Here is a 57,220-nt window from a genome sequence, read left to right as displayed (position 1 = left end):
TGCGCGCAGCGCGGCGATCACCCCGGTCAACAGATCGCCCATGCCGCCGACCGCCATGCCGGGATTGCCGGCGGCGATCACCCGCGGCGTTTGCCCAGGCGCGGCGACCAGGCTGCCGGCCCCCTTCAGCACCACCGCGGCCTGGTAGCGCTCGGCCAATGCCGCGGCGGCCGCAAAGCGATCGCGCTGCACCTCGGCGGTCGCGAGGCCGAGCAGGCGCCCGGCCTCGCCCGGATGTGGGGTCAGCACCGCCTGCGGGACGGGGCGCGGCGCCTGCGCGAGCAGGTTCAATGCATCGGCGTCCAGCACCAGCGCACGGGCTTCGTCGGCCAGCACCGCTTGCCATAGCGCCTGTGCCCAGGCGTCCTGGCCGAGCCCGGGACCGAGCGCGACGACGCTGGCCTTGCGCAGCAACGGCGCCAAGGCCTTCGCATCGTCGACCGCATGCGCCATCGCCTCCGGACAGCGCGCCAGCAGCGGCGCCACGTGCGGGCTGCGGGTCGCCACGCTGACCAGGCCGGCGCCGCTGCGTAGGGCCGACTCGGCGCTGAGCATCACCGCACCACCGCTGCCGAGATTGCCGCCGACGCACAGCACATGGCCGGAATCGCCCTTGTGGCTGTCCTGCCGACGCGGCGCCAGACGGCTGCGCAGGGCGCCGACGGTCCAGGCCTGCGCACGCGGCGCGCAATCGGCGAACGCGGCGGCAGGCACCTCCAGCGTCGCCAGCGCGCGCTCGCCGACATGGTTCAGGGCCGGACCGGTATGCAAGCCGGCGTGGGCGACGATGAACTGCAACGTCAGCGTCGCCGACAACACCGCGCCGGGCACGCTGCCGGTCTCGGCATCCACGCCGCTGGGCACATCCAGCGCCAGCACCGGCGCGCCGAGTCCGCCGAGCGCACCGAGCAACGCCGACAATTCAGCATCGGGGGCGCGATTGAGTCCGATACCGAGCAGCGCATCCACCACCACGTCGGCCGGCGCCAATGCCGCGTCGAACTCCTCGATACGCCCGCCGACACCGATGTAGTCGGTGCAGGCGCGCTGCGCCAGCGGCGATTGCGGCCCGCGCCCCGGCAACTGCAGCACCCGCACCTGGCGCCCGGCGCGATGCGCCAGCCGCGCCAGCACGTAGCCATCGCCACCGTTGTTGCCGCTGCCGCAGGCCACCAGGATGCGCTGCGCCTGCGGCCAGCGCTGCAACAGCGTCTGCCACGCGGCCTGGCCGGCGCGCTGCATCAGCGTGTAGCCGTCGCCGCCGAGCAGCGCAGTGGCCTGCGCATCGATGCGGCGCGCGGCCGCGGTGGCGTAGAGATCGAAGCAGTCGTACATGCACGGGATTCTATACTTGCGCGATGTCCGCCCGTCTCGACATCGCCGATCCCCACGCCGCCGCCGCGCGCATCCGCGCGCTGGCGCGGACGTTCGGCTTCCAGCGCTGCGGCATCGCCGGGATCGAGCTGCAGCAGGACGAGGCGCATCTGCGCGACTGGCTGCAACAGGGCCTGTACGGCACGATGCACTGGATGGCCCAGCACGGCGATAAGCGTTCGCGCCCGGCGGAGCTGATTCCGGGCACGCTGCGGGTGATCTCGGTGGGCCTGGACTATGGCCGCAACGACGACGACGCGGCCTGGGACACGCTGCGCGACGGCGAGCGCGCCTACGTCGCGCGCTATGCGCTGGGCCGCGACTACCACAAGCTGATGCGCAACCGCCTGCAGAAGCTGGCCGAGCGCATCCAGGACGAGATCGGCCCGTTCGGCCACCGCGTGTTCGTCGATTCGGCGCCGGTGCTCGAACGCGCCCTGGCGCGCGACGCCGGCCTGGGCTGGATCGGCAAGCACACCTGCCTGATCGACCGCAACGGCGGCTCGTGGTTCTTCCTCGGCGAGATCTACGTCGATCTGCCGCTGCCGATCGACCCGCCGGCCAGCGCGCACTGCGGCACCTGCACGCGCTGCATCGACGTCTGCCCGACCCAGGCGATTGTCGCGCCGTACCGGCTGGATGCGCGCCGCTGCATCGCCTACCTGACCATCGAGCACGACGGCGCGATTCCGGAAGACCTGCGCCCGGCGATCGGCAACCGCATCTTCGGCTGCGACGATTGCCAGTTGATCTGCCCCTGGAACAAGTTCGCCAAGCGCAGCGACGAGCCCGACTTCCGCGCGCGCAACGAGCTGGACAAGGCCACGCTGGCGCAGCTGTTCGCCTGGGAGGAAGACGAGTTCCTGCGCCGTACCGAAGGCAGCGCGATCCGCCGCAGCGGCCATGAGCGCTGGCTGCGCAATCTGGCGGTGGCGCTGGGCAATGCGCCGACCACCCCGCAGGTGCTGGCCGCGCTCGGTGCGCGCGCGCAGCATCCCTCGCCGCTGGTGCGCGAGCACGTGCAATGGGCACTGGCGCAACATGCGCAGGCGCCGACCCGTGGGGCGCCAGCGCCGGCATCACCGGCGCCGAAAGCGGACGTGCGAGGATAGGCGCCCGTACGCCCTGCACTGCCCGCATGCCCGACCGCGCCGACCAGATCCTCAGCCCCAGCCAGCTCAACACGCTGGCCCGCGACCTGCTGGAGAGCACGTTCCCGCTGGCCTGGGTGGAGGGCGAACTGGGCAACGTCACCCGGCCCTCGTCCGGCCATCTGTACTTCACCTTGAAGGACGCGCGCGCGCAGGTGCGCTGCGCGATGTTCAAGCCCAAGAGCCAGTGGCTGCGGTTCGTGCCGCGCGAAGGCCTGCGCGTGCTGGCGCGCGGGCGCCTGACCTTGTACGAAGCGCGTGGCGACTACCAGCTGGTGCTGGACCATCTGGAGGAAGCCGGCGAAGGCGCGCTGCGCCGCGCGTTCGAGGAACTCAAGGCGCGGCTCGCCGCCGAAGGCCTGTTCGCCAGCGAACGCAAGCGCGCCCTGCCCGGCTTCGTGCGCCGCCTGGCGGTCATCACCTCGCCCAGCGGCGCCGCCGTGCGCGACGTGCTGAGCGTGCTGGGCCGGCGCATGCCGCTGCTGCAGGTGGACGTCCTGCCGAGCCTGGTCCAGGGCGACAGCGCCGCGGCGCAGATCGCCGCCCTGCTGCGTCAGGCCGATGCCAGCGGCCGCTACGACGCGATCCTGCTGACCCGCGGCGGCGGCTCGCTGGAGGATCTGTGGGCGTTCAACGACGAACATCTGGCACGCACCATCGCCGCGGCGATCACCCCGGTGGTGTCGGCGGTCGGCCACGAAACCGACGTGACCCTGGCGGATTTCGCCGCCGACCTGCGTGCGCCGACGCCATCGGTGGCCGCCGAATTGCTGGTGCCCGACCAGCGCGATCTCGGCGCGCGCCTGCGTGCCCAGCACGCCGCGCTGCTGCGCTGGCAGCAGCACCGGCTGCGACAAGCGCAGCAACGCGCCGACCGCGCCCTGCTGCGCCTGCAGGCGCAGAGTCCGCAAGCGCGCCTGCACCTGCTGCAACGCCGCCAGCACGACATCGGACGCCGGCTGGCGACGGTGTGGCGGCAGCAGCAGGAACGCCGCCACGCCCAGTTGCGCCATGCCGCCGCAGTGCTGCGCGCCTCGCAGCCGCAGCGTCGGCTGGCGATGCTGCGTGTGCGCCTGCTGGCGCTGGGCCGGCGCCCGCAAGCGGCGATGGCGCGGCAGCTGCAGGCCGATGCGCAGCGCCTGCGCGCATTGGCGCGCGCCCTGGAGACGGTCAGCCCGTTGGCCACCGTGGCGCGCGGCTACAGCATCCTGACCCGCGCCGACGACGGCAGCGTGGTGCGCTCGGCGGCCCAGGTCGCGCCCGGCGATCGCCTGCGCGCACGCCTGGCCGACGGCGAACTGCAACTGCGTGCCGAGCGCGCAGAGTGATCCCTCCACGTCCACCGTCCTCGCCCCCATGACCGACAGCCTCCACGAAGACAGGATCAAGGCGATCCTGCAGGGCATGCGCCGCGCCGAACGGCGCCGGGCCGAGCGCCGCGCCGACAGCAGCGATCTGCTGTCGCTGATCGACGGCGCCGCCTACGGCGCCCCGGAGGACGCACAGCGCGCGCTCGCCTGGCTGGCGCACGACGGCACCCTGGCGTACTTGAGCAATACCGACCTGCACAATGTCGGCGAAACCATCTGCGTGGCCTGGAACGGCTGCGGCAGCGACCTGGCGACGCTGTCGCAGTGGCTGCGGGAGGTGCGCCTCGCCGATGGTCGCAGCGCGCTGCAGACCCTGCGCGACGGCGACAGCGCCGAACTGCTGGCCGCGGCACTGGCGGCGTTTCCCGGCTGACAACCGGTGGCCGCACCGCGCGGCGCAGGCGATGCCGCGTAGGCGCTGCGTTGGCATGCGCAATGCGCTACCAGATAGCCGCCAACGCGCGTCGCTCCAGCCCCCGGCGATCGCCGGCGGAAGCGACCGATCGTCAATCTCTCGCCCGAACTGCCAGGCCCTGCGGGATCGCCCAGCGACCATGTGCTCGTCAGCACCTGCGGCCCATGCGGTACCGGGCGCACGCCAGGCACCACGCGGCGGCGCTGCACTCAATCCAGCGGCGCGACCACCAGCAGCGGGCCGAGGTCGTAGCCCATCGCCACCGCCTTGGCCTTGATCGCCTCGAACACGCTGCGCTGCATGCGCGGCGAGCGCGAGAGCACCCACAGGTATTTGCGTCCCGGTTCGCCGATCAGCGCCCATTGGTAGTCCGGATCCAGCGCGATCACCCAGTAATCGGCCCATACCAACGGCACCCAGCCCAGCCAGTCCGGCGCGAAGCGCACCTGCAGCCGCCCGGGATGGCCCTCCACCCGCCGCGCCACGCCCTCGGCCGCCAGCAGGTCGCCGCTGGCAGTGCGGCAGGCGTTGCGCACGCCGATCTGGCCGTCGTCGCGCAGCACATAGGCCGCGGTGACGTCGCCGACGCATTTCTTCTGGAAGGAGACCGGCAGGTGCGCGATCTCATGCCACTGCCCGGCATAGCGGCCCAGATCGAACTCGGCGACCGAGGTCACCGGCTGCGCGGCGCGCAGCGGCGATGCGAGACACAGCAGGCACGCCAGCAACAGTGGCGCGATCGGCGAAAGACGCATGCGCAGGTTCCGATGGACGGGAAGCAGCAGCTTATGCAGGAGCTGCGCAGCGATGTAAAGCGCGGCGCCGAACGCCGGCGGCGATGGCGTGGCCGGTCAGTTGCGCAGGTCGGCCATGGAGCGCTGGTCTGGCTGGCCGGCGCATTGCACCGGCTCGCGCAGCACGACGCGCTCGACCACGCCGTCGCGTCGCTGCAGGTAGGTGTTGACCATCACGCACTCGGAGCCGACGTGTTCAATGTAAGGCGCCTCGGCGCCGGAACCGCCTTGTTCGCCCGCATGCTCTCCCTGGTCGGGGGCCGCCATCGCGGCGCCAGCCATGGCCCACAGCAGCGCCATGCCGCCGCATTTCCGTCCGAATCCGCTGGTCATTGGCCGGTGCCCCCGATTGCCCATGCCTATGATTACGACAGGCAACGCCTTCGATTGAGCGGAATATCTCGAAAAACCGTGACACGGACGCATTTGTCTACAATCTTGGACACACGTTCTTCACGCGCAACCGGTCGGGGCGGCCGTCAAACCCTGGGCACGCATGCGGAAGTCTGCATAGCGCGAGAGGTCGGCACGACCCAGGGCACATGCGTGCGAACCCGACACGCCGAGCCGCCACGCGCGTGGTTCAAAAACTGGTGCAAGTCGGAAAAAAGAAAGGCCCTACCTCGCTGTAGAGCCTTGATGAAGATGGTGGCCGAGGACGGAATCGAACCGCCGACACGGGGATTTTCAATCCCCTGCTCTACCAACTGAGCTACTCGGCCACTGCGCAACGCGGCAGGACCGGTGCGAGGACGCGCATCATAGCGAGGCGATCGGGATTGGGCAAGCGCAATGTTGCAGAATTTTCCTACCGACCGCCGCGGCCTGCACCGACGGCGCCCGACCCGCTGCAACGCAATGCTGGATGCGTCCGCGGCATCCGGCCGGCGTACGGCAGGGACGCCTCGATGATGGCCGCCGGCCGGATCGCCGTGGACACCGCCCGGGCACCGACCTGTCACGTCGAAAGATGGACCGCGCAAGCATCAGGGTGCGAACGAACCGGCGCGCTCGCAGGCTGCTGGGAATCGGACGATCGGCAGACGGCACCGCCACTGCGGCGAACGTCACGCCGGTGGCGGGCGCGCGGCATGACCCGAAGCATGGACAGCGGCTTCCCCCATTGCGCCACGACGCCGCCACCCGCCGGGATCGCTGGCCAGCGCGCCGCCTGCGGCTATTGCGTGCGGCAAACGCCTGCCCAACAGCCCCATCAGCCCCGGCGCGGCAGCCGCCCGTGCGAATGCCATGTCCTCGGCCTGCCACGGCGGACAAGGGGGTGGTGTAGTCTTCGCCGGTCTTCCTTCCTTGGATTCCGCTCATGCGTCACCCGCTCCGCCTCGGCTTGCTCGTGTTGTGCACTGCGCTGCTCGCCGCCTGCGGCGACGGGATGGTGCGGCGCGTGTCCGACCCGGCCGCCAGCGTGCAACAGCTGACGGTCAACATGGACGGCAGCTGGAAGGTGGAACTGCGCCTGCAGAACTACAGCAGCATCCCGATGCGCTACGACACCCTGCGCCTGGATCTGGGCGTCGGCGGCGAAGCCGCCGGCAGCCTGCAGGCCGCTCCCGCGATCTCGATCGGGCCGGAGACGGCGGATGTGGTGAGCGTCGCGCTGCGGCCCAGCTCGAGCGCGCGCATGGCCGTGGCCGACGCGCTGGCCGGCCGCCGCAGCCTGGAGTACACCCTCAAGGGCAGCATCGCCGCGACGCCGGAAGACAAGAAGCAGCGCAGCTTCGACATCGACACCCGCAACATGCTCTCGCCCGCGCCGGGCCTGGACGGCGTGCTGCGCTGACGCTGCGGTGGCGCTGAGGCGCCACCTCACTCCGGACGTCTTGAGCGCGCCGCCCCGGCGTCCGAGCGCAGGCCACGCCTGCGCGTCGACCTGTGCTTCACCGGACACAGGCACCTCCTCGACCTGCGCCTCGGCACGCTAGGCACACCCTCGCGCCGCACGCCCGTGCGCGTTTTCCTATCTGACCTACCCAAGCCACGTTCAGCCGGCATTACCGCAAAATTAGTACATAAATGTATTATCTACATATGTACAAGAACCTGAGTCGGTCATGAGCCGTTTCGCCTCTACCGAGCAGCGCCTGGACGTAACCGCGCGCAAGCATCCGCCTTTTCCGCGCGAAGCGGCGCTGCTGCTGCGGCTGATCAAGTTGCTGCACAAGGTGAGCCTGGACCAGAGCAACGACCTGCTGCGGCCCTACGGCCTGAGCTACGCCGAATACAACGTCTTGATGATGATCGACGCCAGCCCGGACGGGACCCTGAACCCGTCCCAGCTCAGCGACGCGGCCGGCGAGAAGTCGGCCAACATCACCCGGCTCACCACACAGTTGGTCGACAAGGGGCTGATCCAGCGCATGCCGAGCGCCGCGGACCGGCGCATGCTGCTGCTGCGCCTGACCGACGCCGGCGAGCGCCTGATCGAAGCGCTGATCCCGGCCCTGTGCGCCCAACTCGACGCCTATGTCCAGCATCTGGATCCGGCGGCGATGGCGCAATTGCAGACGCTGCTGAAGGCCTTGCTGCGCGGCGTCGAGGACGCGGCATGAACACGCCGCAGCCCAACGCGGCCGCCGCTGCCGAAGCCACGCCGGGCCTGCGCACCCTGCTGGCCGACGCCCTGCGCGGCGAAGGCGACGCCTGGCTGTTCGTGCTGCGCACCTTGCTGTCGATCTATCTGGCCGGCTGGATCGCACTGCGCCTGGACCTGGCCTCGCCGATGACCGCGATGATCACCGTGGTGGTGGTGATGCACCGGCAGACCGGCATGGTCTTCGCGAAGGGCTTCTACCGGATACTGGGCACGCTGATCGGCAGCGTCGCCGCGCTGACGATGGTGGCGCTGTTCCCGCAGGAACCGGTGCTGTTCGTGCTGGTGCTGTCGCTGTGGATCGGTGCGTGCACCGGCGGCGCCCTGCTGTACCGCAACTTCAAGGCCTACGCCTTCGTGCTGTCCGGCTATACGGTGGCGCTGATCGCGCTGCCGGCTGTGAACCAGCCGCAGAACGTGTTCAATCTGGTGGTGGCGCGGGTGACCGAAGTGGTGCTGGGCCTGCTGGTGACCGGCATCGTCAGCGACGTGGTGTTTCCCAGCCGGCTGCGCCAGACCCTGCGCGACACCGTGCGCCGCGCTTCAGACGGCTTCCTGGATTTCGTCCGCGACGCCACCGGCGGCCAGCTGCCGCGCGAAGCGATGGAGCAGGCGCACCTGCGTTTCGTGCGTGACGCGGTGACCATCGAGGATCTGCGCAGTTCCGTGGTGTTCGAGGATCCGGAAGCGCGGGTACGCAGCGGCCGCCTGCGCCTGCTCAACCAGCGCTTCATGGCGGTGTCGACCAGTTTTCAGGCGCTGCATCACTACATCAACCGGCTGCTGCGCAGCGGCAGTGCGGACGTGGCCGAGGCGTTGATCGGCCTGTACCGGCCGCTGAAGGCCGCGCTCAGCGACCGTGGCGGGCGCGAGGGTGCCGCCGCGACGGCTCGCAAGCTGGCCGCATGCCGCGATGCACTGGCGACGCGTGCCGCCGAGGCGCGCGCACCGCTGGCCGTCCGGCAACATGAGGCGTTCGACACCGGCGTCTCGCTGCTGCGACGCTTCTTCACCGACCTGCATGACTACGTCGCCACCGAGGCGACCCTGGTCGCGCCGCAGCAGTGGCGCACGCCGCAGGACGGCAGCGGCGACACCGCGGTGTTCGTGCGCGGCAACGACTACGCCGCCGCCGCACTGACCGCGCTGCGCAGCGCGCTGCTGGTGGCGACGATGTGCTGGCTGTGGATCCAGGCCGGCTGGATCAGCGGCGCCACCGCGGTGTTCCAGGCGGTGGCACTGAGCGCGATCCTGTCGTCCAGCGCCAATGCGCCGGCTGCAGCGCGCTCGCTGTTCAACGGGTTCGTGTTCGGCATCATGCTGGGCGTGATCTGCCAGTTGCTGGTGCTGCCGCAGATGGACGGCTATGGCCTGTTCGTCGCGGGCACCTTGCCGTTCCTGCTCTTGACCCTGTATCTGGCCTCGAAACCCGCGCTGTACGGCTTCGCCACCGGCGCCAACCTGGCCTTCATCTCGATCCTGGCGGTCCAGCCGACCCCCAGCTTCAACGCCGCGGCCACCTTCAACAGCGTGGTGCCGTTGCTGCTGGGCACGCTGGCGGTGAGCGCGACGTTCGTATTCGTGCCGCCGGTGATCGGCACGCGCTGGCAGCGCCGGCGCCTGCTCGAGCGGCTGCGGCGGCAGACCACACTGGCGGCGCGTGCGCCGCTGCCGGGGCTGGCGCTGCGCCTGGAGAGCGTCAACCGCGACCTGTTCCAGCAGATCGTCGCGCACACCCCGCCCGGCAGCGACGAACTGCGCGACCTGCTCGGCTGGGCGCTGTCGGTGCACGAAACCGGGCGCACCCTGGTCGAACTGCGCCGCGATGCCGCCGAAGGCACGCTGCCGCCGGCGCTGGCCGCCGCGGTGGATGCCGCGGTGCAGGCGCTGGCCGACCTGTATCTGGATCCCGGCCCACAGCGGCACCGCCAGGCCCTGCAGCGGGTGGAGGCAGCCTTGGCCGCCAGCCAGGTGGAGGGCGCGGTACCGCTGCGCTGGAAGCCCACCCGCGAGCACCTGTTGTTGCTGCGCGGCGCACTGCTCGACGCCGATTCCGTTCTCGCCGCGCTGGCCGACACGCCGGCGCCGACCACCGCCACGCCAGGAGCCGACGATGCTGCTGCCCGCTGAAATCTCGATCGCCGGGGTGTACGTGCCTGGCCTGCTGGTGCTGGGGCTGGCCCTGCTGCTGGTCGCCTGGGCACTGGACGCGGTCGCCGGTCGCGCCGGCCTGTACCGCTACGCCTGGCACCCCTCTCTATTCCGTCTGGCCATCTACGTGGGCGCGTTCGCCGCACTCGGCCTGCTCCTTCTTCCGTGAGTCCCGCCATGAAGACCCCTGCCCTGATCCGTTTCGCCCTGACCGCCATCGTGGTGCTGGTCGCCGCCCTGCTGGCGCATGCGCTGTGGCGCCATTACATGCTCTCGCCCTGGACCCGCGACGGTCGCGTCCGCGCGGAAGTGGTGCGCATCGCGCCGGACGTCTCCGGGCTGGTCGATGCGGTGGCGGTGCGCGACAACCAGCACGTCAAGCGCGGCGACCTGTTGTTCAGCGTGGACCGCAAGCGCTATGAACTGGCCCTGGAAAAGGCCCGCGCCAACCTTGCGGTCGCGCAGGCGCAGGCGCGCGCCGCCGGGGCCAGCCTGTCGGCGGCCGCGGCCACCCAGGCGGCCAGCGAGGCCGAATTCCAGATGCGCCGCGCTCAGGCCGAACGGCGCGCACGCGCCGCCGCGGTGATCTCCGCCGAGGCGCGCTCGGACGCCGAAGCCACCGCGCGTTCGGCGCAGGCCGACGTGCATCGCAGCGCGGCGCTGCGCGGCCAGGCCACTGCGGCGCAGGCGCAGGCGGTGGCGTCGGTGGAACAGGCACAGGCCGCGCTCGATCTGGCCGAACTGGATCTGCAGCGCACCCAGGTCCGCGCCACCGCCGACGGCTACATCACCAACCTGGAGGTGCGCGTGGGCGACTACGCCCAGGCCGGCGGCGCGCGACTGGCGCTGGTGCGCGACGACGCGATGTGGGTCTACGGCTACTTCGAAGAAACCAAGCTGCCACGGGTGCACGTCGGCGACCGCGCCGACATCCGCCTGATGAGCGGCGGACTGATGCTGCACGGCCAGGTCGAGGGCATTGCGCGCGGCATCGCCGACAGCGACAACCCCACCGGCACCTCGCTGCTGGCCGACGTCAGCCCCACCTTCAACTGGATCCGCCTGGCGCAGCGCGTGCCGGTGCGCATCCGCATCGATCCGGCCAGCGTGCCGCAGGGCACCCTGCTCGCGGCCGGCATGACCGCCACGGTCAGCGTGCATCCGCGGCGGGAGTGATGCGACACCTGCGCGAGGCCTCTCTGATCATGAGAAAGGCTCATGCATAGGAGTGGCGTTTGTTCTTTTTGGGGAACAGCCGCGACGGGCGTTCCCGGTACGCCTGTGGCGCAGCCGTGGCGCGTCATCCCATCCAACGGCATCGCGCCCGGAGCGGAAACAGAACGCGTTCCTGGCGGCGGACATCGCTAGCGAGAAGACGGGATCCGGCAGCGGAGTGCCGGCGCGATGCTTTCGGCGCGCCATGCCGTCGAAACAGAATGCGGGACGTGCGGGGCCCATCCGCTTTCCGGACGCCATTCCGGGAAGCGGTGGAACCCCGCACGTCCCGGCACGGGGGTCGCGGAGGCTGCCGGCCACGCTGTCGAACGGCGAGAGCGTGATCGAAAGCAAACGCGAAAACATCAACGACGTCGGTCAGCCCGATGGCGCTTCACTGCGTAGTAGAACGACCGCGTCCTGAGTGCATCGCAAGCGCCGACACCGCGTGTCGACTGCGCCTGCGGCGTCTCGGGCGGACGTGGGCGTCCGCCCGCGCGGGTCACTTCTTGCTGGCCTCGCGCAGCGCCGAGTAGGCGTTGAGATAGCCCGCGCCCACTTCCCAGGACGCACGTCCCGCCATCGGCGTGGCGGTGCGCTCGATCAGGTCCTTGACCTGGTCCGGGGTCAGGTTCGGATTGGCCTCCAGCACCAGCGCCACCACACCCGCTACATGCGGCGTGGCCATCGAGGTGCCGCTCATGGTGGTGTAGAACGGCAGTTGCGCCGGGGCGATCAGCTTGGCGTCGGTCTGCGCGGCCAGCGGCGGCAACAGGCCGGTGGAGGCGCGGGTGGAGATGATGTCCACGCCCGGCGCGGTGATGCTGGGCTCGTTGATATGGGTCCAGCTCTTGCCATCGGCGGTGGTGAAGGTATCGCGCTCGCCGGCCTTGCCGCGCGAGGAGAAGTCCGCCAGCGTGCCGTCGACGTTGCCGGCGGCGACGGAGATCACCCACGGCGCCTGCGCGTACGGATTGTGGGTATCCTCCTTGGGACCGTCGTTGCCGGCGGCGAACACGCTGACGATGCCGCGCTTGTACAGCTCGTAGGTGGCCACGTTGACCGGGTCGGCCGGGTCGAACTTGCCGGAGCTGCCCCAGGAGTTGCTGACGACGCGGATCGGATCCTTGAAGCTGTTCTGGTGCGAGGCCGCATAGTCCAGGCCGCCGACCGCGTCCAGGATCAGCAGCACGCCGCTGGAACCGTAGCCGACCAGACTGGCGCCGGTGGCCACGCCGCGGTACTTGCCGCCGGACTGCGCGCCGTTGCCGCCGACCGTGCCGGCGCAGTGGGTGCCGTGACCGGAGCCGGCGTCGGTATTCGGCACGCCTTCCAGATAGGTGACCGGCAGCATCGAATCCAGATTGTGCAGGTTGGTGTTGGCCAGCACGTTCTGCACCACCCGGTCGCCGTAGGCCAGGTCGCGATGCGTGGCGTCGATGCCCGAATCGTTGATCAGCACGCCGACGCCGCGGCCGGTGTACGGCACGGTGCGGCCGAAATCGCCCGGATTGCTCTGCGCGCGGTCGACCCCGGTCGCCTGGCGCGCGTCCTGGTTGAAGTAGCGCAGCGGCGCGTTGTAGTAGATCGAGGCGACGTCGTCGCGCCCGGCCAGCGCCAGGATCTCTTCGGGCGTGGCCAGCGCGCCGGCGATCGGCAGGGTCTGCATGCTGACGCCGCGGGTGATGCCGAGGTCGTGCAACACGGTCAGCTGCGCCGCCGACACCGGCCTGGATTGCTTGTAGGTGATGACGATCTGCAGTTCGTCGGTCAGCGGCGTGCTGGCCAGCTTGGACTCGAGCAGGCTGTCCAGATGCGCGGCGGCTTCGGCCTTGCCGCCGGCGAAGACGCCGCTGGCGAGAACGGCGCAAATGCCGATGGCGAGTGCGGGACGACGGATGGGCATCTGGAATCTCCGGTGAGTGGGCCCGGGACGGGCGGGTGACTGCAGCCTGCCGCGGCGGCACGGCGGCGCCTATCCGGGATCGCCCCTAGCGGACGTGGGTGGAAACACTCAGGGCCGCGTGCATCGCCCGTACGGAGCGGTATGATCGGGACGTAGGCCGCTGCCTCGCCGCGTCGCCGGGCGGAACGCGGGTGCGGTGCGCGGTGCCGGCACATGCAACAGGGGGTTTCAGATGCACATGATGTTCGCAAGGGTTTGCCTGCTGTTCTGCGCCGTGACCGCGTCCGGCGGGCTCGCCGCGCAAGCGCTGCCGGTGCAGGTGGACGTGAGCGGCAATGTGGCGACGGCGGCGATCGGTGCCGGTCCGCATCCACTGGCGGAACTGACGCTGCAGTTCGACAACGCCAGCGATCTCAGCCCGGGTAACCTGGGCCTCAGCGCGCAATTGCTGACCCAGGCGCAGGTGGCGGCACTGCTGCCGCGACTGCCCAGCACGCAAGCCGGCCAGGTGCCATTGCAGTTGCCGCTGCTGATCACGGTGACGCCGCCGCCGAGCGGCGGCCTGACGTTCCGCCGCGTGGTGCATGTGGAACTGCACACGCATGCGCTGGCCTACACCGCCGACAGCACGCTGCGTCTGTTCAAGTCTCCGGTAGGCGGCGAGTTCCGCGACATCACCGATGAGATCGCGCCCGGCAGCGTCCGCGCCCGCGGCACCACCGGTGGCTTCTCGCAGTTCATCGTGATCCACGACCTGCGCCCGACCGCTACCGTGGTGGCCGCCAAGCTGAGCCGCCTGCAGGCGCTGGTGGCGCAGTTGCCCGCCAGCGAGGCGACGCCGCTGGCGACCATGTTGAACAGCGTGCAGAGCGCGCTGGCCAACGCCGACTACAGCGCCGCCACGATGGCGCTGGACGGATTCCGCGAGCAGGTGTCGGCGCGTGCCGGCCAGGGCATCGCGCAGACCTGGAACGCCGGCATGAGCGAAGGCAACCCCGCCGGCGAACTGCTGGCCGGCGCGGCCACGCTGCGCTTCTCCATCGACTACCAACGCCTCTACGCGCCTTGAGCGCTGCAGGATTGGTCACGCGCACCGCGACGGAGGACATCCCGCGATGCCCGCGCGCCTGACCGCCTACCTGCCCGACGCCCCGGCGCCGACGCTGCTGCTCGCCGCCGGGCAGCCCCTGGCGATCGGCCGCGCGGCGGACAATGCGCTGGCGCTGGAACACCCCTCGGTGTCGCGTTGGCACGCACGGCTGCAGCCGCAGGCCGACGGCCACTGGCAGTTGCACGATCTGGGCAGCAAGAACGGCAGCTTCCGCGACGGGGTGCGCGTGGCCGCGCCTGTTGCCCTGGACACGGCGACCTGGCTGCGCTTCGGCGACATCTACGCCGAATTCGCCCCACTCAGCGCAGCCGATGCGGAACTGGCCGAGCGCCGCCAGCGTGCCCGCTGCGACCGCGCCACCGCACTCACCCAGGAACTGGCCCAGGTCGGCAGACTCGACGACCTGCTCGGCGCCAGCCTGGACGCGGTGGTCGAACTAGCCCAGGCCGAGCGCGGTGTGCTGGTCCTGGCCGACGCCCACGGCCAGCGCATCGCGGCCAGCCACGGCACCGGGCCGCTCCCGCTGCAGCACGGGCTCGCCGGCAGCGAGGGTGCGCTGCGACGCGCCCTGCAGCACGGCCAGACCACCGTGGCCCACGACATCGGCGGCGTGCCCTGGCTCGCCGAACGTGCCTCGGTCTGCGCCGCCGGCCTGCGCACCATGCTGTGCCTGCCGCTGCGCGACGGCACGCGGGTGCTCGGCGCGATCTATGCCGACAGCCGCCGCGCCGGCAGCGCCATCGGCGCCCTGGACATGGAACTGCTCGAGGCCTTCTGCGAACGCGCCGCGCTGTGGATCGCCGCGCGCCAGGCGCTGCGCGAGACCGGCGCGGCGCCGGGGCCGGCATGAGCGACGCGGCCACCGCCACCGGCCTGTACGCGCAGGAAAGCCTGCGTCCTGGCGAGGTGCTGGCCGGCCGCTTCCGTATCGAACGCCTGCTCGGCATCGGCGGCATGGGCCTGGTGTACCTGGCCCACGACCAGGCGCTGGGCGTCGACGTGGCGGTCAAGCTGCTGCGCCCGGAGCTGGCGCAGCGGCCGCAGGCCTTCGCCCGCTTCCGCCAGGAGCTGCTGCTGGCGCGGCAGGTGTCCAGCCCGCACGTGGTGCGCATCCACGACCTGGCCGAACACGCCGGGCGCTGGCTGATCAGCATGGACTATGTGGACGGCGAATCGCTGGAAGCGCGGCTGCAGCGCGAAGAGCGGCTGGACGTCGACAGCGCCTTGCGCATCGCCGGCGACATCGCCCGCGGCCTGCAGGCGGCGCATGCGCGTGGCGTCGTGCACCGCGATCTCAAGCCGGCCAACATCCTGCTGCGGCGAGACGGCGATGCGCTGATCAGCGACTTTGGCGTGGCCTGTTCGATGGCCAGCAGCGGCCTCGGCGCGACCCTGGGCAACGTCATCGGTACGCCCGCCTACCTGTCGCCCGAACAGGCGCGCGGCGATGCGCTCGATCCGCGCAGCGACCTCTACGCCCTCGGCCTCATCCTGTACGAAATGCTCGCCGGACAGGTGCCGTTCGCCGGCGGCACCCTATCCGAGACCCTGGCCCAGCGCATGCTGCGCGAGCCGCCGCCGGTGGACCGGCTGCGCGCGGACGTGCCGGCCTGGCTGGTGCGGCTGCTGCAGCGGCTGCTGCGCCCGCAGCCGCGCGACCGGCTGCAGCACGCCGGCGAGGTGATCGCGGCGATCGAGCGCCGGCACCTGCCGCACGACCGCCGGCGCTGGCGCCGGCTCGGCCTGGGCCTGGCCGCGACCCTTGCGGGCGCCGCCCTGCTCGGTGCCGGCGTCTGGCAATGGCAGTCGCAACGCGCCAGCGCGCCGGCGCCGGTGGCGGCCGCGCAACCGCTGCCGCGCCTGCTGGTCCTGCCACTGGCCGGCGATCCGGACAGCGCCGAACAGCGCCTGGCGCTGGGGGCCTGGCTGCGCGGCAGCCTCGGCGAAACGCTGACCGTGGTCGACACCGACCGCACCCGCCAGGCCTTGCGCCAATACGACCCCACCGGCCAGGCGCCGCTGGACGTGGCGGCGCTGCGCCGGCTCGCCTCGGCGCAACGCGTGCTGCAGCCGAGCCTGCAACGCCAGGGCAGTGGCTGGCGCCTGCAGGCGCTGCTGCATCCGGCCAGCGGCGCGGCGCAACACATCGACGGACCGACCGCCGCCGACCCGGCCGCGGCCTACGCCGCCTGGTTGCCGATCGCGTCCAGCGCGCTGCTCGCCGACGGCGCCACCCTGCCCGGCGACCTGCCCGCGCCCGCCGCGTTGCAGGCGTATGCGCGCGGCCTGGCGGCGCTGCAGCGCGACGACAGCGCGCAGGCGCTGCAGCAGTTCGCCGCGGCCAGTGCGCAGGCACCGCAGTCCGCGCCGTTGCGCCTGGCCGAAGTGGTCGCGGCGCAGGCCATCGGCGAAGACCAGAAGGCGCGCGAGGCGTTGAGCGCGCGCGCACTCGCAGCGCCGGCGCGGCCGCGCACCCTGGCGCTGCTGGCGGCGCTGCATCTGGAAGCCGAAGACGATCTCGCCGCCGCCGACCGCGCCTGGCAGGCCTTGGCCACGGCGCGGCCCGACGACAGCGTGGTGCAACTGCAGTTCGCGCGCGTCCAGGCGCAGGCCGGCCATCTGGATGCTGCGCGCGATCGCCTGCGCGCACTGGCGCAGCGCGATCCCGACGATCCGCGGCTGTGGCTGGCACTGGGCAAGCTGGCGATCCTCAGCGGCAACGCCGCCACTGCGGTGGACGACGACCTGCTGCGTGCGCAACTGCTGTTCCGCCGCGGCCGCGACCTCTATGGCGAGGCGGAAACCGTGAACGCGCTGGGCGTGGGCTATGGCCGCCTCGGCCTGGCGCAGCAGGCGCAGGCCCAGTACCTGCGCGCCGTGGAGCTGCGCCGGCAGGTCGGCAATCGCCGTGGCGTTGCCACCAGCCTGCGCAACCTGGCCGGCACGCTGAGCATCGGCGGCGCCTTCGCCGAGGCCGAACAGAAGCTGCAGCAGGCGCAGGCGCTGTATTCCGAACTGGGCGACCGCGACGGCCAGGCCGCCGCCGCCAACGAACTCGGCCTGCTGGCCGAAGAGCGTGGCGACTACCCGCAGGCGCTGCAGGCGTTCCGCGGCGCGCTGACGGCCTGGCGCGCACTCGGCGATGCGCACGGCGTCGCCGAGACGCTCAACAACATCGGCTTCGCGCACTTCCAACTGGGCGACCTGGACAGCGCGCAGGCGTTCTGGGAACAGGCCGCGCGCGCCTACGCCGACCTCAACGACGCCACCGGCCGCGTGCGCACCGCGCAGAACCTGGGCCTGCTGGCCACCGCGCGCGGCCACTGGGCACAGGCGCAGACGCTGCTGACCCAGGCGCTGCGCGAGGCCGAGCGCCACCAGATGCTCGAGGAAGTGGCGGTGAGCCGGCGCAACCTGGCCGAACTGGCGTTCTGGCAGGGCCAGCGCGCGGTGGCGCTGACCGAACTGGACCAGGCGCAGCGGCTGTTCCAGCAGAGCCGCGACCAGCGCGGCCAGACCGACATCGCCCTGTTGCGCGCGCAGGTGTGGCTGGCGTTGGACGACCCGGCGCAGGCGCGGCTGGCGCTGCAGCAGGTGCAGCGGCAAGCGCCCGCCTCGGTGTCCAGCGAACAGCGCGCCAGTGCCGCGCTGCTGCAGGCGCAACTGGACGAGCGCGACGGCAACGCCGCCGCGGCCGCCGCGTCGCGGCGTCAGGCCGAGGCGCTGGCGCGCACCAGCGGCACCCGTCTGCTGCAACTGCAGGTACAGGTGCAGGCCGCGCACGACGAACCCGCCCTGGCCGCGCTGGAGGGCGACATCGCGCGCCTGGGCCATGCCGGGCTGCGCCTGCGTTATCTGCAGCAGGCGCTGCGCTACGGCGCGGCCGAGCAGGTGGCGGCGCGCTACGCGCAGGCGCAGGCCCTGCTGCTGCGCGGCAGCCCGCTGTTCGCCGCGGCCCTGCACGCGCAGGCCGCGCAGCGCCTGGAGGCGCTCGGCGACCACGCCGCCGCGCAACGCGCGCGCCGCGCGGCGGCGCAGGCCGCCGAGGGGTCATCTGTCGCACGCGCGGGCGCCACGCCATGAATGACGTTGCGGCCGCCGAACGCTACCGCCTGCTGCTGCAACGCCTGGAGGCCAACGAGCGCGAGTTCCGCCGCCTCGGCCGCGCCGTGGTCAAGGTCCAGGAAGACGAGCGCCGGCGCCTGGCGCGCGAGCTGCACGACGGCGTCGGCCAGAACCTCACCGTGCTCAAGCACCGCCTGGCGCAGCTGGGCGCGGCGCTCGGCAGCGCCGATGCGGCGCTACGCGCGCCGCTGGAGGACGCCATCCAGCTGTGCACGCAGGCGCTGGAAGACACCCGTCAGATGTCGCGGCTGCTGCGCCCGCCGATCCTCGACGACCTGGGGCTGGAAGCGGCCCTGGGCTGGCTGGGCCGCAGCCAGTCCGCCGCCGGCGCCACCCCGGTGACCGTCGAGATCGGCCCGCTGCCGGCGCTGGACGAAGCGCTGCAGACCCTGCTGTTCCGCAGCGCGCAGGAGGCGCTGACCAATGCGCTGAAGCACTCGGGTGCGCAGTCGGTGCTGCTGCGGCTGGTCGCCCGCGACGGCTGGGCGCAGCTGCAGGTGCTCGACGACGGCCGCGGCTGCGATCCGCAGCAGGCACTGGTGGCCGGCGGCAGCGGCCTGAGCGGCCTGCGCGAACGCCTGCGCCTGAGCGGCGGCAGCATCCGCCTGCAATCGTCGCCGGGCGAGGGCTGCTGCGTGCAGATCCGGGTCCCGCTGGAGGCCGATTGAAGGTCATCGCCCTGCCCCAGTTCCGCGCCCGCGCGGCCCTTCAGACGCGATCGGCATCGTCGCGGGCAGTGGCCGCCTGCGCCAATGCGCGCAACGGACGCGCACCGGCATGAGCGCACCGATCCGCGTGCTCATCGCCGACGACCACACCCTGGTGCGCGAAAGCCTGGTCGCCGTGCTCGACGCGATCGACGGCATCCAGGTGGTGGCGCAGGCCGCCGACGGCATCGAGGCGCTGGCCAAGGCCGAGGCGACCAATCCGGACGTGGCGATCGTGGACATCTCCATGCCGCGGCTCAACGGCATCGACGTGGTGCGGCGGCTGTGCGAGACCGTGCCGCTGGCGCGGATCCTGGTGCTGACCATGCACGAGGAACACGAATACGTGCTGCACGCGGTGCGCGCCGGCGCGTCCGGCTACCTGCTCAAGGACAGCGCCAGCGCCGACCTGATCGCCGCGGTGCGCAACCTGCACGCTGGCCGCGGCCACTTCTCGCCGCAGGCGGCGCAGGCGCTGGTGACGCAGATGCAGCAGCCGCAGGCGCTGCCGCCCGACCCCTACCGCGGCCTGACCGCGCGCGAGCGCGAGGTGTTCCACCTGATCGTGGAGGGCCGCACCACCAAGGAGATCGCGCGGGTGCTGCAGATCAGCGTCAAGACCGCCGAGAACCACCGCTTCCGCGTGCTCAACAAGCTGGGCATGCGCAATACCGCCGAGCTGGTGCGCTACGCGGTGCGCCACGGCCTGCTCGACTGAACGGCGCCGCATAGCCGCGCCTTCGCCGCGGCTGCGCGCACTCCATACGCCATAGTATCCTGGGGGCCTCGGCCGCGCCGCGGCCCTAGCCACGAGCGAACGCATGAGCACCTATCAAGCCCCGTTGACCGATCTCCGCTTCGCGCTGCACGACGTGCTGCAGGTGGAGGCACTGTTCGCCCGCCTGGGCCATGCCGACGCCAACGCCGAACTGATCGACGCGGTGCTGGAGGAAGCGGCGCGCTTCACCGGCACCGTGCTGGCGCCGCTGAACCGGGTCGGCGACGAGCACGGCTGCACCCTGGACAAGGCCACCGGCGCGGTCACCACCGCACCCGGCTTCCGCGAGGCCTACCAGCAGTTCGCCGAGGGCGGCTGGACCGGGCTGACCGCCGCCGCCGAGTTCGGCGGCCAGGGTCTGCCGCACACCCTGGGCGTGCCGCTCAACGAGATGGTCAATGCCGCCAACCTGGCCTGGGGCAACTTCCCGCTGCTGTCGCACGGCGCGGTCGAGGCGCTCAAGCAGCACGGCGAGGCGTGGCAGCAGGAGGTGTTCCTGAAGCCGCTGGTGGACGGCCGCTGGACCGGCACCATGTGCCTGACCGAGCCGCATTGCGGCACCGACCTGGGCCTGCTCAAGACCCGCGCCGAACCCAACGCCGACGGCAGCTGGTCGATCAGCGGCACCAAGATCTTCATCACCGCCGGCGAGCACGACTTCACCGACAACATCGTGCACCTGGTGCTGGCGCGGCTGCCGGACGCGCCGGCCGGCGCCAAGGGCATCTCGCTGCTGGTCGTGCCGAAGTTCAAGGTCGCCCGCGATGGCAGCGTCGGCGCGCGCAACGCGCTGCGCTGCGGCTCGCTGGAGCACAAGATGGGCATCCACGGCTCGTCCACCTGCGTGATGAACTTCGACGGCGCCGAAGGCTATCTGGTCGGGCAGCCGCACAAGGGCCTGCAGGCCATGTTCACCATGATGAACACCGCGCGCCTGGGCGTGGGCCTGCAGGGCATCGGCCTGTCCGAGCGCGCGTACCAGAATGCGCTGCGCTACGCCCGCGAACGCCTGCAGTCGCGTTCGCTCAGCGGTGCCAAGCTGCCGGAGAAGCCGGCCGACCCAATCCTGGTGCACCCGGACGTGCGCCGCATGCTGCTGACGGTGAAGGCGCTGACCGAAGGCAGCCGCCTGCTGGCGCTGCACGCCGCGACCCTGATCGACATCGCGCACAGTGCACAGGACCCGGCCGAGCGCGAGCAGGCCGACGTGCTGGTCAGCTTCCTCACCCCGATCTCCAAGGCCTGCCAGACCGAGTGGGCGGTGGAGAACACCTACCACGCGCTGCAGTGCTTCGGCGGCCACGGCTACATCCACGAACACGGCATGGAGCAGTTGGCCCGCGACGCGCGCATCACCACCCTCTACGAAGGCACCACCGGCATCCAGGCGCTGGACCTGATCGGGCGCAAGACCGCGTCCAGCCAGGGCGCCGGGCTGAAGCTGTTCCTGGCGCAGATCGAGGCCTTCCTGACCGAGCATGCCGACAACCCGGCCGTGGCCGAGTTCATCGCCCCGCTGCGCGAGAAGGCCGCCGAGTGGGCCGCGCTGACCAAGCGCATCCTGCAGCGCGCCGCCGGCAATCCCGAGGAACTGGGCGCGGCCAGCTACGACTACGTGTTCTATTCCGGCTACGTGGTGCTGGCCTACTGGTGGGCGCGCAGCGTCGCCGCGGCCGAGGCCTCGGCGCACGGCGAGGCGTTCAAGCAGTCCAAGCGCGAGACCGCGCGCTTCTACTACGCCCGCCTGCTGCCGCGCACGCTGACCCACGCTGCGGCCATCGACAGCGGCGCCGAGCCGCTGATGGCGCTGGCCGACGCGCAGTTCTGAGTCCGCACGCCTGCGTCCGCGCAGGCCGCCCCGGCACGCGCGCCGTGCCGGGGCGGCACCGCCGGTGGCGGCCGATACACAAACCGTCACCAATCGGGTATAAGCTGTTTTCCCGATGGAGACAGACACAACAACGCTTGGTCTGATCGATACCGGGGCCTGCGGCGCCTCGGCCGCGGTCCCGTCGCCCGCGGCGTCCCCTTCCCACCTGCCTTCGGTCCGGCTGCTGTCGCTGGACGCGCACGGCCGCGTGCTGGACTGGATCAACTGGCAGGACGCGGCATGCCTGTACGCGCGCGGCGCGGTCGCCTGGACCCTCGGCGAGCCGTGCCTGCACATCCATGGCGGCATCTGTCGCGCCAGCGGCGAGCGCAGCGTGCTGGAACTGCATCCGATCATTGCCGCGCGCGGCCACGCGCATGCGCGTGCGCTCGATCCGACCCCGACCCTGACCAATACCGCGCTGTTCGCCCGCGACGCGCAGCTGTGCCTGTACTGCGGCCAGCAGTTCAGCCGCCCGCAACTGACCCGCGACCACGTGCTGCCGGTGTCCAAGGGCGGCCGCGACATCTGGGAGAACGTGGTCACCGCGTGTTTCCACTGCAATTCGCGCAAGGGCAACCGCACCCCGCAGCAGGCGTCGATGCCGCTGCTGGCGGTGCCGTACCGGCCGAGCTGGATCGAGCACCTGATCCTGTCCAACCGCAACATCCTGGCCGACCAGATGTCGTTCCTGAAGGCGCAGTTGCCGAAGCGCTCGAAGCTGTCGTTGTAGCGCGCGGCCTCACGCCGCCGTCACACCCGCTGCGACGGATTGCCGCACCCCGGCCGAAACAGGCCATGCCTGCGCCCGCGACTGAACGGGTTGATTGCGCGTGCCCGGAATGGAGAGGAAAATGACAGGTCCGCTGAACCTCCATTCCGATGATCGACCCCACCCGCTATCCGCGCCTCTCGCGCATCCAGGTCCCCGAAGAACTGCGTCGCTTCGATGAATCGGAGCTGCCGGCCATCGCCGAGGAACTGCGCGCCTTTCTGATCGAGTGCGTCGGCAAGAGCGGCGGCCATTTCGGCGCCGGGCTGGGCGTGATCGAACTCACCGTGGCCCTGCACTACCTATACGACACGCCGGTCGACCAACTGGTGTGGGACGTGGGCCACCAGACTTATCCGCACAAGATCCTCACCGGGCGCCGCGACCGCATCCACACGGTCAAGCAGGCCGACGGCGTGGCGCCGTTCCCCAAGCGCGAGGAAAGCGAGTACGACACCTTCGGCGTCGGCCATTCCTCCACCTCGATCTCGGCGGCGCTGGGCATGGCGGTGGCGCTGCAGCGCATGGGCGACGAGCGCAAGGTGGTGGCGGTGATCGGCGACGGCGCGATGACCGCCGGCATGGCCTACGAGGCGCTGAACCACGCCGGCGGCATGGACCCGGAACCGAACCTGCTGGTGATCCTCAACGACAACCGCATGTCGATTTCCGAAGCGGTCGGCGGGGTCACCAAGATGCTGGGGCGAATGAGCGGCAGCAAGACCCTCAACGCCATCCGCGAGGGCGGCAAGAAGATCCTCGGCGACAAGAAGAGCAACCCCACCGCGCGCTTCGTGCGGCGCTGGGAAGAGCACTGGAAGGGCATGTTCGTGCCGTCCACGCTGTTCGAGGAAATGGGCTTCCACTACACCGGCCCGATCGACGGCCACGACCTGCCGGCGCTGCTGGGCGCGCTGAAGACGCTCAAGACCCTGAAGGGTCCGCAGTTGCTGCACGTCATCACCACCAAGGGCAAGGGCTACGAACTGGCCGAAGGCGACCAGATCGGCTACCACGCGGTGGGCCCGTTCGACCCGAGCAAGGGCCTGGTGGCCAAGCCGGGCGCCAAGGCCCCGACCTACACCGACGTGTTCGGCGACTGGATCTGCGACATGGCCGCGGCCGAGCCGGCGCTGCTGGCGATCACCCCGGCGATGCGCGAAGGTTCGGGCCTGGTGCGCTTCAGCAAGGAGTACCCGCAGCGCTACTTCGACGTGGCCATCGCCGAGCAACATGCGGTGACCCTGGCCGCGGGCATGGCCGTGCACGGCGCCAAGCCGGTGGTGGCGATCTATTCGACGTTCCTGCAGCGCGGCTACGACCAGTTGGTCCACGACGTGGCGGTGCAGCAGCTCGACGTGCTGTTCGCGATCGACCGCGGCGGCGTGGTCGGCCCGGACGGCGCCACGCACGCCGGCAACCTGGACCTGAGCTTCCTGCGCTGCGTGCCGCACCTGGTGGTGATGGCGCCGGCCGACGAAGCCGAGTGCCGGCAACTGCTCAGCACCGGCCTGCGCCATCCCGGTCCGGCCGCGGTGCGCTACCCACGCGGCACCGGCCCCGGGGTCGCCCCGGGCACCACGCTGGAGCCCTTGCCGATCGGCAAGGCCCAGCTGCGCGCGCAGGGCCGCACCGTGGCGCTGCTGGCGTTCGGCGCGACCCTGGCGGCGGCCGAACAGGTCGGCCGCGAGCTCGGCCTGAGCGTGGTCAACATGCGCTTCGTCAAGCCGCTGGACCGCGCCTTGCTGCTGGAGCTTGCGCAGAGCCACGAGGGTTTCGTGACCATCGAGGACAACGTGGTGGCCGGCGGTGCCGGCTCCGGCGTGGCCGAACTGCTCAACGCCGAAGGCGTGCTGCGCCCGGTGCTGCACCTGGGCCTGCCCGACGCGTTCCAGCACCACGCCAGCCGCGAGCAGCTGCTGGCCGAAGCCGGCATCGACGCCGCCGGCATCCGCGCCGCAGTGCTCAAGCGCTGGCCGCAGCTGGCCACCAACGCCAGCGCACCGCGCACCGCGGCGGGCTGACCGCCGCGGTCACCGGCACCGCACGCCGCTGCGTGCCGTGCCTGCCTGCTTGCGCCGCTGCGCGGATCCGGACGCGCCAGCGGCCGCATCGTCCGGGTCACGACAGCCCGCGCACCGGCTAGGGCGCGATCACCTCGTCACCACGGGCACGCAACCGGTCCAAGGGCTCGCCAGGCGCCTGCAGGGTCTGCACCGGCAGCGCCGCGAAACTGGAACGGTTCTGCGCCAGCGCCCGCTCGGCCGCCTGCAACCACGCCGCCATGGCCCGCTCGCGCACATCACCCAGCCCCAACTTGCGTGCGATCGCCGCTTCGCCGACCGCGTCCAGACAGACCCGGTACTGATCGTTGGCGGGCAACGTGGCCAGCGTGTCCAGATCACCTTCGGACCAGGCGTTGGCGCGCTGGCGCATCGTCTCCAGGTCGCGATCGATGACCTGCAAAGTGCGCGCGAAGCACGCGCTGTCGTTCAACGCGGTCACCCGGAATTCCTGCAGCGCGCGCTTGGCATCGGGCACCTGACCTCCACCACCACCGGCACGATCGGCACCTTGGCGCGCTTGGCCGCACGTTCGATCACCGGCTGCACGACGCTGCCCAGGCTCAGGCCGGATCTGCGCATCGCCGCTTCATACAGTTCCTGCGCGGCGAACACCGGCCGCCAGCGCTCCACGCTGCCGTCGCGGCCCAGGTAGCGCGCCTTCAGCGGCAACCAGCGCGCATAAAGGTCCGGCGGCAGCACCTGCTGCAGCGTGCGGTCATCGGGATTGCGCCGCGCCTTCAGCAGGGACGGCAGCAGCATCAGGCTGCGGAACATGCCCAGGCCGGAATCCAGGGTGACGGTCGGCGCCGCGATCACCTGCTGCGATTGGGGCGATCACCCGCTCCACCTCGGCCGATTCCCACTGCATGCGCCTGGGCAGCGGCGACACCGTGCCGAGGATCCACAGCACATGGTCGCCGCGGCGGACCTGCCACAGCCCCGGGCCGGGCTGGCGCCCGCTCACCAGCACCGCCTCCAGGTCGACCACCGGTGGGCTGGTTGGCGCGGTGGCGCGCGGTGGTGGCGGCGCGGCCGGCATCGCGGTCTGCGCCTGCGCCGCCGGCACCGCGACCGCCAGCAACGTGGCCGCCAGGCACAACAGCGTCCGCAACCGGTGCGCGACGCATCGCCGTCTGGTTTTCGCGGGCAGCGTGTCTGCCCTGCCCCCCGCCGATCGCGGCGGCATTAGCCGTCCAGTCTGGGCAGATGCGCGGCCAGCGGGTCGCTGTCGGCCAGCAATTCGAAGCGCTCCCACAGGAAGCCCGGCGCCACCATGCAGCGCACCAGGCAATAGTCGGCCAGCGGCCGCGCCGCCTGCCAGGTGCCGGCCGCAATCACCACCGAGGGCATGCCGCCGCGCTCGCTGGCATCGAGCCGGTAGCGCTGCAGGCCGTGGTGCGGGTCGAAGCCGAGCAGTTCCAGCGCACCGCCCTCTTCCCACTGCCAGGTCTCGTCGGCATCGATGCGGTGCCAGCGACTGATCTCGCCGCGCTCCAGCAGGAAGCGAATCGCGGTGCAGGCCGGGCGCAGCGTCTGTTCGTGCTGCACCATCAGGGCCGAGGTATGCACGCGCGCATAGCGGCCGCCTTCCGGGTGCGGCAGCAGCGACAGGTCGCGCACCAGGGCGGCGATTCGGAAGGTGGCGGCGCTGGACATGCGCCCAGTCTAATCCCGCGGTGTGGCCGCGCGCATGTCAGGCACTGCAATCCGCGCGGCCGGCGCCGGCCGCGGTCAGGCCAACGGCAGCGAGTCGCGTGCGGTCGCCGCAGGAGCCAGGCGCCGGCCGTGGCGCAGGCACAGGGCGAAGAACACCAGCAGGTCCCAGCTGTAGCGCTTGAGCAGGCGCCGCGGCTCGCGCAGCAGGCGGTAGATCCATTCCAGGCGCAGCCGACGCACCCAGGCCGGCGCGCGCTTGGCGGTGCCGGACAGGAAGTCCAGCAGCGCACCCACACCGAATGCCAAAGGCACCTGCAGCTGCCCCGCCTGCTGCAGCAGCCAGCGCTCCTGCAGCGGATTGCCGAAGGCCACCAGCAGCACGTCGGCGCCGCTGGCGTTGATGCGTGCGGCCAGGCCAGTGCCGGCCGCGGCGAACTCGGCATAGCCGTCGCAGGTGCCGACCACCTGCTGCCCCAGCGTCTGCCGCAAGGTCTGCGCCGCGGCCTCGGCCACGCCAGGGCGGCCGCCGAGCAGGAAGAACCGCAGCGGACGCGGACTCTGCTGGCAGAGCGCCGGAATCAGGTCGGTGCCATTGAGATTGCCGGCGAAGCGGCGGCCGTGCACCAGCAGCGCGCCCAGGTCCATGCCGATGCCGTCGTTGACGACGCACACGCCCGGCGCGGCCAGACGCTCGCGCAGGGCCTGGCACTGCACCACGAAGTTGGTGTTGGCGAAGAACACCTGGCGGCGCTCGCCGCGCGCCAGCGCCTGCAGCAAGCTGGCGACGAAATCGGCTTCGGTGCTGCGCAGGATCGGATAGCCGCCCAGTGCCAGCACCTCGCCCGGCGCGCGCTCACCAGAGGTCATGCGGAAAACTCTCCAGCAGGCCGCGCTGCACCGCGGCCAGGTCGAACACCGTGTTGCCGCCCAGGGCCACGCATTCCTCCACCGTGTGCCCGGCATGCCAGCGGCTGCGGCCGGTGCCGTGATAGTAATCGTCGTACTTGAAGCGGTCCTCACCGTTGCCCCAGTCCAGGTACACCGAGGGCACGCCGTAGGCTTCGGCCAGGATCAGCCCGTGCAGGGAACTGGACACGATCAGGTCGGCGCCGAGCAGTTGCCGCACGAAGGTGGCGGGCTGCCGGTTCGGCAGCACCAGATGATCCTTGTAGCCGGCGTATTTCTCCACCGGTTCGTTGAAATGCGGCACCACCAGGAACGGCCGCCGCGCCGGCGCCGGCGCCAGCGCCTCGCGCGGGAAGAACAGCGGCATCAGCAGGCCCGGGTCGCCGTACACCTCCGGCACCTGCAGGCCGCGCTCGCGCAGGAAGGCGCGGGTCTTGGGTCCGCGCACGGCGCGCACGTCGAGCTGGCGGAAGCTGTGGCGCTCGGCGGGGATCTTGCCGTTGACGCCGCTGCCCCAGACCGTGTCGCCATCGCGGGCGAAGTGCAGCACCGAGCCGATCGCGATCAGCCGCCGACGCTTGTCGCGCTTGTCCAGCAGGGTGCGGTCGCGCTGGCCGAGCACGTTGGAGACGATGATCTTGGAAAGATGATCGCCGACGTTGATCTCGCCATTCTTCGGCTTCCACCAGAACAGCGCCCGGCGCTCTTCGTAATCGATCCATTTTTGCAGAGTGGACATCGGTCCTCCTTGGTTGCGCGGGGGTACGGCGAACACGCCGACGGCGTGTGCTCAGACCGCGCCGTCGGCGAACAGACGTGTCTCCGGATAGGCGGCCGGGTCCAGCACCCGGTCGGTGGTGTCGGACCAGCTCAGGCACTGGCGATGGCGCACGTGCGGCGCCTGCAGCGCCTGCCCGATGGCGGCGACGATGGACGCCTCGTCGCCCGGGGTGTAGCCGAAGCGCGACGGATAGCGGCCGACCACGGCATTCGGGCACACCGCCGGCAGGCCGAAGAAGTCGTACTGCAGCAGCTTCATCGAGCTGTCGGCCAGGTAGGCCGGCACCTGCTCGGACGCGTACGGCGCGATGCCGAAGCGGGCGTGCTTGATGTAGCGGATGGTCTCGGCGTGCTTCATCTCGCCGTACACCACCACGTTGTCGCCATAGCCCGGCGCGCGGCCCATGCCCGAACCGATCACGTGGAAAGTGACCTGCGGGAAGGCGCGGCTGGCGGCGACGAAGAACGCGGGATCGAACAGCATCGAGCCCACCGCCACCGCATGGATGCCCTCGCCGTACGGCGACGGGTCGCCGAGCGTGTGCAGGTCGTGGTCCACGCCGTGGCCGACGTGGTACACGTTGTGGCGGCTGGCGACCTCCTCGGCCATCGCCGGCGACACCAGTGCGATCACGTCCAGGCTCGGCGCCACGCGGTCGAACTCGCGTTCGATGTAGTCGGCGACGTTGATCGTGCTCAAGCCATCGGAGGCGCGATACACCTTGCGCGCGGTCGGATTGATCCGCGCCGCCAGCGCGATGAACGCCACCGCGATGCCGCTCTCGAACACGATCACGTCGGCCTCGCGGATCCAGCGGATCAGCATGGCCGGCGCCCAGGCCGCATACAGCTTGAACATCAGGTCTTCCAGCGGCCGCAGCCAGCGCCGACGGGTGTTGAACGGATGCAGCGGCGCGCGCCACAGATAGCAGTCCACGCCGTTGTGGCGGACCACCTGGTTGGCGCTGGCGTCCAGCGGCAGGCGCAGGTCGCCCTTGAGTCGCGACAGCAGGCTGTAGCGCAACGAGAAGAAGCGCGTGGGACCGCGCCTGGCCAGCTCGTCGGCGATGAAGTGGATGTTGGCGCGGCGTGGCGTGCGGTAATCGTGCGCCGACAGCACCAGGTAGCAGGGTGCACGGCCGCTGGCGGCCGCGGCCGGCGCAGACGCGGACAGCGTCGCTGCGGAAGAGTCGCTCATGCCGTCGCTCCTATGCGGGATGGAAGAAGAAGAACACGCTGGCGCACCTCGCTCATCGCTTGCTCCGTGCCTGGCGCAGCAGCGTGCGCATCTGCAGGATCGCCAGCACGTCGCGGCGGAACGCCGGCCACAGCGCGAACACCAGCAGGCCGGACAGCGCCATCGCCGCCGCACCGACGACCAGCTGCAGCCACAACGACGCACCGCCCCAGTACTGCGCGGCGAAATAGGCGGCGACGCCGCAGACGCCGTAGCCGAGCACCGCGCGCAAGGCGTTGTTGAACAGCTCCCAGGCGGGAATCTGCGGCGCGATGCGTGCGATCCAGATCACCGACAGCGGCCACATCACCAGCAGGCCCAACGTATAGCCCACGGTCACGCCCATCACGCCCCACAGCGAGCCGGCGAAGATGCAGGCGATCAGCATCACCCGCCCCACCACCGAATACACCAGCTGCTGGCGCATCAGGCCCAGCGCCAGGAACACCCAGTAGGTGGCGTAGGACGCGGTCTGGAAGATGCCGCCGAGGGTCAGCACCTGGAACAGCGGCACGGCGGGCCGCCACTGCTCGCCCAGCACCAGCACGATCAGCGGCATCGCCAGCGCGCAGGCGAAGGAAAACAGCGCCACGATCAGGTGCACCATCACCGTCTGCCCGCGCAGCAGGAAATTGCCGAAGCGCGGCGGGTCGTCCTGCAACTGCGACAGCACGGGCAGCGCCACCGAGGTGGCCGGTGCGTTGATCTGGTTCAGCGGCATCATCAGCAGCTGGAACGCGCGGTTGTACAGGCCCAGCGCTTCGGCGCCGATACGATGGCCGATGATCACCTGGCCGACATTGCGGCTGGCGTAGCCAAGCAACTGCGCCGCCATCAGGTTCCAGCCGAAGCTCAGGAAGGTGCGCATCGGCGCGTCGCGCCGGTAGCCGCGCGGCAGCCAGCGCGCGCAGGCGCCGGCGATCAGCAGGTTGACCAGCGCCTGCACCACCTGTTGCCAGACCAGCGCCCAGTAACCGTAACCAGCCAGGGCCACGCCGACGCCGGCCAGCAGGCCCAGCACCTGCGCGCCGACGTCGCTCAGCGAGACCTGGCCGAAGCGCAGCGCGCGGCTGAGGTGTGCGCGGTACTGCGTGGTCATGCCGTTGAGCAGGAAGGTCACCGCCAGCGCCTGGGAAATGCCGAGCAAGGCCGGCTCGCGGTAGAAGTGCGCGATCCACGACGAAGACAGGAACACCACGATCGCCAACAGCAGGCCGATGCCGCTGTTGATCCAGAACAGGTTGTCGCGCTGCTCGCGGCTGACGTGCTTGGCCTGGATCGCCGCCGAGGACAGGCCGAAGTCGCGCAGGATCTCGGCCATGCCGACGATCGCCGTCACCATCGCCATCAGGCCATAGTCGTAGGGCGTCAGCAGCCGCGCCAGCAGTACGATGCCGCCGAACTGCACCACCATCTTGGCCAGTTGCCCGGCCATGGTCACCGCCGCACCGCCGGCCGCGCGCGCGCCCAGCCCGGGTTGCGGCGCCGCCGGCCGCGGGGTCTCGGCGCTGCTCATGCGCCCTCCCCGCGGCCTGCGGTCAGTGCCTGCAGATAGCTGCGGTAATGTTGCAGGCCGATGCCGTTCCAGTCGCGCCGCGACAGATCCGGCACGGCATCGGCCGGCAACTGCTGCGCCTGCGCCAGGGCCTGCGCCAGTTGCGCCGCATCCAGCTCGCCGCGGTACAGCTGCACCCACTGCGCGCCGACTTCGTCGGCGATGGCGGCATTGGCCTCGCTCCACGGCGCCAGCACCGGACGCGCCAGCGACAGCGCCAGCAGCAGGGTGCCGGAGTTGTGCATCTGCCGGTACGGCAGCACCACCAGTTCGGCCTCGCCGATCTCCTGCGCCAGCACCGCGTCCTCCACATACTGCAGCCGTGCGCTGATCCGCGGATCCTCGGCACAGGCGCGCTCGACCACGCCGCGGATCTGCGCGTCGATCGGATTGCCGGCGATGCGCAGGCTGAGCTGCGGATCGGGCAGCGCCTGCAGGGTCGCGATCAGCGTCTCCACGCCCTTGTACGGGCGCAACAACCCGAAATGCAGCAGGCGCCCGGGCACGCGCGGCGGTTGCGGCAGCGGCGCGTACCAGTCGCGGTAGTGGCCGTGCAGGATGGTGTCGGTGGCCGGCGCGCGCGCGGGCGTGGTGGCGTTGATGCGGATCCAGCGCGCGGTCTGGCGGTCGATCCACCGCAGCAGCAGGCGTTCGCGCCAGCCCTTGTCCTCGTGCGGCGCCACGTTGTGCAGGGTGCGCACCAATGGCACGCCGGCCAGGCGCAGGCGCAGCAGCAACAGGGCGACGCAGACCTGCTTGGCCAGCGTGCCGAGCGCCGTGCGATGCCGCAGCAGGTACTCCGGCCAATGCAGGTGCAACACGTCGTAGCGCGACAGCAGCGCCGCACGCATCGAGAAGAAGCGCAGTTGCACCTGCGGCGGCAGCGCCGCGTAGAGCTGGGTGAGGTAGGGATTGGTGGTCGCGGTCGGGCGCTCGGTGGACAGCAGCACGGTGACTGTCGGCGCGGCCTGCTGCACCGCGCCGTGGCGCTGGCGCTCGCCGCTCATCGGCCGCCCTCCGCGCCGCCCAGCGCCAAGTCGTACTCGTCCAGATAGGCGCCGACCACCCGGTCCCAGTCGTAGCGATGCGCATAGGCCATCGCCGCGTCGCGTTGTGCGGCGAAATCCGCGTCGGTGCCGGCGGCAAAGGCGCGCACGGTGGCCGCGGCCGCCTGCGGGTCGGCCGGGTCGACCAGCACGCCCTGCCCCGACTCGCGGTGCAGGCGCGCGAACGGCGGGATGTCGCTGAGAATCGGCAACAGGCCGGCGCTCATCGCTTCCACCGCGGCCAGGCCGAAACCCTCGTGCCGCGACAGGCACACGAAGTACTGCGCGCTGCCGAGCAACTGCGCCAGTTGCGCCTGGGTCGGCGCCACCTGCAGGCGCACCCGCTGCTGCAGGCCGCGCTCGGCGATCGCCTGCTGCAGGTCGGCCACGCTGAAGTCGTATTCGCGCCCGGCCACAATGAGTTGCCAGGCCGGGTCCTGCGCGGCCAGCGCGCGTACCAAATCCAGGGTCTCCAGCAGGCCCTTGTTGACCGACCAGCGCCCGAAGTAGATCAGCGTGCGCCCGGGCGTGGCGCTGCCCTGCCCGGCGAACTTGTCCACGTCCACCCCGTTCTCGATCACCCGCAGCCGCTGCGGCGCGACCACCTGCGAGAACAGCCGGCCATCGTTCTCGCTGGTCGCCACCACCCGTGCGTAGGCGAGCGCCGAGGCGCGGGTGAGGGTCTTGAACCAGAGCATCTTCAGGCGCGAGGCGTAGGTGGTGTGGAAGAAACCGCCATGGGTGGACACGATCATCGGCACACGGTGCAGCGGCCGGGTCAGGGCCAGGAAGTCGTAGAAGAAATCGATGCCGTGCACGTGCAGCAGATCGGCGCCGCGCACCGCCGCCAGCACCGACGGCGCCAGCGGATAGCGCGAGGAGCCGCGATACGGCAAGCGCACGATCGGCACGCCCTGGTGCGTGTCGCGCGGGGCCAGGCGCTGCTGCGGGTCGGTGAACACCCGCTCCAGGCTCACCACCTCGACCTGGTCCTGGCCCTGCTGCAGATGGCGGCGCGCGATGTTCAGCACCACCTCCTCCATGCCACCCACCGACGGATGGAACTGGCGCACCACATGCACCACCTTCATGCCGTCGCTCCTGCGGCCGCGCTGCGGCGCACTCCGATCATCCACGGCGCGATCCGCACCAGCACCGCGCGCATCGGGACGCTGGCCAGCACCGCCAGCACGCTCACCGACACCGCCCAGGCCGGTCCCCAGGCATCGCCGCGGACCAGGCCGGTGCGGGCGGCCACGCCGGCCATCACCGAGAACAGCAAGGTGTGCGTGCACAGGATCAGCAAGGTGTTGCGTCCGATCCACTGCAGCCAGGCCCAGTGCTGCACCAGGCCGGCGACGCACAGCGCCATGGCGCTGCCGAGCAGGCTGGCGGCGAGGAAGCCCAGCGGGGAATCGCCGAACTTGAGCATGTTCACGTCGACGCGGCCGTTGTGCCATGCGATCGCGAACCAGGCCGCACCCAGCAGCGCCGCCGCCAGCGCATTGCCGGACGGCCGCGCCGGCCACCAGTACGCCCGCGTCGCCGCCAGTGCGCCGATCGCGAAGAAGCACAGCGCCACCGGCAGCACATCCAGCGAGAACGGCAGGCGCATGTCCAGCCCCGGAAACCAGCAGGCCCAGCCCCAGGCCAGCGGCAGCGACAGAACTGCCAGAGCCGGCACCGACAGCGTCCGGCGCAGGGCCAGATACGCCAGCGTGGTCACGAACAGCGCCGGCAGGAACCACAGCGCCGGCATGACGTAGAGCTTGGGGCCGATGCCGCTGACCAGGCCCAGCAGCGGCTCCCACCACGGCCGGTCGCCCCACAGTTGCGCCTTGCTGCCGATATGCCGGGTCAGCATCCAGTACGCGTAGGCGACGAAGAAGAACGCCACGTAAGGCAGCAGCAGGCTGCGCGCCAGCTTGCCGACCGTGGCCAGGGTCAGCGGGCGATTGCCGAAGGCCTCGCCGACCCAGCCCGACAACAGGAAGAACATCGGCACGTGGAAGCTGTAGGCGAGGATCACGTAGGCATGCGGAATGCCCTTGGCATGGCCGAACACCACCAGCAGGATCGCCAGCGCCTTGGCCGCATCGATGCGCGTATCGCGCGGCGCACCCGTGCGCGCGGTGCGCGCCCGCGCCGGCACGGACGCGGAAACGGCCGTGGCAGGCGCACTCATGCCGTCACCACCGGAATGCGCGCGGCCGGCACCGTCGATGCCGCCGGCAGCGCAGGCGCATCGCGCAGGCGCGGCGCCATCTGCCACAGGCATCCGCACACGAACCACCACAGCGCCGCGGTCTTGATCGAGAAGTAGCCGTTGGACACCAGCAGGCTCAGCGAGAACGCGAAGATCAGCAGGTTCTTGAACAGCTGCCCTTCGATGGTGCGCATCAGCATCGCGAACGAATAGGCCAGCAGGAACGCCAGCACCAGCAGCACCGACTGCGAGGAGATGAAGTAGGCGATGCCGCTGTCGAAGTAGCGATACGGCTGGTCCATGTCCAGCCCCAGCCACGCATCGGCGCTCATCCTGCGGATCGAATCGACGGTGAAGAACACCCGCCCCAGCGTGGTGTCCTCGTAGCTCTGGATGCCCGAGGCCCACACCAGCAGCCACGCACCGCCCATCACTGCGAAGAAGATCAAAAAGCCCAGGCGCTGGTCCATGCGCAGCAGCAACGGGCTCAGCAGCGCCATCATCACGCAGGTGCCGGCGGCCAGGCGTCCGTCCGAGGCCACGATCAGGAAGCCGATCATCGCCACCGACGCGACGACCGCCCACGGCCGCATCCAGCGCCAGAAGGTCAGCAGGATGGCGGTGAAGAAGATGATGAAGTTGCCCATCGTCACCGGCTCGATGAACACCGAGGAGGCGCGCGGCAGGTTCGACGACGGCAGGAAGTTGCGTGCGCCCGGGCGTGTCGCGCTGACGAACAGATTGCTGTCCTGGTTCCAGAAGCTCGACGCGCTGGCGCCGCGCGCATTGACGAAATAGCTCTTGGGGTTGACCACGTCGCCGTAGACCTTGGGCAGCGCCAGTTCGAACACCGCCACCAGCGACACCAGCAGCGCCATGCGCACGAACATGCGCGGCAACGAGCCGGTGTAGGCTGCGCCGAGCAGCAGGAAGGCGAACGGAATCAGCGCATCGCGGAAGAACTTCGGATCCAGCGACCAGGCCATGAACAGGCGCACCAGCATCAGCAGCGCCAGCAAGGCGATCCCGGTGAACACCATCGCCATGCGCTTGCGGTCCAGCGCGCGCAGGCCGAGCAGGAAGCAGGCGGCGTAGACCGCCAGTTCCACTGCATAGGTCATCGCCGGGCTGACCCGGAACACCTTGGCGTTGATCACCGCCAGCACGAAGTTGTAGCCGATGGCGAACAGCAGCACCAGCTCGATCAGCAGGTTGCGGCGCTGCTCGCGCAGCGGCATGGCCGGCGCGCTCAGCATGCATACCTCGCTGCGATGGCGGCGCAGCGCGCGGCACCCCTGCGGTGGACCGGCGCCAGGCGTGGCGCCGGCGTGCGACGCGCGACGCCATTCGGCGCAGACAGGGCAGGAACGACGGCGACGCGGGGGCGACGCCGGCGCTGCTCACGGTCGGCGGGAGGAAGACGCATCGGGCGCATCAGTAGGCGGTCTTCTGCCCGAGCACCTTGAACGCGGTCAGCACGATGATCCGCGTGTCCAGCCACAACGACCAGCGACGGATGTAGTCCAGGTCGTACTGGATGCGCTTCTTCATCGTGCGCAGCTCCGGCGTCTCGCCGCGGAAGCCGTTGACCTGCGCCCAGCCGGTGATGCCCGGCTTGACGTAATGCCGCTGCATGTAGTGGTTGATCAGCTTCTCGTAGTGGGTGTTGTGCTGCGCCGCGTGCGGACGCGGCCCCACCACCGACATGCTGCCGCCGAGCACGTTGAACAGCTGCGGCAACTCGTCCAGGCTGGTGCGGCGCAGGAACGCGCCGAAGCGGGTCACCCGGCTGTCGCCGCGCGTGGCCTGCACCACCACATCGCTGGGCTCCTGCTGCACGCGCATGGAGCGGAACTTGTACATGTAGAACTCGCGCCCGCCCAGGCCGTGACGGCGCTGGCGGAAGAACACCGGGCCCGGCGAGCTCAGCTTCACGCCCACCGCGATCGCCAGCATCAGCGGCCACAGCACGGCCAGCGCGGCCATGGCCACCAGCTTGTCCTGCAACGCCTTGGCGACCACGAAGTAGGTGTTGCGGTCCACCCCGCCCTGGCGCAGGTTGATCACCGGCACGTTGCCGATCTGGTCGCCGGACTGGTTGAGCATGCCGAAGTCGAACAGATCCGGGATCAGCCGGACCTGGATCGGATAGCGGTCCATGCGCTGCAGCAGCTGCTTGATGTGGTCGCGCTCGCCCAGCGGCAGCGAGATCCACACCTGCTCGACCTGGTGGTGGTCGAGGTAGTCGATCAGCGCGTCCGCGGTGCCCTCGCCCAGGCACTGCAGCCTCTGCGGATGGTCGGCCACCGACAGGTCGTAGTCGCTGCTGAAATAGCCCACCACCTGCATGCCCACCCAGGGGTTGCGGCTCAGGTAGTTGTGGATCTTCACCACCGGATGGCGCAGGCCCACCACCACCACCCGCTGCACGTCCACGCCTTCGGAGCGCAGCCGGTTGAGTACGCCGCGCACCACCGTGCGCGAGAGCAGCAGCGTGGCCAGGCTGGTGACGAACCAGGTGCCGATCCACAGCCGCGAGACCTGCTGGCCGAACTGCACCACGAAGGCGTGCACCGCGAACAGCGCGAACACGCCGCCGCAGGCCAGGCTCAGCACCACCATCTCGCGCAGCAGGCCACGCCCGCGCCAGCTGCGGTACAGCGGGAACAGCGCGAAGCAGATCACCGCGTACAGCAGCGTGGTGCCGATCGCCACCCGGTACGCCGGTTCCGGCATCCAGGTGCCGAACAGCAACCGGTGGGTCAGCAAGGCGCCGCCGACCATGACGGTCAGGTCGGACACGCGCAACAGGATGTCTGCCGCGGCCGCGTACTTGGACAGCATGCGCGGCGAGGAGGTCGTATAGGTGGCGCTACTCAGGTCTGCCAAAAGCATGATCGGGATTCCTATCCAAACCCGGTCGATCGGCATGCGGGGGAACATGCGACGCCGCCGGGCCTCGATTTCGCCTGCCTGTGGACCGCTGCGGCGCCTCCCTCGCCGACCCCAGGTCCACGGCAGCCCGTGACTACTTCAACAGAAGAACGTCTTCGTACAACCGCGCTGGAAAATAATGGAGCACCTCATTGCCTAGCTGAACCACGGATCACCTCACTGAAGACTGTGCGTCGAACCGATGCCGGCGTGTGCGTTGCGGCACGCGCTCGCGCATTGCGCGGTGCGGCGCGCCATGGCGCTGCGGCATCTCATGCCGAGGCCGCCGCCGCGGCTTCGGCTTCGCGGATGAAGTAGCGCACCAGCGCCACCGCCACCGCCAGGAACAGGCCGAACACGAAGGCCAGCGCCAGGCCGAGCAGCTTCTTCGGCGAACTCGGCTTGCCCGGCACATCGGCGCGGTCGACGATCGAAATGTTGTTGGTGCCCACGTTGCCGACCACGCCGATCTCCTTGTAGCGCTGCAGCAGCGCGTCGTAGAGCTGGCGGTTGGTATCGGCCTCGCGGCGCAGCATGGTGTAGCGGATGCTGCGGGTCTGCAGGTCCAGTTCGTCGTTCTTCAGGGCCGCGATGCGGTCGCTGAGCAGCGTCTCCTGCTGCCGCGCCGCCTCGTAGTCGTTCTTCAGCGCGCTGCGGATATTGGCGATCTCGTTGGCGATCTGCCGCTTGGTCTCGGCGATCTGGTTCTGCAGGCGCTGCATTTCCGGGTAGCCGGGCTGGAACGTGGCCAGCTTCTGCTGGTAGTCGGCGGTCAGCTTGGCCTGTTCGGTGCGCAGGCTCTGGATCAGCGGACTGCTGACCACCTGCGGCAGGCCCATGCCGTCGCCGATGCCGGCCTGGCGCCAGGCCGCCTCGGCCTTGATCCGCGCGTCCTGCGCCGCGGCCAGGCGCACATTCAGTTCGCTCATGTTCTGCGTCGGCAGCGACGGCTTGTCCTCGCCCATCGACACGATCTGTTCCTGGCTGGAATAGTCGACCGCGTTCTTCTCCGACTCCTCGACCTTGTCGCGCAGCTGCGCCAGGCGTTCGGACAGGTAGCGCGCGGCGAACGAGGACGCCTGCAGGCGGCGTTCCTGGGTCGAGGCGATGAACATCTTGGCGTAGGTGTTGGCCACGCGCGTGGCCAGCACGCGGTCGGACGAATCGAAGTTGATCCGCACCAGGCGCGAGTCGCGGACCGGCTCGATGGTCAAGGCATCCAGCACCGGGCCGACCAGCGCATTCTCGGCCGCGGCGGCACGTGTCTGCGGCGCCGGCGAACGCCCGTCGCCGTTGTCCTGCAGCTTCTCCAGGGCTTCGTCGACCAGCGGCTTGAACGCCGGGGCCTCGGTCAGCTTGGCCTCGCGGATCACCTGCCGCGCCAGCGAACGGCTGCCGAGCAGTTCGTACTGGGTCTGGTAGAAATCGCGATCCTGCGGCGATTCCACCGGCATCAGGTTGGCGACGTTGGCGACGTTGAGCGATTCGCGCTCGATCTGCAGCACGCTGGTGGCGCGGTACTTGGGCGTCATCAGCAGGATCACCAGCAGCGCCAGCAGCACCACGGCCCCGGTGATGCCGACGATCAGCCAACGCTGCCGGTACAGCGCATTCCAGTAATCCAGCAGGCCGATGTCGGCCGGGCTCAGCGGGGCGCCCACGGGACGCGCATGCGGCGCGGAGGCGGGAGGCAAGGTGGAGGCGCTCATCGGTAGGCCCTCCAGACCATCACGAACGGGGTCAGTTGCACCACGGTGCGCAGCAGCACCAGCGCATCGGAGCGGTACACCACCACGATGTCGCCGCCGTAGATCGCCGGGTCGGGCGCGGCGCCCTTCTGGATATCGCGCAGATCGAAACGCGCCAGCATCTTCTGCCCGCCGACGGTGCGGAACACCACCACGTTGCCGCGGCTGGCCACATCGCTGACGCCCTTGCCCAGCGCCAGTGCCTGCTGCAGGGTCAGCGCCGAGCCCTGGATGGGATAGATGCCCGGCTCGCTGACCGCGCCGGTGACCGTGACCCGGTTGCCGGTGAACTCGTCGACCAGCACCGAGACCTGCGGGTTCTGCAGATAGCCGTTGCGGTAGCGATCGGCGATCTCCTTCTGCAGCGCGTTGACGCTGGAGCCGGCCGCCTTGACGTCGCCGATCAGCGGCAGCGAGATGCGGCCCTCATTGTCCACCCGCACCTGGCGCTCCAGGTCGTCGACCTGGAACACCTTGACCGTGAGCAGGTCGCCCGGGCCAAGCAGGTATTCCGGCTTGCCCATGGACGCGGCAAGCGGATCGCCCGGCGGCAGATCCGACCGTATTGCCGGCCCGCTGTTGCATGCCGACAGCAGCGCCAGACAGAAAAGGGCCAGCGCCCAATGGAAGGTCACGGAGAGTTTACCCATGCGCGATGCTGATGCCCTCTGTCGATTGGTTTTCGAAGCGCCGCACTCGCCCAGCCGGCCAGGGTTCCGTCCCGGCCGGAGGATGATCACGGTGTCAATTCCTGCCCGGGACGAATGGCCCTGGCCAACAGCGAAGCTTCGTGTTGCAACGCACTATGGCACAGCCATCTGCCGTCACCAAGGCGTTACCCGACATTTTTTTGACGCAGTAACAGCAGGGTTCAACTACATGTCCAGTGATTCAGCCTAGCAAGCATCCGTGAACGTTCCATCGACGTGATGTTAACGTGATCAATGTCAATGCATTGACGCTGCGTCGCTCCCAGTTCTGGCGCGGCTTTGCGCTCCGGCAAGCCGATACCCGCGCGCCGGAATGGCGCACTGCCGCGGATTTTGTCTACGGCGACGCGCTCGGCCGCCGACCGGATGTTACAGATCGCCCTGTGTGGCGACGCCGGCACGAACCGGGCATTCGCGCCTGAACGGCCCTACCCGTTCACCGGCCACGCGGCGCCGGCCATGCCAGCGCGGCCCACCAAACAAAAAGGCCCATGTCGCGGACATGGGCCTTCGAAAGATGGTCGGGGTAGCCGGATTCGAACCGACGACCACTAGTCCCCCAGACTAGTGCGCTACCAGGCTGCGCTATACCCCGGTGTGTTGCGTCTCCGCCGTCATGGCGGTCTCGCCTTGCAGCGAGTTGGCGATTATAGCGGGTTTGCGGCGGCCATTCCTAGCGGCAGCGACGCCGCTACTCAGCGCCGCAGCAACTGCAGGACTTCTTCCAGCTCCTGCCGCACCTGCTTGATGATCTGGTTGCTCAGCGCCGATTCCTGGCGGGCGCCCTCACCCTCCAGGCGCAGTCGCGCGCCGCCGATCGTATAGCCCTGTTCGTACAGCAGGCTGCGGATCTGCCGCACCATCAGCACGTCGTGGCGTTGGTAGTAGCGTCGGTTGCCGCGGCGCTTGACCGGTTCCAGGCTGGGGAATTCGGTCTCCCAATAGCGCAGCACGTGCGGCTTGACGTCGCACAACTCGCTGACCTCACCGATGGTGAAGTAGCGCTTGGCCGGAATCGGCGGAAGTTCGCGGTTACTGCCCGGGTCCAGCATATGCCTCCACTCGCTCCTTGAGCTTCTGTCCGGGGCGGAAGGTCACCACCGTCCGCGCGGAAATGGGGATCTCTTCGCCGGTCTTGGGATTGCGGCCGGGCCGTTGGTTCTTGCGGCGCAGGTCGAAGTTGCCGAAACCGGACAGCTTCACCTGCCGCCCCTGCTCGAGCGCATCGCGCAGCACGTCGAAGAACGCATCGACGAATTCCTTGGCCTCGCGCTTGTTCAGCCCGACTTCGTCGAACAACCGCTCGGCCATTTCCGCTTTGGTCAACGCCATTGCCCTGCTATCCCCTGTCCTTCTCAACCACGCATCCGCGCGTCGTGTTCCCGCGCCAGCGCGGCCACCGCATCGGCGACCACCGCCTCCACGTCGCGGTCTGTCAGAGTGCGCGTGTTGTCCTGCAAAATCAAGCCCATAGCGAGACTCTTGCAACCAGCCTCGACCCCCGCGCCGACGTAGCGGTCGAACAGCACCACCTCGCGCAGCAAGGGCCCCACTGCCGCGCGCACGCTGCGCGCCAGCGCCGCCCAGCTCACTGCTTCCGGCACCACGAAGGCCAGATCGCGGCGCACCGACGGGTACCGCGACAGCTCGGCGGCACGCGGCAGGGCGCGCGCGGCCAGCGGCGCCAGGTCCAGCTCGAAGGCCAGCACGTCGACGTCGATCTGCATCGCCTGCAGCAGCCGCGGGTGCAGCTGGCCGATCCAGCCGATCCGCACGTCGTCGCGATAGACGTCGGCCGACCGGGTCGGATGCGCGAACGGATGCGTCGACGCACGGTAGTCCAGACGCGCGCCGGAAGCGGCCGCCAGGGCCTCCAGGTCGCCCTTGAGGTCGTGGAAATCGACCTTGCGCGCCGGCAGGCCCCACTGCAGGGCATCGGCATCACCGCACACCGCGGCTGCCACCCGCTGGGTCTCGACAGGGGCGGCACCGGCCTCCGCTGCCGCGGCGAACGCCTTGCCCAACTCGAACAGGCGCACGCGCCCGGCCTGGCGCGCGGCGTTGCGGCCCAGCGCGGCCACCAGTCCCGGCAACAGCGACGGACGCATCACCGCCAATTCGGCACTGAGCGGATTGGCCAGCGCCACGCGTCCGTCGTGCAAGCCCCACTGGTCCAGCAGCGCGGCATCGACGAAGGCGTAGTTGATGGTTTCCAGCAGCTCGCGGGCCAGCAGCTGCCGGCGCACGCTGCGCTCGTCCAGCTGGGTCTCGCTGTCCATGGCGATGCGCGTGGCGCCGCCGGGCAAGGTGGTCGGCAGGCGGTCGTAGCCGTGGATGCGCGCCAGTTCCTCGATCAGGTCCTCTTCGATGGCGATATCGAAGCGGCGGCTCGGCGCGGTGACCTGCCAGCCATCGGCCGAGGCGACCACCTCCATGCCCAGCGCGCGCAGGATGCGCTCCACGTCGGCATCGGCGATCTCGATGCCGAGCACGCGCAGGATGCGCGTGCGGCGCAGCGCGATCGGCGCCGGCGTCGGCAGGAACGCCGGCAACTCGGCCTCGACCACCGGACCGGCACGTCCGCCGGCCAGTTCCAGCACCAGTCGCGTCGCCAGTTCCAGCGCGTGCCGCGGCAGCGCCGGGTCCACGCCGCGCTCGAAGCGGTGGCCGGCATCGGTGTGCAGGCCGAGCTTGCGCCCGCGGCCCATGATCGCCGCCGGCGCGAAATGCGCGGCCTCCAGGAATACGTGGCGGGTGGTTTCGGTGACGCGGGTGGCGTGGCCGCCCATCAGCCCGGCCAGCGCCACCGGCCGATCGGCGTCGGTGACCAGCAGGAAGCCCGGATCCAGCGCCGCCTCGCGGCCATCGAGCAGGGTCAGGGTCTCGCCGGCGCGTGCGTGGCGCACGCCGACCGGCCCCTGCAACGTCTCCAGGTCGAAGGCATGCATCGGCTGGCCCAGTTCCAGCATCACGTACTGGGTGATGTCCACCAGCAGCGACACCGGACGCACCCCGCTGCGGCGCAGGCGCTCGGCCATCCACAGCGGCGTCTTCGCCGCCGGATCCAGGTCCTCGACCACGCGGCCGCAGTAACGCGGCGCATCGGCGCCCGCCTCCAGCGTCACCGGCAGCGTGCGCTCGCTGCTCACCGCCGCCGGCGTCACCACCAGCGGCAGCACGTCGCTGCCGCAGGCCGCGGCCACGTCGTAGGCGATGCCGCGCACGCCGAAGCAATCGGCGCGGTTGGGGGTGAGCTTGATCTCGATGCTGGCATCGGGCAGGCCCAGGTATTCGGTCAGCGCCTGGCCGATCGGCGCATCGTCGGGCAGTTCGAACAGGCCGGACGCGTCGCTGTCCAGGCCCAGTTCCTTGGCCGAGCACAGCATGCCGTTGGACTCGACCCCACGCAGCTTGGCCGGCTTGATCGCGATGCCGCCGACCTGGGCACCGACCAGCGCCAGCGGCGCGACCAGTCCAGCGCGCGCGTTGGCCGCGCCGCAGACGATCTGCAGCAGCTCGCCCTGCCCGGCATCGACCCGGCACACCTGCAGCCGGTCGGCCTCGGGATGCGGCGCCGCCTCGACGATCCGCGCCACCACCACCTGCTGCAGGCCGTCGCCGAGCGGCACGACCTCTTCGACCTCCAGGCCGATGGCAGTCAGAGTCGCGGTGAGCTGCTCACGCGAGGCCTGGGTCGGAACGTGGCTGCGCAGCCAGTTTTCGCTGAATTTCATTGGGGAGCCGGGATTGGGAATTCGGGATTGGGGATTCGTAAGAGCGGGTCAAGCGAGATCCGGAAGCAGCGTGGACCCGCTTTCGCGAATCCCCAATCCCGAATCCCGAATCCCCGCCCTCAAGCAAACTGCCGCAGGAACCGCACGTCGTTCTCGAAGAAGGCGCGCAGGTCGTTGACGCCGTAGCGCAGCATCGCGAAGCGCTCCACGCCCATGCCGAAGGCGAAGCCGGTGTAGCGCTCGGGGTCGATGCCGACGTTGCGCAGCACGTTCGGGTGGACCATGCCGCAGCCCAGCACTTCCAGCCAGCGGGTGCTGCCGTCGGGCTGCTGCCAGGCGATGTCGACCTCGGCACCGGGCTCGACGAACGGGAAGTAGCTGGGGCGGAAGCGCATCTGGAAATCGCGCTCGAAGAACGCGCGCACGAACTCGGCCAGGGTGCCCTTGAGGTCGGCGAAGGTCGCGTGCTCGTCGACCAGCAGGCCTTCGACCTGGTGGAACATGGGCGAATGGGTCTGGTCGCTGTCGCTGCGGTAGACCTTGCCGGCGGCGATCATGCGCAGCGGCGGCGCGTGCTCCCCCATGTAGCGCACCTGTACGCCCGAGGTGTGGGTGCGCAGCAGGCGGCCGTCGCCGAAATAGAAGGTGTCGTGCATCGCCCGCGCCGGGTGGTGCGGCGGGAAATTCAACGCCTCGAAGTTGTGCCAGTCGTCCTCGATCTCGGGGCCGTCGGACAGTTCGTAGCCCAGCCGCGCGAAGATCTCGGTGATGCGTTCCAGGGTGCGGGTGACCGGGTGCAGCCCACCACGTTCGCCGCGCCGCCCCGGCAGGGTCACGTCGATGCGCTCCTCGGCCAGGCGTGCGTCCAGCGCCGCAGTCTCCAGCACGGCGCGGCGCTCGGCCAGCGCGGCGGACACCGTGTCGCGCGCGCGGTTGATCGCCTCGCCGGCCAGCTTGCGCTGCTCCGGCGCCAGCGCGCCGAGCTGCTTGAGCTGGGCGGTGATGCTGCCGCTCTTGCCGAGCAGTGCGACCCGCAGTTGCTCCAGCGCCTCCGGGCTCTGCGCCGCGGCGATGTCCGCCAGCGCCTGCCCGCTCAGGGAATCGATCTCACTCATTGCACTCGCGCCTCACTGCTCCGGCCGAACCGCGGCCACCGTGTCCCGCCGATGCGGGACCTCACACCTACCCGGCAGGCATCCCGCATCGGAACGCCCAAAAACGCAAAAGGGGAAGGACTTGCGCCCTTCCCCCTGCATGCCTGCGATTGCTCCCGCCGAAACCCCGCACATGGACGTGCGGGTTTCTGCGGGGACTCGCACTTATGCCGCCAGCGCGCCCTTCGCCTTCTCCGCCAGGGCGGCAAAGCCCTGCGCGTCGTGCACGGCGATGTCCGCCAGCACCTTGCGGTCGAGGGTGATGCCGGCCTTGAGCAGGCCGTTCATGAAGCGGCTGTAGCTCATGCCGTTGATGCGGGCCGCCGCATTGATGCGGGTGATCCACAGCGAACGGAAATTGCGCTTCTTCTGCTTGCGGCCGATGTAGGCGTACTGCTGCGCCTTGATCACCGCCTGCTTGGCGACGCGGAAGACCTTGCGACGGGCGTTGTAGTAGCCCTTGGCGAGGTTCAGAACTTTCTTGTGACGACGGCGCGCCTGGACGCCACGCTTGACTCGAGCCATGGTTCAGTCCTCAGAGGTAGGGAAGCATACGGTCCAGACGGCCTGCGTCCTCGGCACGGACGTGGTTCGTCTGCCGCAGGTTGCGCTTCCGCTTGGTCGCTTTCTTGGTGAGGATGTGGCTACGGTTGGCGTGGCCGGCCTTGTACTTGCCGGAGGCGGTCTTGCGGAAACGCTTGGCCGCCGCCCGGTTGGTCTTGATCTTGGGCATTGCAATGTCCTTGATGGTGTTTTGTCACTGGTCAGGGCGGTGGCTGCGCCACACTTTCCGTCCGTGCCCTTACCGGCTTGTAAGCCCTTGATCCGATGAGGATCCGGGCGGGTCCTGTTGCCGCGGGAGCGGCAAACCCGATGAACTGGGCCGCGTATTATGCCAGGGCTTGGAATGCCTTGCAAATCATGCAGTTCGACTGGCGATTGCGCGCCGGGAGTCGGCAAGGCTGCGCAACGCGTGGCCACGCCGCGACGGCGCAGCAGCGCTGCGCTCGGAGGTCAGAAGGGACTGGGGCACAGGTGCCGGGAAACCGCGCCCCCACCAGCGGCGGGGCGCGATCCTGGGCTGCGCTCCGCGGATCAGCGCTTCTTCGGCGCGATCATCATCACCATCTGCCGGCCTTCCAGGCGCGGGCGCGATTCGATGACGATGTCCTCGCCCAGATCGGCCTCGATCCGCGCGGCCATTTCGCGACCGAGCTCCTGGTGGCTCATCTCGCGACCGCGGAAACGGATGTTGACCTTGACCTTGTCGCCCTCTTCGAGGAAGCGGCGCATGTTGCGCAGCTTGATCTGGTAATCGCCCTCGTCCGTGACCGGACGGAACTTGATTTCCTTGATCTCGACCTGCTTGGTCTTCTTCTTGGCTTCGTTGGCCTTCTTCTGCTGCTCGAACTTGAACTTGCCGAAGTCCATGATCTTGCAGACCGGCGGGTCGGCCTGCGGCTGGATCTCGACCAGATCCAGACCGTCTTCCTCGGCCATCGCCAGCGCTTCGTCGCGGCTCAACACGCCGACCATCTCGCCGTCTGCGCCGATCACGCGCACGCGCGGCACGCGGATCTCTTGGTTCTTGCGGTTCTGTTTGTTGTCAGGGGTACTGATGTTGCAATCTCCCAGGGGAATCGGACTGGCGCGGACGGAGGCTCCGTCCGCGCCAGGGTGGTGTCACGCCAACTGCTCGGCGCGCAGCCGTTCGGCGAAGGCGGCGACCGACATGGTGCCCAGATCCTCCCCCGATCGCGTGCGGACCGCAATCGCGCCGTTTTCCGTCTCGCGGTCGCCCGCCACCAACAGGTACGGCACCCGCTGCAGCGTGTGTTCGCGAATCTTATAGCCGATTTTTTCGTTCCGCAAATCGGCCTCGATGCGGAAGCCTTGATTTGCAAGGAGTTTCCGCACGTTGTCTACATAGTCTGCCTGAGCATCGGTGATGTTCATGACCACGGCCTGCACCGGCGCCAGCCAGGCCGGGAACATGCCGGCATGGTGCTCGATCAGGATGCCGATGAAGCGCTCCATCGAGCCGACGATGGCCCGGTGCAGCATCACCGGATGCTTCTTCTGGCTGTGCTCGTCCACGTACTCGGCGCCGAGGCGGCCGGGCATCATGAAATCCACCTGCATGGTGCCGAGCTGCCAGGTGCGGCCGATCGCGTCCTTCAGGTGGTACTCGATCTTCGGGCCGTAGAAAGCGCCCTCGCCCGGCAGCTCCTGCCACTCCACCCCGCAGGCGCCGAGCGCGGCGCGCAGCGCGGCCTCGGCCTTGTCCCAGGTGGCGTCGTCGCCGAGGCGCTTTTCCGGGCGCAAGGCGATCTTGATCTGGATGTCGTCGAAGCCGAAGTCGCCGTACACCTTCAGCGCCTGCTGGTGGAAGGCGGTGACCTCGGCCTCGATCTGCTGCTCGGTGCAGAAGATGTGGCCGTCGTCCTGGGTGAAGCCGCGCACGCGCAGGATGCCGTGCAGCGCGCCGGACGGCTCGTTGCGGTGGCAAGCGCCGAACTCGCCGTAGCGGATCGGCAGGTCGCGGTAGCTGTGCAGGCCCTGGTTGAACACCTGCACGTGGCCCGGGCAGTTCATCGGCTTGACCGCGTAGGTGCGCTTCTCCGACTCGGTGAAGAACATGTTGTCCTGGTAGTTGTCCCAGTGGCCGGACTTCTGCCACAGCGACACGTCCAGGATCTGCGGGCAGCGCACCTCGCCGTAGCCGCTGTCGCGGTAGACCTTGCGCATGTACTGCTCGACCACCTGCCAGATCGACCAGCCCTTGGGGTGCCAGAACACCAGGCCCGGGCCCTCTTCCTGCAGGTGGAACAGGTCCTGCTGCTTGCCGATCTTGCGGTGGTCGCGCTTGTCGGCCTCTTCCATGCGCAGGATGTAGGCCTCGAGCTGCTTCTTGTCGGCCCAGGCGGTGCCGTAGATGCGCTGCAGCTGCTCGTTCTTGGCGTCGCCGCGCCAGTAGGCGCCAGAGATGCGGGTCAGCTTGAAGGCCTTGAGGAAGCGCGTGTTGGGCACGTGCGGGCCGCGGCACATGTCCACGTATTCCTGGTGGTAGTACAGGCCCATCGCGGTGACGTCGTCGGGCATGTCCTCGATCAGGCGCAGCTTGTAGTCCTCGCCGCGCTGCTTGAACAGTTCGATCACCTCGGCGCGCGGGGTGACCTTCTTGATCACGTCGTAGTCCTGCGCGATCAGTTCCTGCATGCGCTTCTCGATCGCCGCCAGGTCCTCGGGGGTGAACGGGCGCTCGCTGTAGATGTCGTAGTAGAAGCCCTCGGCGATGACCGGGCCGATCACCATCTTGACCTCGGGATACAGCTGCTTGACCGCGTGGCCGACCAGGTGCGCGCAGGAGTGGCGGATGATCTCCACGCCCTCGGCGTCCTTGGCGGTGATCAGGCGCAGGCTGGCGTCGTGGTCGATGACGTCGCAGGCGTCGACCAGGCGGCCGTCGACCTGGCCGGCGATGGTGGCCTTGGCCAGGCCGGGACCGATGGACTGGGCCACGTCCATAGGGCTGACGGGATGTTCGAATTCGCGGCGGCTGCCGTCGGGGAGCGTGATCGTGATCATGGGTGTCGGCGGAAAAGGAAACGGGAGAACGGCGTCCACGCCACCGTGGTGGCAGTCGCGACTGAGCGCGGGACAGAAAGAAGGCGCCACAAGGGCGCCTGCTCGGACAGCCTTGGGCGGGAACTCACGCGAGGGCGGTGGTAGTGCTCATGTCGCACGCTCGGCCGGCGTCGCCGCGGGCCACCCATGTCCGGATCAGATAGTGGGCAGATAGTAAACCAAAAGCGACCGATTGGTCACGGGCAAGGCTGGCGCGCGGCCTGTGTCGGGCCGTCCCCGGACACCGCTGGCGTCGTTGGCGCGCCTCCAATCTCGCTGCGCCGCAGCAAGAGCTGCAGCGGCCGCCGTGGCATGCTGGGGGTTCGCTTTCTCCGCATCGGACGCGCCGTCATCAAAGGCAAGGCCACATCGCTGGACATCGCCTACCTGGCAGGCGTGTCGCAACCCACCGTCTCGCGCGCCCTGCGTGGCAGCCCGGCCGTCAACGAGCAGACCCGGCGCAAGATCCTGGCGATCGCGCGCGAGCTGAACTACAAGGTCGACAAGCACGCCTCCAGCCTGCGCCTGCGCAATGCCGGCACCCTGGCGCTGCTGTTCTTCGAAGACCCGACCACCGACGACTCGCTGATCAACCCGTTCTTCCACTCGATGCTGGGGTCGATCACCCGCGCCTGCGCCCGTCACGGCTACGACCTGCTGGTGTCGTTCCAGCAACTGTCGGACAACTGGCGCGCCGACTACGGCGACAGCCAGAAGGCCGATGGACTGATCCTGCTCGGCTACGGCGACTACCTGCAGGCGCAGCAGCGGCTGCAGCACCTGGTCGACCAGGGCACCCATTTCGTGCGCTGGGGCGCGGTGCTGCCCGGGCAGCCGGGAGTGTCGATCGGCAGCGACAACTTCCAGGGCGGCCATGACATCACCGCGCATCTGCTGGCGCAGGGGCGCCGCCGCATCGCCTTCCTCGGCGACGCCTCCAACCATTACCCCGAATTCCTGGAACGCTACCGCGGCCATCTGCAGGCGCTGCGCGCGGCCGGCGCCGACGCCACGCCGGCACTCCAGGTCGATGCGATCACCACCGAGCAGTCCGGCTACGAGGCGGCCCTGGCCCTGCTCGGCCGCGGCGAGCGCTTCGATGCGCTGTTCGCCGCCAGCGACCTGATCGCGATCGGCGCGTTGAAGGCCTTGCGCGAGCACGGCCTGCGCGTGCCCGAGGACGTGGCCCTGGCCGGCTTCGACGATATCCCGGTGGCCGCCAGCGTCGATCCGGCGCTGTCGACGGTGCAGCAGGACACCAAGCTGGCCGGTGCGGTGCTCGTGGACACCTTGCTGGCACAGATCGCCGGGCAGCCGGTGAGCAGCCGCACCCTGCCGGTCACGCTGGCGCTGCGCGGCTCCTCGCTGCGCAGCTGACGGGCCGATCCGGGTCGCGGCAACGCATCCGCCCGGGATCGGCCCAGGACACCGGCGACCTGACGCAGCCGCGCTCACCGCACCTCGCGCCCCCGCAGGCCCGCGCGGCGACACAGCGCCTTCCGCGCTGCGCTCAGGGCGTCGGCGCGACGCCGTCCTTGGCCGCCATCAACCAGCGCAGCCGCGCGCGCAGGTCCGGGCGCACGATCGGCGCATCGGACAGGAACACGCGCACGCCGTGTGCCGGCACCTCGGCGCGCAACGCATCGGTCACCTCGGTGGCGCTGCCGTCGAAGCCGTCGTGCCAGGTGCTGGACTGCAGGTAGCGGCGCACCTCCAGCGTGCGTGGCGTGTCGCTCTTGTTCAGCAGCACCAGCGCGGTCTGGGTGCTGCCCGCGTGCTGGAACACCCGGTAGAACACCGCTTGGTCGCCGGACAACTGCAGGTTGAGCTGCAGGCCGCGCTGCAGCGCCGGGCTGCGCTGGCGCAGCGTGGCGATGCGCCGCAGCGGCGCGAAGATCGGACTGGACGGGGCGGCATCCACCCGCTCCTGGCCGAAGTAGTTGCGGTTGCCGGCATGCTCGGCGCGGCCGCGCATGAAGCCGGTCTCCGAGCCGTAGTAGATCACCGGGATGCCGCGCGCGGTGAACAGCCAGTTGTGCGCGTCGATGAAACCGGCGTCGCTGGCGTCCAGCCGCGCCATGTCGTGGTTGTCGTAGAAGGTCATCAGTTCGTACGGATTGGCGTACGGGCCGCGCTCCAGGTACAGCGCCGGCTGCAGCGTCTCGTAGCCGCGCCGGGCGTGGCCGAACGTTGCCGCCAGCGCCTGCTTGAGCGGGAAATCCAGCACGCTGACGCCGGCGTTGCCGGCCCAGGTGTGGCCGGCGATCTTGTGCGCGTTGTAGTCGAAGTCCTCGCCGAACATGAACATGCCCGGGCGCTGCGCGCGGATGCGGCGCACGAACTCGTGCCAGAAACTGTCCGGCATCCAGCCGATGGTGTCGATGCGGAACGCGTCGGCGCCCTGCCCCAGCCATTGCGAGTAGGCACCGACCAGATACTCCATCACCGCCGGGTTGCGCTCGTTGAAATCGGACAACTGCGCCAGGTTGCCGCCGGTGTTGTAGAACGCGTGCAGCGGGTTGTGCGCCGGATCGAGCCTGGACGGCGGCAGGTTCTGGTGATCGGCGATGAGCTTGCCGTTGCGGTCGAACACCTGACCGAACATCGGCTGGCGCTTGGGCATGGTCCAGGCCGGCGAGCCGTGGTTGCCGACGATGTCCAGCACCACCTTCAGCTGCTGCGCGTGCATCGCCTGAGTGAAGCCGGCGAAATCCAGGCCCGGGCTCGGCAGATGCTCGTCGAGCTTGTAGAAGTTGACGCCCCAGTAGCCGTGGTAGCCGGTCTTGCCGCGGTCGCTCAGCGAGCTGCCCCAGGTGATCGGCTTGCCGCCGGTGAAGGCCTCGTCCGGGTTGTCGACGATCGGGGTGATCCACACCGCGCCGAACCCCAGGTCGCGGATGTAGCCGGCGTTGTCGACCACGCCCTTGAAGTCGCCGCCGAGGTAGCCGATGTTGTCGCTCTCGCCGGGCGGCGCCGGGATCGGAATGTCGAAGGTGCGATGCGCGCCGCCCTGGTCGCGATGATCGTTGCCCGGGTCGCCGTTGACGAAGCGATCGGTGACCACGAAGTACACCGCCTCGCTGGCGAACGGTTCCAGCGTGCCGTAGAACTCCTCCTGCGCCGGCGCCTGGGCCTGGGCCTGCACCGACGCAGCGCAAGCACCCAGCAGGGCCAGCGCCAACAGCGACATCCGATCGATCATGCATTCGCTCCCGAATCCGACGGCACCCACAGCACGCACAGCGCCGCCACCAGCAGGCTGCCGCCGCCGATCGCCAGCGCGTACAGCGGCCGGCCGCCAAGCCAGTGCGTGAGCACGAAGCCCAGCACGCTGACCGCGACCAACTGCGGGATCACGATGAAGAAATTGAAGATGCCCATGTACACGCCCATCTTCGCCGCCGGCACGCTGTCCGATAGCAAGGCGTAGGGCAGCGACAGGATCGAGGCCCAGGCGAAGCCCACGCCGACCATGGACAACAGCAGCCACTGCGGATCGCGGATCCACAGGAACGACAGCAGGCCGGCCGCCCCCAGGCACAGGTTGAGCAGATGGCTCATGCGCAGCCCGCAGGCGCGCACCAGCAGCGGAATGGCGATCGCGGCCAGTGCGGCGAAGCCGTTGTAGGCGGCGAACAGCACGCCGACCCAATTTGCCCCGTCGTTGTACGCGGCCGAGGTCGCGTCGTGGGTGCCGTAGTGGGTCTGGGTGACCGCGGCGGTGGTGTAGATCCACATCGCGAACAGGGCGAACCAGGAGAAGAACTGCACCCAGGCCAGGCGCCGCATCGCCTGCGGCATGGTCTGCAGATCGCAGACGATGGACGCCAGCATGTGCCCACGGCGCAGGCGCGGCGCCATGCCCTGCAGCACGCCGTGGCCGAGACACAGCCCGGCCAGCACGTACAGCATGCGATCGCCGTCGCTGAAGGCGATGGCCGCCGCCCCGGCGATGCCCACCGCGCACCACAGCGCCGCGGCGACATCGGCACGGCGCGGCTGCGTCGCGGTGGCCGCCGCGGCGGCGTCGTCGAAGCCGTGCAGGTCCTCGGGCGGATACTCGCGGGTGCGCAGCACGGTCCAGCCGATGGACAGGAACAACACCGCGCCGCCGAGATAGAACGCGTAGCGCACCGTCGCCGGCACCTCGCCGGGGGCGGCGGTGTTGCTCACGCCCCAATGCGCCAGCAGCCACGGCAGCATGCTCGCCACCACCGCGCCGACGCCGATGAAGAAGCTCTGCATCGCATAGCCGCTGGCGCGCTGGCGCGTCGGCAGCTGGTCGCCGACGAACGCGCGGAACGGCTCCATCGAGATGTTGATCGAGGCGTCAAGCACCCACAGCGTCCCGGCCGCCACCCACAGCGCCGGCGAGTTCGGCATCACCAGCAAGGCGAGCGTGGTGAACAGCGCGCCGACCATGAAGTACGGCCGACGCCGGCCGAAGCGGTTCCAGGTGCGGTCGGACAGGTAGCCGACGATGGGCTGAACGATCAGGCCGGTCAGCGGTGCGGCGATCCACAGCCCCGGCACCTGATCCATGTCGGCGCCCAGGGTCTGGAAGATGCGGCTGGCGTTGGCGTTCTGCAGCGCGAAGCCGAACTGGATGCCCAGGAAGCCGAAGCACATGTTCCAGATCTGCCAGAACGACAGCGCCGGCTTGGCGCGGGCCACGTCCCTCATGGGCGACCTCCGGCCGCGCCGATCGGCGCGATCAACAGTGCGGCGACGTCGGCGGCATTGACCACGCCATCGGCGCCGCCCTGCCCTCCGGTGTAGCGCGCGAAGTGCTGCAGCGCGCTCATGTTCGCCGCCGGCACCAGCCGTGCGTGGCAGCGCTGCCCGGCCTGCAGCGTGAACACGGCGGCGGTGGAGGTCTGCTCGCCCACGCTGTGCGGCATCACCAGCGGCTGCGTCTGCGGTGGCGCCGCGCCGCACTGCACCTGCAGGCGCTTGACCGCCGCGGTGACACCGGTATTGATCGGGCCATGCGTATTGACGTAGCGCAGGCTCAACCGGTACGCGCCATCGCGCGGCGCCGTCCACGTCCAGGCGTCGGCACCGTCCACGCGCGCGACGTCGCCGACGCAGACGGTGGGACTGTGCAGCGACTCCCAGCGCGTCCCGCGCCGGGTCAGGCTCAGGCATTGCACGTGCGCGACCAGCGGCAGCAATGCGCCGTCGGCGCTGCCCGCGCGCGGCTGCCCATCGACATACAGCAGCGTGTCCGCGGCCGCCTGCACGCGCCAGCCCTGCGCCTCGCGCCGCACCTGCGGCGCCGGCGGGGCCAGCGGCGCGAAGGCATCGGCGGCCGTCAGCATGTGCAGGGGCGCGCTGTCGCTGTGGCACGACACCAGGTCGACGGTGGTCACGCCGTCCTGACGCCGGGTCTTGCCGGCAATCAGCAGATCGCCCTGCAACTGCGCCGGCCGCCGCAGCACGATGCGCCGGTCCTGCAACTGCAGCGCGATTTCCTGGCGCTCGCCGAACAGCAGCGACACCAGGCTGGTGGGCAGCTTGGGCAGCACGCGGCCGTCGTCTTCCACGCCGAACACCCCCTCGATCACCATCGCCAGGTAGCCGGCCACCGACCAGAGTTGCCGCGGCGAATTGACCACCGGCCCGCTGAGCGGACCGTCGTCGACATGCGCGGCCTGGCTCAGGAACTCGTAGTTCTCCATGTTCGAGCCGGCCAGCGCGGCACCGCGCAGCAGCGAGCGCACTTCCAGGTCGATGCGCGCACTGTCGTCGGTGTGCCGCGCCGCGCGCAGCGCATAGGCGCTGACGAACGGCCAGATCGCCCGGTTGTGGTAGATCGGCACCTCGCGCTGCTGCGGCCACACCACCGGGCTGCCCGCCTCCACCGCGGGATAGCGCGCCAGCGCCTGGCGTGCGCGCTCGGGCGGCAGCACGTCGGCCAGCACCGCCAGCGACAGGCCCAGCAGATCGTAGCGTTCGTAGCGCACCGGATGCTCGGCCGTGCCGATGTAGCTGACGTAGGTGCCGCGGTCCTCGCGCCAGAAGCGCTGCGCGATCGCCTGGCGCAGCGCATCGGCCCAACCGGCGTAACGCGTGGCCGCCTGCGTGTCGCCCTGCTCCCGGGCCAGGCGCTCGCCCAGGCGCAGCGCCTGGTAGTGCAGCACGTTGGTCGACAGCGCGAAGGAGCTGGCGATGAAGCCGACGTCCTCGCGGGTCCAGGCCGGATAGGTCTGCTCGCGCCAGTCCAGGAACGAGGTTTCGCCACGGTACAGCCCGATGCGCGGGTCGAATGCGAACGCGCGGTCCTGCGCCAGCGTGGCGGCAAGCGCGGCGCGGGCGTCGGCGGCGAAGCCCGGTTCGTCCAGCAGGTGCCGCGCGGCCAGGAACCACACCACGCGATCGCTGCTCACCGGCCAACTGCCGCCGGAGCCGGTGTCCTGCGCCACGAACAGCCCCGGCAGCGCATCGGCGCCACGCATCGGCGACAGCTTGAAGCGCAGCGAGCGCCGCGTGCGCTCCGGATCCAGCCGCGCCAGGGCCAGGTCCGCGGCATAGCTGACGTCGCGGGTCCACACGTAGGGCCAGCGCTCGCCGGTCTGGTAGCAATCGCACGACAACGGCTTGCCGTGATCGAACGCCGGGTCGCGGATCGCCTGCACCTGATCGTCGCGCAACTCCTGCTGCGCCAGCGCGAACAGCGCGTCGAACAGCGGACTGTCGGTCTCGCTGCGCAGTGGCTGTGCCGGCACCGTGCGCGTGCCCTGCGCCGCGTGCAGCACGAAGCCGCCGTCGGCCCTGGCCTCGGCCTGCGCGGTCTGGCCACGCCATTGCAATGACGTCTGTCCAGCAGACGCCGACGCCGCAGCACCCAAGGTGGCGGCCAAGCAGATCATCTTCAGCATCGAAGCGGCAGACCGGCTCGCACCGATCGACCTCCCTCCCTCTTTGCCTGCATGGTGGAAGCGCAGGCCGGCATGCCGGCGCTACGGTCGCCGCCTCCGCATCGCGGGGCGCTGCGGACATGGTAGACGGGCGGCACCGCAGCGCGTGCAGTTGCATACGTATTCATCGCGCAGGCCGCGGGCTGCAAGGGAACGCCTGGCTATAGTCGTGGTGGTGCCACGGTCGCCTTGGGAGGGGAGATGCCGCTGCCGCTTCACGTTTTGTCGCAACTGCGTCCGACGCTGCGCGTGGCTTCGCTGCTGGCGGGCGTACTGTTGTGCGCCGCACCACAGCTGCACGCCGCGCCGCAGACCGTGGCCAGCGTCGATTCGCCGGGCAAGGTCCTGCAGGTCTCGCTGCAACTGGACGACGGCCGCCCCAGCTACCGCGTGCTGCGCCTGGGCGAACCCGTGATCGGCGACTCGCGGCTCGGCTTCCAGTTGCGCGACGGCGGCCTGGACCGCGACCTGGCCGTGCTGGACCAGCGCAGCCGCAGCGTCGAAGAGACCTGGGAACAGCCCTGGGGCGAGCGTCGCTACGTGCGCAATCACTACAACGAGTTGCGCGTGGAGCTGGGCGAGCGCGGCGGCCGCCAGCGCCGCTTCGCGGTGGTGTTCCGCGTCTACGACGACGGGCTCGGCTTCCGCTACAGCTTCCCGCGACAGGCCGGCATGCAGGACGCGATCATCGACGAGGAACTGACCGAGTTCGACATCGTCCCAGAGGCCACCGCCTGGTGGATTCCCGCCGGCGCGCCCATCCACTACGAGTACCTGTACCGGCGCACGCCGCTGCGCGAGGTGCCGCTGGCGCACACGCCGTTCACCCTGCGCAGCCAGGATGGCCTGCACCTGGCCATCCACGAAGCCGCCCTGGTCGACTACGCCGGCATGTGGCTGCGCCGCGGCGAGGGCCAGCGCCTGCATGCGCAGCTGTCGCCGTCGGCCGAAGGCTGGAAGGTCCGCCGCACCCTGCCCTTCGACACGCCGTGGCGGACGCTGCAGATCAGCGACACCGCCGGCGGCCTGGTCGACTCCAACCTCATCCTCAACCTCAACGAACCCAACGCGCTGGGCGACGTGAACTGGGTGCACCCGGCCAAGTACCTGGGCGTGTGGTGGTCGATGCATCTGAACCAGGAAACCTGGGCGCGCGGCCCCAGGCATGCCGCCACCACCGCCAATACCCGCCGCTACATCGATTTCGCCGCGGCGCATGGCTTCCGCGGCGTCCTGGTGGAAGGCTGGAACCCCGGCTGGGACGGCAACTGGGTCGGCAACGGATACGACTTCGACTTCACCCGCCCCACCGCGGACTTCGACATCGAAGCCCTCAGCGCCTACGCGGCAAAGAAGGGCGTGCATCTGATCGGCCACCACGAGACCGGCTGCGCGGTGGAGCACTACGAGGACCAGCTCGGTGCGGCGCTGGACCTGTATGCGCGGCTGGGTGTGGACACGTTCAAGACCGGCTACGTCTGCGACGACGGCCAGGTGGACCGGCGCAATCCGGCCGGCGGCCCGCTGTGGCGCGAATGGCACGACGGCCAGTTCATGGCCCGGCATCATCTGAAGGTGGTCCAGGAGGCGGCCAAGCGCCACCTCTCGGTCAATGCCCACGAGCCGATCAAGGACACCGGCCTGCGCCGCACCTATCCGAACTGGCTTTCGCGTGAAGGCGCGCGCGGGATGGAATACAACGCCTGGGGCGAGCCGCCGAACCCGCCGGAGCACGAAGTCGATCTGGTGTTCACGCGGATGCTGGCCGGTCCGATGGACTACACGCCCGGCATCCTCAGCCTGAAGGGCCGCGGCGGACGCGCGATTCCGAGCACGCTGGCGCGGCAACTGGCGCTGTACGTGACTCTGTACAGCCCGATCCAGATGGCCGCCGACCTGCCCGAGCACTATCTGCAGCACCGCGACGCCTTCCGCTTCATCGAGGACGTGGCGGTGGACTGGGACGACAGCCGCGTGCTCGACGGCGAGATCGGCGATTACGTCACCATCGTGCGCAAGGATCGCCACAGCCGCGACTGGTTCCTGGGCAGCATCACCGACGAACACGGCCGCGTGCTGCCGATCGCGCTGGGCTTCCTTGAGCCGGGCGTGCGCTACCGTGCCGAGATCTACCGCGACGGCGACACCGCCGACTACCAGCGCAACCCGTTCGACTTCGTGCGCGAGCAGCGCGTCGTCACCAGCGCCGATCAACTGCAGGTGAAGCTGGCGCCCGGCGGCGGCCAGGCGATCCGTTTCGTCCCGCTGGATCCGGCGCCGGCCTCCTCCGCCGGGACGGCCACGTCGCGCTAGCGCATTCCCTTTGCACAAGCGGCCGCCGGCAACACACCGGCGGCGGCGCCCGATGCCTGGTCACCTTCTGCTGCACCCGGCACCGCACCATCGCACACGAACCGGCAGCGTCGGAGCGCGCGACATCGGCATTGGCGTCGGCCAGGCGTTATCGTCCCGCTCGGTCACACCGGGCCAGGCTTACGCCTGCATGCATCGCGGCATCGCCTGCCGCACGGCATTCGCGCGTGTGCGATGGCGACATCGGCTGCACAACGCATGCACGTTCCGGTCGGCACCGG

The 57,220-nt window shown here is 70.0% G+C and carries 47 protein-coding genes, 2 tRNA genes and 1 pseudogene (1 of these 50 only partly in view); 19 read left to right on the top strand and 31 right to left on the bottom strand.

What is annotated here, in order from left to right:
- Positions 1–1,335 carry the 5' portion of an NAD(P)H-hydrate dehydratase gene (locus tag NUG21_RS08340; protein ID WP_263392788.1) on the bottom strand. 153 nt of this gene lie to the left of the window's left edge, so 1,335 of the gene's 1,488 nt are visible here — the first part of the coding sequence; its start codon is at positions 1,333–1,335; its stop codon lies off the left edge, out of view.
- Positions 1,336–1,358: 23 nt separating this feature from the next.
- Here NUG21_RS08340 and queG point away from each other — a divergent pair, with 23 nt between their 5' ends.
- Genes queG through NUG21_RS08325 form a run of 3 tightly spaced genes read left to right on the top strand, consistent with a single transcriptional unit; the run spans position 1,359 to position 4,268 of the window.
- Positions 1,359–2,486: a tRNA epoxyqueuosine(34) reductase QueG gene (gene queG / locus NUG21_RS08335; protein ID WP_263392787.1), complete on the top strand. Its 1,128-nt coding sequence runs from the start codon at positions 1,359–1,361 to the stop codon at positions 2,484–2,486.
- 26 nt (positions 2,487–2,512) lie between these two features.
- The gene (gene xseA / locus NUG21_RS08330; RefSeq protein WP_263392786.1) at positions 2,513–3,853 is read left to right on the top strand and encodes an exodeoxyribonuclease VII large subunit; all 1,341 of its coding nucleotides are present in this window, start codon (positions 2,513–2,515) and stop codon (positions 3,851–3,853) included.
- Positions 3,854–3,881: 28 nt separating this feature from the next.
- Positions 3,882–4,268 (top strand): hypothetical protein, encoded by a 387-nt coding sequence (locus NUG21_RS08325; protein ID WP_242084543.1) that lies wholly within the window; start codon positions 3,882–3,884, stop codon positions 4,266–4,268.
- A 251-nt stretch (positions 4,269–4,519) separates the two neighbouring features.
- On the opposite strand, the gene NUG21_RS08320 is transcribed toward NUG21_RS08325, so the two are convergent.
- From NUG21_RS08320 to NUG21_RS08310, 3 genes are all read right to left on the bottom strand, one after another.
- Entirely contained in the window at positions 4,520–5,065 is a 546-nt protein-coding gene (locus NUG21_RS08320) for a lipocalin family protein (protein ID WP_263392785.1), read from the bottom strand.
- 96 nt (positions 5,066–5,161) lie between these two features.
- Complete coding sequence (locus tag NUG21_RS08315) at positions 5,162–5,404, bottom strand: hypothetical protein (protein ID WP_160945963.1); 243 nt, start codon at positions 5,402–5,404, stop codon at positions 5,162–5,164.
- A gap of 346 nt (positions 5,405–5,750) precedes the next feature.
- Positions 5,751–5,826 (bottom strand) — tRNA-Phe (locus NUG21_RS08310).
- A gap of 599 nt (positions 5,827–6,425) precedes the next feature.
- Here NUG21_RS08310 and NUG21_RS08305 point away from each other — a divergent pair.
- From NUG21_RS08305 to NUG21_RS08285, 5 genes are all read left to right on the top strand, one after another.
- Positions 6,426–6,902 (top strand): LEA/WHy family protein, encoded by a 477-nt coding sequence (locus NUG21_RS08305; RefSeq protein ID WP_160945962.1) that lies wholly within the window; start codon positions 6,426–6,428, stop codon positions 6,900–6,902.
- A gap of 271 nt (positions 6,903–7,173) precedes the next feature.
- Complete coding sequence (locus NUG21_RS08300) at positions 7,174–7,671, top strand: MarR family winged helix-turn-helix transcriptional regulator (RefSeq protein WP_019797268.1); 498 nt, start codon at positions 7,174–7,176, stop codon at positions 7,669–7,671.
- The gene (locus NUG21_RS08295) at positions 7,668–9,842 is read left to right on the top strand and encodes an FUSC family protein (RefSeq protein WP_263392784.1); all 2,175 of its coding nucleotides are present in this window, start codon (positions 7,668–7,670) and stop codon (positions 9,840–9,842) included. The genes NUG21_RS08300 and NUG21_RS08295 overlap by 4 nt, the downstream gene beginning before the upstream one ends.
- Entirely contained in the window at positions 9,826–10,032 is a 207-nt protein-coding gene (locus NUG21_RS08290; protein WP_263392783.1) for a DUF1656 domain-containing protein, read from the top strand. Before NUG21_RS08295 ends, NUG21_RS08290 begins: the two co-directional genes overlap by 17 nt.
- An 8-nt stretch (positions 10,033–10,040) precedes the next feature.
- On the top strand, positions 10,041–11,039 hold the full coding sequence (locus NUG21_RS08285) for an HlyD family secretion protein (protein ID WP_160945960.1): 999 nt from the start codon (positions 10,041–10,043) through the stop codon (positions 11,037–11,039).
- Positions 11,040–11,580: 541 nt separating this feature from the next.
- Here NUG21_RS08285 and NUG21_RS08280 read toward each other — a convergent pair.
- Positions 11,581–12,984: a S8 family serine peptidase gene (locus tag NUG21_RS08280; protein WP_160945958.1), complete on the bottom strand. Its 1,404-nt coding sequence runs from the start codon at positions 12,982–12,984 to the stop codon at positions 11,581–11,583.
- 232 nt (positions 12,985–13,216) lie between these two features.
- On the opposite strand from NUG21_RS08280, the gene NUG21_RS08275 reads away from it, so the two are divergent.
- The 8 genes from NUG21_RS08275 (at position 13,217) to dxs (ending at position 24,371) form a co-directional block, all read left to right on the top strand.
- Positions 13,217–14,053, top strand: a complete 837-nt coding sequence (locus NUG21_RS08275) for a DUF6689 family protein (RefSeq protein WP_263392782.1) — start codon at positions 13,217–13,219, stop codon at positions 14,051–14,053.
- A gap of 46 nt (positions 14,054–14,099) precedes the next feature.
- On the top strand, positions 14,100–14,945 hold the full coding sequence (locus NUG21_RS08270; RefSeq protein ID WP_263392781.1) for an FHA domain-containing protein: 846 nt from the start codon (positions 14,100–14,102) through the stop codon (positions 14,943–14,945).
- On the top strand, positions 14,942–18,178 hold the full coding sequence (locus tag NUG21_RS08265) for a serine/threonine-protein kinase (RefSeq protein WP_263392780.1): 3,237 nt from the start codon (positions 14,942–14,944) through the stop codon (positions 18,176–18,178). Before NUG21_RS08270 ends, NUG21_RS08265 begins: the two co-directional genes overlap by 4 nt.
- A complete protein-coding gene (locus NUG21_RS08260; protein ID WP_263392779.1) occupies positions 18,175–18,888 on the top strand; it encodes a sensor histidine kinase in 714 nt (237 codons plus the stop codon). Before NUG21_RS08265 ends, NUG21_RS08260 begins: the two co-directional genes overlap by 4 nt.
- 109 nt (positions 18,889–18,997) lie before the next feature.
- Complete coding sequence (locus NUG21_RS08255) at positions 18,998–19,645, top strand: response regulator (RefSeq protein ID WP_263392778.1); 648 nt, start codon at positions 18,998–19,000, stop codon at positions 19,643–19,645.
- Positions 19,646–19,748: 103 nt separating this feature from the next.
- Entirely contained in the window at positions 19,749–21,533 is a 1,785-nt protein-coding gene (locus NUG21_RS08250; RefSeq protein WP_263392777.1) for an acyl-CoA dehydrogenase C-terminal domain-containing protein, read from the top strand.
- Between the two features lie 115 nt (positions 21,534–21,648).
- On the top strand, positions 21,649–22,308 hold the full coding sequence (locus NUG21_RS08245) for an HNH endonuclease (protein WP_026143548.1): 660 nt from the start codon (positions 21,649–21,651) through the stop codon (positions 22,306–22,308).
- 149 nt (positions 22,309–22,457) lie between these two features.
- Entirely contained in the window at positions 22,458–24,371 is a 1,914-nt protein-coding gene (gene dxs, locus NUG21_RS08240; protein WP_263392776.1) for a 1-deoxy-D-xylulose-5-phosphate synthase, read from the top strand.
- 118 nt (positions 24,372–24,489) lie between these two features.
- Here dxs and NUG21_RS08235 read toward each other — a convergent pair whose 3' ends face one another.
- From NUG21_RS08235 to NUG21_RS08170, 14 genes and pseudogenes are all read right to left on the bottom strand, one after another.
- Positions 24,490–24,843 (bottom strand): TraB/GumN family protein, encoded by a 354-nt coding sequence (locus NUG21_RS08235; protein ID WP_263392775.1) that lies wholly within the window; start codon positions 24,841–24,843, stop codon positions 24,490–24,492.
- A gap of 5 nt (positions 24,844–24,848) precedes the next feature.
- A complete protein-coding gene (locus tag NUG21_RS08230; RefSeq protein WP_019798277.1) occupies positions 24,849–25,229 on the bottom strand; it encodes a TraB/GumN family protein in 381 nt (126 codons plus the stop codon).
- 369 nt (positions 25,230–25,598) lie between these two features.
- Positions 25,599–26,069 (bottom strand): cupin domain-containing protein, encoded by a 471-nt coding sequence (locus NUG21_RS08225; RefSeq protein WP_263392774.1) that lies wholly within the window; start codon positions 26,067–26,069, stop codon positions 25,599–25,601.
- Positions 26,070–26,144: 75 nt separating this feature from the next.
- Positions 26,145–26,936, bottom strand: coding sequence for a WecB/TagA/CpsF family glycosyltransferase (locus tag NUG21_RS08220; protein ID WP_160945948.1), 792 nt, complete (start codon positions 26,934–26,936; stop codon positions 26,145–26,147).
- Positions 26,923–27,714 (bottom strand): polysaccharide pyruvyl transferase family protein, encoded by a 792-nt coding sequence (locus NUG21_RS08215; RefSeq protein ID WP_160945947.1) that lies wholly within the window; start codon positions 27,712–27,714, stop codon positions 26,923–26,925. The genes NUG21_RS08220 and NUG21_RS08215 overlap by 14 nt, the downstream gene beginning before the upstream one ends.
- Positions 27,715–27,765: 51 nt before the next feature.
- Entirely contained in the window at positions 27,766–28,953 is a 1,188-nt protein-coding gene (locus NUG21_RS08210) for a GumK N-terminal domain-containing glycosyltransferase (protein ID WP_263392773.1), read from the bottom strand.
- A 52-nt stretch (positions 28,954–29,005) separates the two neighbouring features.
- A complete protein-coding gene (locus tag NUG21_RS08205) occupies positions 29,006–30,508 on the bottom strand; it encodes a lipopolysaccharide biosynthesis protein (RefSeq protein ID WP_263392772.1) in 1,503 nt (500 codons plus the stop codon).
- A complete protein-coding gene (locus NUG21_RS08200; RefSeq protein ID WP_263392771.1) occupies positions 30,505–31,554 on the bottom strand; it encodes a glycosyltransferase in 1,050 nt (349 codons plus the stop codon). Before NUG21_RS08200 ends, NUG21_RS08205 begins: the two co-directional genes overlap by 4 nt.
- Entirely contained in the window at positions 31,551–32,684 is a 1,134-nt protein-coding gene (locus NUG21_RS08195; RefSeq protein ID WP_263392770.1) for a glycosyltransferase family 4 protein, read from the bottom strand. Before NUG21_RS08195 ends, NUG21_RS08200 begins: the two co-directional genes overlap by 4 nt.
- Positions 32,681–33,778, bottom strand: a complete 1,098-nt coding sequence (locus NUG21_RS08190; protein WP_263392769.1) for an acyltransferase family protein — start codon at positions 33,776–33,778, stop codon at positions 32,681–32,683. Before NUG21_RS08190 ends, NUG21_RS08195 begins: the two co-directional genes overlap by 4 nt.
- Before the next feature lie 83 nt (positions 33,779–33,861).
- A pseudogene (locus NUG21_RS08185) lies at positions 33,862–35,037 on the bottom strand (polysaccharide biosynthesis protein GumE); the annotation flags it as partial.
- A gap of 196 nt (positions 35,038–35,233) precedes the next feature.
- On the bottom strand, positions 35,234–36,694 hold the full coding sequence (locus NUG21_RS08180) for an undecaprenyl-phosphate glucose phosphotransferase (RefSeq protein WP_263392767.1): 1,461 nt from the start codon (positions 36,692–36,694) through the stop codon (positions 35,234–35,236).
- Positions 36,695–37,005: 311 nt separating this feature from the next.
- On the bottom strand, positions 37,006–38,442 hold the full coding sequence (locus NUG21_RS08175) for a GumC family protein (RefSeq protein ID WP_019796634.1): 1,437 nt from the start codon (positions 38,440–38,442) through the stop codon (positions 37,006–37,008).
- Entirely contained in the window at positions 38,439–39,131 is a 693-nt protein-coding gene (locus NUG21_RS08170; RefSeq protein ID WP_263392766.1) for a polysaccharide biosynthesis/export family protein, read from the bottom strand. The genes NUG21_RS08175 and NUG21_RS08170 overlap by 4 nt, the downstream gene beginning before the upstream one ends.
- Before the next feature lie 287 nt (positions 39,132–39,418).
- Here NUG21_RS08170 and NUG21_RS08165 point away from each other — a divergent pair, with 287 nt between their 5' ends.
- Complete coding sequence (locus NUG21_RS08165; protein ID WP_263392765.1) at positions 39,419–39,613, top strand: hypothetical protein; 195 nt, start codon at positions 39,419–39,421, stop codon at positions 39,611–39,613.
- 96 nt (positions 39,614–39,709) lie between these two features.
- Here the strand turns inward: NUG21_RS08165 and NUG21_RS08160 are convergent.
- The 9 genes from NUG21_RS08160 to thrS form a co-directional block, all read right to left on the bottom strand.
- Positions 39,710–39,786 (bottom strand) — tRNA-Pro (locus NUG21_RS08160).
- Between the two features lie 100 nt (positions 39,787–39,886).
- A complete protein-coding gene (locus NUG21_RS08155) occupies positions 39,887–40,243 on the bottom strand; it encodes a MerR family transcriptional regulator (protein ID WP_009597860.1) in 357 nt (118 codons plus the stop codon).
- A complete protein-coding gene (locus NUG21_RS08150; protein WP_003466661.1) occupies positions 40,224–40,523 on the bottom strand; it encodes an integration host factor subunit alpha in 300 nt (99 codons plus the stop codon). The genes NUG21_RS08155 and NUG21_RS08150 overlap by 20 nt, the downstream gene beginning before the upstream one ends.
- Positions 40,524–40,546: 23 nt before the next feature.
- Complete coding sequence (gene pheT / locus NUG21_RS08145; protein ID WP_263392764.1) at positions 40,547–42,925, bottom strand: phenylalanine--tRNA ligase subunit beta; 2,379 nt, start codon at positions 42,923–42,925, stop codon at positions 40,547–40,549.
- Positions 42,926–43,044: 119 nt separating this feature from the next.
- Positions 43,045–44,040, bottom strand: a complete 996-nt coding sequence (gene pheS / locus NUG21_RS08140; protein WP_263392763.1) for a phenylalanine--tRNA ligase subunit alpha — start codon at positions 44,038–44,040, stop codon at positions 43,045–43,047.
- Between the two features lie 204 nt (positions 44,041–44,244).
- Positions 44,245–44,604, bottom strand: a complete 360-nt coding sequence (rplT, locus tag NUG21_RS08135) for a 50S ribosomal protein L20 (protein ID WP_010342859.1) — start codon at positions 44,602–44,604, stop codon at positions 44,245–44,247.
- A 10-nt stretch (positions 44,605–44,614) separates the two neighbouring features.
- Positions 44,615–44,812 carry a 50S ribosomal protein L35 gene (rpmI, locus tag NUG21_RS08130; protein ID WP_010342861.1) on the bottom strand — a complete coding sequence of 66 codons (198 nt, stop codon included), beginning with the start codon at positions 44,810–44,812 and terminating at the stop codon, positions 44,615–44,617.
- Positions 44,813–45,174: 362 nt separating this feature from the next.
- On the bottom strand, positions 45,175–45,699 hold the full coding sequence (infC, locus tag NUG21_RS08125; protein ID WP_230596011.1) for a translation initiation factor IF-3: 525 nt from the start codon (positions 45,697–45,699) through the stop codon (positions 45,175–45,177).
- A 63-nt stretch (positions 45,700–45,762) separates the two neighbouring features.
- The gene (thrS, locus tag NUG21_RS08120; protein ID WP_263392762.1) at positions 45,763–47,667 is read right to left on the bottom strand and encodes a threonine--tRNA ligase; all 1,905 of its coding nucleotides are present in this window, start codon (positions 47,665–47,667) and stop codon (positions 45,763–45,765) included.
- 351 nt (positions 47,668–48,018) lie between these two features.
- Here thrS and NUG21_RS08115 point away from each other — a divergent pair, with 351 nt between their 5' ends.
- A complete protein-coding gene (locus NUG21_RS08115; RefSeq protein ID WP_160945935.1) occupies positions 48,019–49,083 on the top strand; it encodes a LacI family DNA-binding transcriptional regulator in 1,065 nt (354 codons plus the stop codon).
- Positions 49,084–49,216: 133 nt separating this feature from the next.
- On the opposite strand, the gene NUG21_RS08110 is transcribed toward NUG21_RS08115, so the two are convergent.
- From NUG21_RS08110 to NUG21_RS08100, 3 genes are read right to left on the bottom strand one after another with little or no spacing between them, the layout of a single operon-like run.
- The gene (locus tag NUG21_RS08110) at positions 49,217–50,908 is read right to left on the bottom strand and encodes an alpha-amylase family glycosyl hydrolase (protein WP_263392761.1); all 1,692 of its coding nucleotides are present in this window, start codon (positions 50,906–50,908) and stop codon (positions 49,217–49,219) included.
- Positions 50,905–52,389 carry an MFS transporter gene (locus NUG21_RS08105; RefSeq protein WP_263392760.1) on the bottom strand — a complete coding sequence of 495 codons (1,485 nt, stop codon included), beginning with the start codon at positions 52,387–52,389 and terminating at the stop codon, positions 50,905–50,907. Before NUG21_RS08105 ends, NUG21_RS08110 begins: the two co-directional genes overlap by 4 nt.
- Positions 52,386–54,587 (bottom strand): alpha-L-rhamnosidase-related protein, encoded by a 2,202-nt coding sequence (locus NUG21_RS08100; protein ID WP_263392759.1) that lies wholly within the window; start codon positions 54,585–54,587, stop codon positions 52,386–52,388. Before NUG21_RS08100 ends, NUG21_RS08105 begins: the two co-directional genes overlap by 4 nt.
- Positions 54,588–54,827: 240 nt before the next feature.
- Here NUG21_RS08100 and NUG21_RS08095 point away from each other — a divergent pair, with 240 nt between their 5' ends.
- Entirely contained in the window at positions 54,828–56,939 is a 2,112-nt protein-coding gene (locus NUG21_RS08095) for a glycoside hydrolase family 97 protein (protein WP_263392758.1), read from the top strand.
- Positions 56,940–57,220 lie beyond the last annotated feature (281 nt).

It is taken from the genome of Xanthomonas sp. CFBP 8445, assembly GCF_025666235.1.
In the GTDB taxonomy this organism is placed as follows: domain Bacteria; phylum Pseudomonadota; class Gammaproteobacteria; order Xanthomonadales; family Xanthomonadaceae; genus Xanthomonas_A; species Xanthomonas_A indica.
The sequence above is the reverse complement of the archived record's forward strand: the minus strand, read 5'-3'. Positions and strand labels throughout refer to the sequence as shown.

Bases quoted from the DNA above. Each gene is read 5' to 3' on its own strand.
- NUG21_RS08215 (WP_160945947.1), bottom strand. From the start codon at position 27,714: ATGTCCACTCTGCAAAAATGGATCGATTACGAAGAGCGCCGGGCGCTG.
- NUG21_RS08210 (WP_263392773.1), bottom strand. From the start codon at position 28,953: ATGAGCGACTCTTCCGCAGCGACGCTGTCCGCGTCTGCGCCGGCCGCG.
- NUG21_RS08290 (WP_263392783.1), top strand. From the start codon at position 9,826: ATGCTGCTGCCCGCTGAAATCTCGATCGCCGGGGTGTACGTGCCTGGC.
- NUG21_RS08275 (WP_263392782.1), top strand. From the start codon at position 13,217: ATGCACATGATGTTCGCAAGGGTTTGCCTGCTGTTCTGCGCCGTGACC.
- NUG21_RS08155 (WP_009597860.1), bottom strand. From the start codon at position 40,243: ATGCTGGACCCGGGCAGTAACCGCGAACTTCCGCCGATTCCGGCCAAG.
- dxs (WP_263392776.1), top strand. From the start codon at position 22,458: ATGATCGACCCCACCCGCTATCCGCGCCTCTCGCGCATCCAGGTCCCC.
- NUG21_RS08190 (WP_263392769.1), bottom strand. From the start codon at position 33,778: ATGAGTGCGCCTGCCACGGCCGTTTCCGCGTCCGTGCCGGCGCGGGCG.
- NUG21_RS08320 (WP_263392785.1), bottom strand. From the start codon at position 5,065: ATGCGTCTTTCGCCGATCGCGCCACTGTTGCTGGCGTGCCTGCTGTGT.
- NUG21_RS08110 (WP_263392761.1), bottom strand. From the start codon at position 50,908: ATGATCGATCGGATGTCGCTGTTGGCGCTGGCCCTGCTGGGTGCTTGC.
- NUG21_RS08260 (WP_263392779.1), top strand. From the start codon at position 18,175: ATGAATGACGTTGCGGCCGCCGAACGCTACCGCCTGCTGCTGCAACGC.
- NUG21_RS08270 (WP_263392781.1), top strand. From the start codon at position 14,100: ATGCCCGCGCGCCTGACCGCCTACCTGCCCGACGCCCCGGCGCCGACG.
- rpmI (WP_010342861.1), bottom strand. From the start codon at position 44,812: ATGCCCAAGATCAAGACCAACCGGGCGGCGGCCAAGCGTTTCCGCAAG.
- NUG21_RS08285 (WP_160945960.1), top strand. From the start codon at position 10,041: ATGAAGACCCCTGCCCTGATCCGTTTCGCCCTGACCGCCATCGTGGTG.
- NUG21_RS08105 (WP_263392760.1), bottom strand. From the start codon at position 52,389: ATGAGGGACGTGGCCCGCGCCAAGCCGGCGCTGTCGTTCTGGCAGATC.
- NUG21_RS08100 (WP_263392759.1), bottom strand. From the start codon at position 54,587: ATGCTGAAGATGATCTGCTTGGCCGCCACCTTGGGTGCTGCGGCGTCG.
- NUG21_RS08175 (WP_019796634.1), bottom strand. From the start codon at position 38,442: ATGAGCGCCTCCACCTTGCCTCCCGCCTCCGCGCCGCATGCGCGTCCC.
- NUG21_RS08115 (WP_160945935.1), top strand. From the start codon at position 48,019: ATGCTGGGGGTTCGCTTTCTCCGCATCGGACGCGCCGTCATCAAAGGC.
- NUG21_RS08095 (WP_263392758.1), top strand. From the start codon at position 54,828: ATGCCGCTGCCGCTTCACGTTTTGTCGCAACTGCGTCCGACGCTGCGC.
- NUG21_RS08150 (WP_003466661.1), bottom strand. From the start codon at position 40,523: ATGGCGTTGACCAAAGCGGAAATGGCCGAGCGGTTGTTCGACGAAGTC.
- NUG21_RS08325 (WP_242084543.1), top strand. From the start codon at position 3,882: ATGACCGACAGCCTCCACGAAGACAGGATCAAGGCGATCCTGCAGGGC.
- NUG21_RS08205 (WP_263392772.1), bottom strand. From the start codon at position 30,508: ATGAGCAGCGCCGAGACCCCGCGGCCGGCGGCGCCGCAACCCGGGCTG.
- thrS (WP_263392762.1), bottom strand. From the start codon at position 47,667: ATGATCACGATCACGCTCCCCGACGGCAGCCGCCGCGAATTCGAACAT.
- NUG21_RS08170 (WP_263392766.1), bottom strand. From the start codon at position 39,131: ATGGGTAAACTCTCCGTGACCTTCCATTGGGCGCTGGCCCTTTTCTGT.
- rplT (WP_010342859.1), bottom strand. From the start codon at position 44,604: ATGGCTCGAGTCAAGCGTGGCGTCCAGGCGCGCCGTCGTCACAAGAAA.
- queG (WP_263392787.1), top strand. From the start codon at position 1,359: ATGTCCGCCCGTCTCGACATCGCCGATCCCCACGCCGCCGCCGCGCGC.
- pheT (WP_263392764.1), bottom strand. From the start codon at position 42,925: ATGAAATTCAGCGAAAACTGGCTGCGCAGCCACGTTCCGACCCAGGCC.
- NUG21_RS08200 (WP_263392771.1), bottom strand. From the start codon at position 31,554: ATGAGCGGCGAGCGCCAGCGCCACGGCGCGGTGCAGCAGGCCGCGCCG.
- NUG21_RS08250 (WP_263392777.1), top strand. From the start codon at position 19,749: ATGAGCACCTATCAAGCCCCGTTGACCGATCTCCGCTTCGCGCTGCAC.
- NUG21_RS08305 (WP_160945962.1), top strand. From the start codon at position 6,426: ATGCGTCACCCGCTCCGCCTCGGCTTGCTCGTGTTGTGCACTGCGCTG.
- NUG21_RS08265 (WP_263392780.1), top strand. From the start codon at position 14,942: ATGAGCGACGCGGCCACCGCCACCGGCCTGTACGCGCAGGAAAGCCTG.
- NUG21_RS08300 (WP_019797268.1), top strand. From the start codon at position 7,174: ATGAGCCGTTTCGCCTCTACCGAGCAGCGCCTGGACGTAACCGCGCGC.
- xseA (WP_263392786.1), top strand. From the start codon at position 2,513: ATGCCCGACCGCGCCGACCAGATCCTCAGCCCCAGCCAGCTCAACACG.
- NUG21_RS08295 (WP_263392784.1), top strand. From the start codon at position 7,668: ATGAACACGCCGCAGCCCAACGCGGCCGCCGCTGCCGAAGCCACGCCG.
- NUG21_RS08255 (WP_263392778.1), top strand. From the start codon at position 18,998: ATGAGCGCACCGATCCGCGTGCTCATCGCCGACGACCACACCCTGGTG.
- NUG21_RS08220 (WP_160945948.1), bottom strand. From the start codon at position 26,936: ATGACCTCTGGTGAGCGCGCGCCGGGCGAGGTGCTGGCACTGGGCGGC.
- NUG21_RS08225 (WP_263392774.1), bottom strand. From the start codon at position 26,069: ATGTCCAGCGCCGCCACCTTCCGAATCGCCGCCCTGGTGCGCGACCTG.
- NUG21_RS08245 (WP_026143548.1), top strand. From the start codon at position 21,649: ATGGAGACAGACACAACAACGCTTGGTCTGATCGATACCGGGGCCTGC.
- NUG21_RS08195 (WP_263392770.1), bottom strand. From the start codon at position 32,684: ATGAAGGTGGTGCATGTGGTGCGCCAGTTCCATCCGTCGGTGGGTGGC.
- NUG21_RS08180 (WP_263392767.1), bottom strand. From the start codon at position 36,694: ATGCTTTTGGCAGACCTGAGTAGCGCCACCTATACGACCTCCTCGCCG.
- pheS (WP_263392763.1), bottom strand. From the start codon at position 44,040: ATGAGTGAGATCGATTCCCTGAGCGGGCAGGCGCTGGCGGACATCGCC.
- NUG21_RS08315 (WP_160945963.1), bottom strand. From the start codon at position 5,404: ATGGCGCTGCTGTGGGCCATGGCTGGCGCCGCGATGGCGGCCCCCGAC.
- NUG21_RS08280 (WP_160945958.1), bottom strand. From the start codon at position 12,984: ATGCCCATCCGTCGTCCCGCACTCGCCATCGGCATTTGCGCCGTTCTC.